Raw genomic sequence first — 57,652 nt, forward strand, 5'->3', positions numbered from 1 at the left:
CGGGATGTAGCACGCCTTGCCGGGCTCGGTTGCGAAGCTCAGGCCAACCAGGTTGGCGCGCATCGCGTCGAGCGAGTCGGTCTCGGTATCGAACGCGAACTCGTCGCAGGCCTGCAGGCGTGCGCACCAGGCGTCGAGCTGTTCGTCGGTGACCACCATGTCGTACTCGCCGGGCGCCGACAGCGCCGCGTCGGGCACGTCCTCCGCCGGCGCGACCGAGCGCGCGTAGCCGGCAGCGGTGTTGCGCACGCCACCACCGTCGGCGGTGGCGGCCGTGCCACCCAGCTCGCGCAGCGCCTGCTTGAAGCCGTAGCGCGCGTACAGGCCGCTCAGCGCATCGACCTGCTGCTGGCGAAGCAGCAGCTGGTCGGGCGCCTGCTCCAGCGCGACGTCGGTGCGGATGGTTGCCAGTTCGCGGTTCAACGGCAGGCGCACCAGGGCGGCGCGCAGGTTCTCGCCGATTTTCCCCTTGATCGCATCGGCGTTGGCAATCACCGCGTCCAGCGTGCCGAATTCGGCCAGCCATTTGGCCGCGGTCTTGGGTCCGCACTTGTCGACCCCGGGGATGTTGTCGACGCTGTCGCCCATCAGCGACAGGTAGTCGATGATCTGGTCGGCGCGTACGCCGAACTTGGCCATCACCGACGCATCGGAGTCCAGTCGACTGCCGCTCATCGTGTTGACCAGCGCGATGCCGGGGCCGCCTTCCTGCTGCCTGACCAACTGGGCGAAGTCCTTGTCGCCGGTCGAGATGGTGACGTCGATTCCGGCCGCCACGGCCTGCACCGCCAGCGTTCCGATCACGTCGTCGGCTTCGACGCCGGGCACGCGCAGGATGTCGATGCCAAGCGCATGCACGATGTCGCACATCGGCTGTACCTGCGAGCGCAGGTCGTCGGGCATCGGCGGTCGATTCGCCTTGTACTGCTCGTCGAGGTCGTCGCGGAACGTCCTGCCGGGCGCGTCGACCACGAAGGCGGCGTAGTCGGGCTGTTCCTTGAGCGTGGCGCGCAGCATGTTGACCACGCCGAACAGGGCGCCGGTCGGTTCGCCGGCGTCGTTGCTCAGTGGCGGCAACGCATGGAATGCGCGGTACAGGTAGCTGGAACCGTCGATCAGCACGAGTCTTTTCATGAGCGCAATTCTACGTGGTGCACCCTGCGCGGTGCGGGCGACTTGCGGCCACGTCCCGCGCCCGTGCGCCATGTGGCATCCGGGCGCAACGGTCAGCCGGCTGCGCAAAAGCTTCACGGCAGCGCGCTATCCTGAAACCCCATGCCCAGGAGCACGGCCATGCGTACCGCCGCATCCATCGCGCCGCTGGTGTTGCTGCTGGCCCTCGCCAACGGCTGCGCCAGCATGCGCGGCAACGACGACCCCACCGCCAACCTGCAGGGCGCGGAGGTCACCACCCGCAACATCGACAACGGCGACGTGATCGAGGAGTACCGGATCGTCGGCCAGCTGCGCGTGGTCAAGGTGATCCAGCGGGTCGGACCCACTTATTATCTGATCGACCACGACGGCGACGGCCGTCTCGACAGCCGCCAGGGCGATGCTCCCATCGCGCCGGTGTACTTCAAGTTGTTTGAATGGTGACGGCAATGATCGACAGCGACACCGCAACCGCAACGCCCGGTATCCGCAACGCACACGACGAAACCGCATTGCGCGCGACCTGGCCGTTGGTGTCGCAGCTGCGGCCCGAGTTCGACGAAGACCGTTTCGTCGCCCAGATGCTTCGCCAGATCGACGACGGGTGCCGCGCCACGGTGCTGTACGACGAAAACGGCGAACCGCGTGCGTTCGCCTGCTGGCGTGTCCTGGAAATGCTCGCCGTCGGCCGGCACGTCTACGTCGACGACCTCGTCACCGACGCGGCAGCCCGCAGTCGCGGCCATGGCAAGGCGATGCTCGACTGGCTCAAGGACGAGGCGCGAAGGCTTGGCTGCACGCGCCTGCAGCTGGACTCGGGCACGCAGCGCCAGCACGCCCATGCCTTCTACCTGCGCGAAGGCCTGCGCATCGAGGCCTTCCATTTCGGCATCGCGCTGGGTTGAGCGCGCGCCCTCGCAGGATGGGCTGAGCACAGCAATACCCATCGAGAACCGCTCCGGCCGCTACGACAGAAGAGCGCAGGTCGACCGAAGCTCAAGGCGCGGCGCTTTTCACAGGACCCGTTTTTCGCTGGCACCGTTGCGGGTGAAAACTCCCCACCCCGGCGCCAGCATCAGGCGCCATCCCGGGCCGGCAATCACGCTGCCGGTCCTTGTTCCGATCTCACCAGTCGGTCGGCCGGTAGTCCTTGAGGAACTGGCCCCACAGGTGGTTGCCGGTGTTGATGCCGTCGATGATCGGGTCGAGGATGCGCGCCGCGCCGTCGACGATGTCGAGCGGCGGATGGAAGCGCTCTTCCAGCGTCTTGCGCGCGGCGAGCTCGGCGGGATCTTCGTCGGTCACCCAGCCGGTGTCGACGCTGTTCATGTGGATGCCGTCGCCGTGGTAATCGGCCGCCGAGGTGCGCGTCATCATGTTGAGCGCGGCCTTGGCCATGTTGGTGTGCGGGTGGCGGGTGGTCTTGAAGTTGCGATAGAACTGCCCCTCCATCGCCGACACGTTGACCACGTGCTTATCGCGGCCGGGCGTGCGCAGCATCAGCGGCTTGAGGCGGGCGTTGAGCAGGAACGGCGCGATGGCGTTGACCAGCTGCACTTCCAGCAACTCCACCGACGGCACCTCGTGCATCAGCAGGCGCCAGGAATTTCGATCGCGCAGATCGACCTGCTGCAGGTCCTGGTCGAGGCGACCCTCCGGGAACAGATGCGGCTGGGACACCAGCTCATCGGGCATCAACGGCAGCTGCGACAGTTCGGCCGCGTGCGTCAGGCCCGGCGCGGCGGAAATGACCTGGCCGAGCACGCTGGCCGCGGTCTCGGCGCTGGCGCCGTCCGAGGGCAGGCCGATGCCGCCCTCGCGCATGCCTTCGTACCGACCGAGCATGTTGCGCACCTCGGCGGGCGCGGCCGACAGGGCGGCGCGCTCGCCGTCCATCATGTGCGCGTAGAAGCTCGGCGGACGACGCACGGTCTGGCAGGCGTTGTTGACGATGAAGTCCAGGCGTTCGTGGGTGGCCAGCAGGCCACGGCAGAACGCTTCGACACTGGGCGTGTGGCGCAGGTCCAGACCGAAGATCTCGAGTCGATGTCCCCACTGGTCGAAGTCGGGCTCCTGTGCGTAGCGCATTGCCGAATCGCGCGGGAAGCGCGTGGTGACGATCAGGTGCGCGCCACAGCGCAGCAGCTTCAGGCCGGTCTGGAAGCCGATCTTGACGCGGCCGCCGGTCAGCAATGCCACCCGGCCATGCAGGTCGGCCAGCTCGGTGCGCTTGGCGAAGTTGAAGTCCGCGCAGGTCGGACACATCTGGTCGTAGAAGTGGTGGATCAACGTGTACTTCTGCTTGCACACATAGCAGTGCTGCAGCTCGATCGACTCGCGCCGGCCGATGTGCGCGGCGTCTTCGGCGGGCGGAATGTCGCGCGCCTCGAAGCCGCTTGGCGGGAAGTAGTTGCTGGCGGTGAACACCGGCTTGCGGCGCAGCTCGCGAATGCCGGTGCTGTCCAGCAGCGCGTCGTCATGACGGATCTGCGCGGCGTTGCGCTCGCGTTCGGCCGCCTTGAGCCGATTGCGGCGCGCGACCGGATCGGGATGGTAGACGCCGGCGACCGCGCGCTGCAGGCGCTGACGCTGCTCGGCGGGCAGGCGCTCGAGCAGCGAGTGGTCGGCGGCGACCAGTTCGAGCGCATCGGTGGCCGCGGCCAGGCGCTGCTGCAACTGCTCGTCGGAGAGGGGTTGCGGGGTAGCGGCTTCGTCCGCGCCGGTGGGTGGCGGGTTGTCGTGCGGGGTGTTCAAGGCGGTGATCCGTGACGAATGCGTGGGGGTGTTGCGTGGGAACGGGTTGTGCACGCGGCGGCACGACGGCCGCCGCGCGCGACACTCAGGCCGGTTGCAGGTTGGCGTACGCGAGCACCAGCCACTTGCTGCCGGCGTCGTCGAAGTTGACCTGCACGCGGGCGTGCGCGCCGCTGCCTTCGTAGTCGGTGACCGTGCCGGTACCGAAGCTGGGATGACGCACCTGCGCACCGAGCTTGACCGGCGCGGCCTCGATCGCGGCGTGCCCGAAATCGCGGCGCGGTTGCGGGCTGAACATCGGCCGCGACACCTGCACCTTCGGCCGCACCTCGTTCAGCAACGACGGCGGGATCTCGCGCAGGAACCGCGACGGCATGCCGTACATGTCCATGCCGTGGATGCGGCGCGACTCGGCGTAGCTCAGCACCAGCTTCTCGCGCGCACGGGTGATGCCGACGTAGGCAAGTCGACGTTCCTCTTCGAGGCGGCCGGATTCCTCGGTGGACTTGTTGCTGGGAAACAGGCCCTCCTCCAGGCCGCCCAGGAACACCAGCGGAAACTCCAGGCCCTTGGCGCTGTGCAGCGTCATCAATTGCACACCGTCCTCGTCGGCGCGCGCCTGGCCCTCGCCGGCTTCCAGCGAGGCGTAGCTGAGAAACGCGACCAACTCCGGCATCGCCGCAGCGTCTTCCTCGTCGCCGCGGGTGAAGCGTGACGCCACCGAAACCAGTTCGTCGAGGTTGTCGGTGCGCGAATCGAGCTGGCCGCGCGACTCGTTGGCGTAATGCTCGCGCAGGCCGGAGCGCTGCAGTACGTGGTCGATCTTTTCCTGCAGCGGCATCGCCGCCAGCTCGCCTTCCAGATCGTCCACCAGCTTCAGGAAACCGGCCAGTGCGTTGCGGGCGCGTGCCGCCAGTACCGGCTCGGCGGCAAGCCAACCGGCGGCCACTGCCAGCGGCGCGCCGTCGGCCCGCGCGCGGCGGCGCACTTCGTCGAGCGTGCGCTCGCCAATGCCGCGCGCCGGCGTGTTGACCGCGCGTTCGAAGGCGGCGTCGTCATTGCGGTTGGCCACCAGGCGCAGATAGGCCAGCGTGTCCTTGATCTCGGCGCGTTCGAAGAATCGCAGGCCGCCGTACACGCGGTACGGCACCTGGGCACCGATCAGCGCCTCTTCAAACGCGCGGGACTGCGCGTTGCTGCGGTACAGGATGGCGACGTCGCCGTGGCTGCCGCCATCGCGCACCCACTGACGCAGGCGCTCGACCACGAAGCGCGCCTCGTCCATCTCGTTGTAGGCCGCATACAGGTCGATCGGTTCGCCCTGCCCGGTGTCGGTCCACAACTTCTTGCCGAGGCGGTCGGGGTTGTGGGCGATCACCGCGTTGGCGGCATCGAGGATGTTGGCGCTGGAGCGGTAGTTCTGCTCCAGGCGGATGGTCTGCGCGCCCGGGAAGTCCTTGAGGAAGCGCTGCACGTTCTCGACCTTGGCGCCGCGCCAGCCGTAGATCGCCTGGTCGTCGTCGCCGACCACGAACACCTTGCCGCTGTCGCCGGCCAGCACGCGCACGAACGCGTACTGGATGGCGTTGGTGTCCTGGAACTCGTCGACCAGGATCTCGCGAAAGCGCTGACGGTAATGCGCGAGCAGTGCGGGGTTGTCGCGCAACAGTTCGTGCGCGCGCAGCAACAGCTCGGCGAAGTCCACCAGGCCGGCGCGCTCGCAGCGCTCCTGGTAGGCCGCGTAGCAACGTCGCATGACGTCGCCCCACTCGTCCTGGCCGCCCTGGATGTTGTCGGGACGGCGGCCCTCGTCCTTCTGGGCGTTGATCCACCAGGCGATCTGGCGCGGCGGGAAACGCGTGTCGTCGAGCTCCAGCGCCTGGACGACGCGCTTGACCAGGCGCAGCTGGTCGTCCGAGTCCAGCACCTGGAAACCTTCGGGCAGCTTCGCGTCCTGCCAGTGCAGGCGCAGCAGGCGGTGGGCCAGCCCGTGGAAGGTGCCGATCCACATGCCGCGCGCGCCGTTGCGCAATTGCAGGTCGACGCGCTGGCGCATCTCGCCGGCGGCCTTGTTGGTGAACGTCACCGCGAGGATGCCGTGGGTGGGCACGCCAAAGACTTCATTGAGCCAGGCAATGCGGTGGGTAAGCACGCGGGTCTTGCCGGAGCCGGCGCCGGCGAGCACTAGGTAGTGGCCGGGCGCCGCGCTGACGGCCTCGCGTTGCGCGGGGTTCAGCGCGTCGAGCAGGTGAGAGACATCCATCCGCCCATTCTACCGGGCGCCGTCGTCGTGGCTGCGAGGTCGGACGCTCCCGCGCGTGTGGCGCTTCACGTTTGCTTTCCCCGACGAACCGCCCGACGCCGCCGGGCGCGACGATGATGAACAGCGCGTCGCACGCGCCCGTCATTACAGCCGCCACCGCCGGGGATGGGCGGCCGCCGCTGGGCCTGGTTGTGGCGGATGCCGGGGTAGAAAGCTGGATCGGCACCGGGCACCGCGCCGGCTGGGCTTACACTCGGCCCCTGCTCCGGCACCATCCATTCCTTGACCCAACCGGCCGACCGCACCATGACCCGACGCTGGACCTCGCCCGCCCTCGCCTCCCTGATCGTGCTCTCGAACCTCGTGCCCACAGCCCTCGCCGCCAATACCCCGGCCACGCCGGTCGACGCCCGCCCCGCCACCGGCAAGCTCACCCTCGCCGCGCTCGCCGGCGATGCCCCGCTCTCCGGCCCCAGCCTGATCAAACCGCGCATCGCGCCCGACGGCAGCCGCGTGGGCTTCCTGCGCGGCAAGCAGAGCGACCGCAACCGCCTGGACCTGTGGGCCTACGACATCGCCAGCGGAGCCACCGTGATGCTGGTTGACGCCGACGTCGTGCTGCCCGGGACCGAAGTCCTCAGCGACGAGGAGAAGGCGCGCCGCGAACGCCAGCGCATCGCCGCGCTGAGCGGCATCGTCGATTACCAGTGGTCGCCCGACGCGACGTCGCTGCTGTTCCCGCTCGGCGGCGAGCTGTACCTGTACGACCTGGGCAAGCCCGGCAAGGACGCGGTCCGCAAGCTCACCCACGGCGAAGGGTTCGCCACCGACCCGAAGATCTCGCCCAAGGGCGGCTACGTCAGCTTCATCCGCGAGCGCAACCTGTGGGTGATCGAGCTGGCCAGCGGCAAGTCCGTGCAGCTCACCACCGATGGCAGCGACACGATCGGCAACGGCGTCGCCGAGTTCGTCGCCGACGAGGAAATGAACCGGCACACCGGTTACTGGTGGGCACCGGACGATTCGGCCATCGCGTTCGCGCGCATCGACGAAAGCGGCGTTCCGGTGCAGAAGCGCTACGAGGTCTACCCCGACCGCACCGACGTGGTCGAGCAGCGCTATCCGGCCGCAGGCGATGCGAACGTGCGCGTCCAGCTGGCGACGATCGCGCCGCGTGCGGGTGCGAAGCCGGCCTGGATCGACCTGGGCGCCAACCCGGACATCTACCTCGCGCGCGTCGACTGGCGCGATCCGCAGCGCCTCACGTTCCAGCGCCAGTCGCGCGACCAGAAACTGCTTGAGTTGATCGAGGCCGAATTGGCCAGCGGTCGCCAGCGCGTGCTGGCCACCGAGACCAGCCGCACCTGGGTACCGCTGCACGACAACCTGCGTTTCCTCAAGGATGGGCGGATGTTGTGGGGCAGCGAGCGCAGCGGCTTCGAACACCTGTACCTGATCGAGGGCGATGGCAGTGCGCGCGCGCTGACGTCGGGCGACTGGCCGGTCGACGCGGTGCTTTCGCTCGATGAGGCCGGCGGCCAGGTGTACTTCAGCGCCGGCAAGGATTCCCCGCTGGACATGCAGGTCTACCGCGTGCCGCTGGCCGGCGGCGCGGTGCAACGCATCAGCCGCGACGATGGCTTCCACGCGGCAAGCTTCGCCAGCAACGCCAGCGTGTTCGTCGACAGTTGGTCGAACCCGGCGACCCCGCCGCAGCTGCAGCTGTTCCGCAACGACGGCTCGCTGCTGGCCACGCTGGTCGACAACCGCCTCGACGACCCCGCGCACCCGTACGCGCCCTACCGTGCGGCGCACCGCCCGATCGAGTTCGGTACGCTCACCGCCGCCGACGGCAGCACGCCGCTGCATTACAGCCTGATCAAGCCCACCGGCTTCGACCCGGCCAAGCGCTACCCGGTGGTGGTCAGTGTCTACGGCGGCCCGGCCGCGCAGACCGTCAAGCGCACCTGGGCGCCGGACTTCAACCAGTACCTGGCCCAGCAGGGCTACGTGGTGTTCTCGCTGGACAACCGCGGCACCCCGCGGCGCGGCGCGGCGTTCGGCGGCGCGCTGTACGGCGAGCAGGGAACGGTGGAGGTGGCCGACCAGCTGGAAGGCGTGAAGTGGCTGTCTTCGCAGTCCTGGGTCGACGCCTCGCGCATTGGCGTGTACGGCTGGTCGAACGGCGGCTACATGACGCTGATGCTGCTGGCGCAGGGCAACAAGGCGTACGCGTGCGGCGCCGCCGGCGCGCCGGTCACCGACTGGGCGCTCTACGACACGCACTACACCGAGCGCTACATGAACCTGCCGACCGCGAACGTCGAGGGCTATCGCATCGGCCGCGTGCTGGAGCACGTCGACGGCCTGGTGGGCGACAACGCGGCCAAGCTGCTGCTGATCCACGGCATGGCCGACGACAACGTGCTGTTCACCAACTCGACCGTGCTGATGAGCGCGTTGCAGCAGCGTGGCCAGCCGTTCGAGCTGATGACCTATCCGGGCGCCAAGCACGGCCTCAAGGGCCGCGACCTCTTGCACCGCCTGCGCCTGACCGAGGATTTCTTCGGCCGTTGCCTCGGCGAAAAGTGAGGCACGGAAGGCGCGTCGCGCGCGAGTGAGCAGATGCTTGCTCCCGCGCCGACCGGGTGGGTTCACACCCGGTCGCATCCAGCACCTTGAACCAGCGGCATCGCGCCGCGCCGGAATGGAACATCGCTTGAAGCCCACCACGCCACGCCTTCGACACGCCGTGATGCTGCTGGCATTGGCCGCCGCATCCGCACACGCCACCGACGCGCCACCGCCTGCCGCCGTGCCCGCCGCCGCCACGGGCAGCCGCACCGATGCCGACGCACGCGAACTCGTGCGATCGCTGCTGGTGAAGTCGCCGTACCGGATGTCCGCGCAAGCGCTGGCCGGCACGATCCGCTACCGGTTCGCGTTGACGCCCGCGCTCACGTGGCGCTGGCCGATGACGGGCGAACAGGTGGTCCGCGACGGCATCGAGATGACCACGCTGACGGTGTGCCGTGACTGCGGTATCGAACCGGCACCGGACGCCGCGACGTTGGCGACGTACCTGGCCCCCAACGCCTGGGTGCAAAGCGATGCCCGCGAAGTGCGCGCGTTTGCGCGTACGCACGTGGCGCGCGGCAACGACGTCGACCACCGCATGCGTGCGCTGGCCGACGCAGTGCAGAAGCACATGACCGGGCCAACCGACTTCAACGGCTACCACGACGCGGTGACGGCGCTGCGCACCCGCGGCGGCGACTGCACCGAGTTTGCCGTGCTGCTGGCGGCCCTGGGGCGCGCGCGCGACATCCCGACGCGACTCGCGTACGGCATCGCCTACTCCAGCCGATTCACCGGCGAAAGCCACGTGTTCAGCCCGCACGTCTGGGTCCAGGCCTGGGACGGCAAGCGCTGGCGCAGCTACGACGCCGGGCTGGGTCGCTTCGATGCCGGGCACATCGCGTTGTTCGTCGGCGATGGCGGTACCGACGGCCTGCCGGCCGTCACGCGTGCGATTGCCCGGCTGCGCATCGTCGACGCCGCCGGCATCGTGGCGCCCGAGGAAGCACCGGCACCGGATCCCTCACCCGCGCCGTAGCCGGGGTACGCCGCAGAAGGGGCACGCGCGCTGGCATGTTGAACGCGCCAGCGCCGAACGCGTCCCGGAAGCCGCCGGCCTGCGCCCGCGACGCCGTGATCAGCGTCCCGCCGGTTCCGTCGGCAACGCCGGCAGGTCGCTGTCATCGACCCACTCCGCGTTTCCGGGATCGCTGATGCCACCGCCGATCACCACGACTTGTTCCAGGTCCTGCGCCTGCGCGATTTCCTCGCGCAATGCCTCGCCAGTGAGCTGCGGCAGCTCCGGGGTGCTGCCGTCGTCGACCCAGCCGGCGTCCTGCGGGTCGCTGACGCCGCCAACAATCACCACCTCCAGCTGTTCCGGGTCCTGGCTCAACAGGCTCGCCTGCGCTACCGGTGTCTGCGCCGTCTGCGGGGTCGGCGGATTGGCCATCGCCGCGCCGGACACCAGCGTTGCGGCGATCGCCAGGCCATAGCCGGCAACCCGGTGCGGCGGCGGACGGCGCGCGGCGGTGCGGTAGCTGACGCAGATCGGGCCGCTGGCGGCCTGCAGCAGCGCACGGCGCTGTGCGTCGTCCATCGCGTCCAGCGAATGCACTTCGGTGCTGCAATGGCCGCAGTAGCCGTCCAGGCGGCGCTGCGCGTCGATGTCCAGCGGGCACGGCTTGTCGATCTTGGGGAAGCAGGCCATCGCGTTGTCCTTGGCAGATTGGGCGTCAGGTTTCTATCTATCACAACGTCCGCGCGTCTTCGCTCCCGACGCGACCCAACTCGCGCCGCGGCGCTGCCACGACACGGCCAACCGGCCCTGTGACCTTCGACGGATGGTGAGCGCGGCTGCCAGCGGCGATGCTTCAAACACTTTCCCGCAGGCCCTTCCCATGACCAAGCCGCTCGTCCTCGCGATCTCGCTGGCGCTGCTCGCGCCCACCGCCGCCTTCGCGCAGGCGACCACAACGCCCACGCCGACCGCCGTGGCATCCAAGCCCGCGCCCGCCTGGGTCACCCGCAGCAACGAGCACGCGCAGGTGCTGCTGCTCGCGCAGGCACCGTTCCAGCCAGAGCTCTTGTCGTCCATCGGCGTGTCGGGCTTCGATGACCAGGTGTCCGACTACGGCCCCGAGTACGCCCGCCGCTACCGCGAGGCCACCGCCGCCGCGCGGACCCAGCTGCAGGCCCGATTGGCCGCCGAGACGGACCCCAACGTGCGCCAGGACCTGGCGATCCTGCTGCGCGCATCCGATGACGCGATCGAGGCCAGCGAAGTCAACGAACGCCTCGTGCGACCCTGGGCCGACGTGGGCCAGGTGGTGTTCCAGGGCATCAAGGGCCTGCTGTCCGAACAGGTGGCGCCGGAGCGGCGCGCCAAGGCGCTGCTGCGCCTGCAACGCTACGTGGGGATGGCCGAAGGCAGCACCGCGACCGCCACCCTGGCCCGTGCCCGCTACGAGGAGCGCAACCAGGCCGGCCTGCTGGCGCCCACGAAGATCGAGGTCGAGCAGGGCATCAACAACGTGCCGACCTACATCAGCGGCATCCGTGCGCTGTTCACCCAGTACAAGATCGAAGGCGCCGAGCCCGCACTGGCCGCGCTGGAAAAGCAGCTGGGCGACTACGCCGCCTGGTCGAAGGCCGAAGTGGTGCCGACCGCGCGCACCGACTACAAGCTGCCCACCGAGCTGTACGCGCTGCAGCTCAAGAACGTCGGCATCGACATCGACCCGCGCCTGCTGATCCAGCGCGCGCAGGTCGGCTTCATGGAAACACGCGCGGCAATGCAGCAGCTCGCACCCCTGGTCGCGCGCGAGAAGGGCCTGACCCAGACCGGCTACTTCGATGTGATGCGCGCGCTCAAGCAGCCGCAACTGCGCAACGACCAGATCGAGCCGCATTACCGCAACGTGGTGATGCCCGAGATCGACCGCCTGATCGCGCAGCACAATGTGGTGGCGCTGCCGCAGCGGCCCATGCAGATGCGCCTGGGCACCCCGGCCGAAAGCGCCGCGCAGTCCGCACCGCACCTGGTGCCGGCGCCGCTGGTGGGCAACACCGGCCAGCAGGGCACGTTCGTGCTCCCGCTGAGCAACCCCAATGCCGGCGAGGACGGCGCCTACGACGACTTCAACTTCCCGTCGGTGGCGTGGACGCTGACCGCGCACGAAGGCCGCCCTGGCCACGAGCTGCAGTTCACCGCGATGGTCGAGCGCGGCGTGTCGCTGGCGCGCACGCTGTACGCGTTCAACTCGGTCAACGTCGAAGGCTGGGCGCTGTACGCCGAAGCCGAGATGGTTCCCTACGAGCCACTCGACGGCCAGCTGTTCGCACTGCAGTTTCGCCTGCTGCGTGCCGCGCGCGCGATGCTCGACCCGATGCTCAACCTCGGCTTGACCGACCGCGAGACGGCGCTGAAGGTGCTCATCGAGGAGGTGGGCCTGTCCAAGGCGATGGCCCGCCAGGAAATCGACCGCTACACCGTCAACGCGCCCGGCCAGGCCGGCAGCTACTTCTACGGCTACAGCCGCATCCTGCAGTTGCGCGCGGAAACCGAACTGGCGCTTGGCGACAAGTTCGACCGTCGCGCGTTCAATGACTTCCTGCTGGACCAGGGCCTGCTACCGCCGGACCTGCTGGCCAAGGCGGTGCGCGAGGAGTTCGTGCCGGCGATGAAGGCCAGGTAGGCCGGGCTGCCTGGGTTCGCCGCACTTTGCCGGCGAACCCAAGGCGCGTGCACCGGTGCCGCGCACCCGCCGCGAAAGTGGCGGGTGGTCACTGATCGGAACGGGCCGGCGCCGGTTTCGCTACTGATCTCGCGGCCTCAAGCGCGCCGCCACGGCCAGGCTGCCAGCAGCGCCCAGAGGCCGCCGAGCCCGGCGATCCACGAAGACGCAGGCACTCCGACGAAGCGCGGACCGCCGGCTTCCAACCCGTACAGCACGGCCGCCACGATCAGCAGGCCGGTGCCAAGGATGGCCGCGACCGCGCGTCGCGTCGCGTCCTTGACCGAACGCGTGAGCTCGGCCATGTCGTCCGAGCGCATCTTGAGCTCGTGCCCGCCACTGACCTGCTGGTCCAGCCAGGCGTGCAGCAGCCGCGGCATTTCCGGCGCGTGGGTGATCAGCTCCGGCAGTCGCTTGCGGAACTCGCTGGCCAGGCGCTGCGGGCTGTAGCGCTCGACCAGGATCTTCTGCAGCACCGGCCGCGCCACGGCCCAGATGTCGAGTTTCGGATCGAGCAGGCGACCGACGCCTTCGATGTTGAGCAGGGTCTTCTGCAGGAGGATCAACTGCGGCTGCAGCGTCAGCTCGTAGCGCTGCGCGGTGCGGAACAGCTTGACCAGCACCTCGGCCAGCGAGATCTCGCTGAGCGGGCGCGTGAAGTAGGGTTCGCAGACCGCGCGCGCCGCGGCCTCGAGCTCGTCGATGCGCGTGTGCGCGGGCATCCAGCCGGCCCGCACGTGCAACTCGGCGATGCGACGGTAATCGCGGTTGAAGATCGCCATGAAATTTTCGGCGAGGTAGTACTGATCCTCGTCCGACAGCTGGCCCATGATGCCGAAATCCAGCGCGATGAAGCGCGGGTTGGTGCGTCGCGCGGGGTCGGTGTCGACCCAGATGTTGCCGGCGTGCGCATCGGCGTGGAAGAAGTTGTCGCGGAACACCTGCGTGTAGAACACGCGCACGCCCTTGGCGGCCAGCGCGCTTCGGTCGATGCCGGCGGCGTCGAGCGCGGCGATGTCGTCGGAGGGAATGCCGCGCACGCGCTCCAGCGTCAGCGCGCGTTCGGCGGTGTGCGACCAGATCACCTCCGGCACGTACAGGTCGTCGCTGTCGAGCCAGAACCGCCGCAGCACGCTGGCGTTGCCACCTTCGCGCTGCAGGTCCAGCTCGGCGGCGAGCGTGTTCTCGATTTCGGCGACCACTTCGCGCGGGCGGATCTTGTCGGCGTTGGGGTGCGCACGTTCGACCACCGTGGCCAACGCGTTGAGCAGGGCGATATCGCCGGCGATCTGCTTCTCGATGTCGGGCCGCAGCACCTTGACCACCACCTCGCGCGGTGGCGCGCCGTCGACCGGCGGCAACGTCGCGGCGTGCACCTGCGCAATCGAGGCCGAGGCCAGCGGCGTGGTGTCGAACGATGCGAAGGCCTCGCTGACCGGACGTTCGAGCGCACGTTCGACGATCGCACGCGCGGCCTCGCCGTCGAACGGCGCGACGCGGTCCTGCAGCAGCGCCAGCTCGACCGCGACATCGGCGGGAATCAGATCGCGACGGGTGGAGAGGATCTGCCCGAACTTGACGAAGATCGGACCGAGCTCCTGCAATGCCAGGCGCAGCCGCGCACCGGGCGACATCGCCTCGATCTCGGCCGAGGCGCGCGGCACGAACGGCCGCGCGAGCTTGAGCCAGCGTTCGACCGGGGTGTCGTCGAGCAGCGCGTCGAGGCGATAGCGCAACAGCACCCGGCCGATGCGCCAGGCGCGCAGCGCCGACCTCATGCCGCGCCTCCGGCGCTGGCGGCGTCGACGCGAGCGCGGATGCGCGCGACACGTGCCGCGATGCGCTCCACGTCGTCGCGCAGGGTGTCGACGTCGTCGAAGAACGCATTGAGCTCGGCCTTGCCGAGCACGTCACGCGATTCCTCGGTCACGAATTCGGCGGCGTTGCCGGCAAACGCGCCCGCGGCATCGCGCGCATGGCGCAGTCCGGCGCCGATTGCATCGGCCAGTTGCACGCCAATCACCTCGCCAAATGCCTGGACGAAGGGCTGTTGCCAGTCCGGATCGAAACGCGTGGCGAGCTTCTGCAGACGTCGCGCAAGATCGGCATCGCCCTCGATACGCAGCTTGCCGACCGGCGGCGCGTCGTCGTTGCGCAGGAACGGCAACTGCGAGAAGAGCGCGCCCAGGGTGCTGCGCACCGACAGGTCGGGTTGTTCGGCGCCATCGACCGGCCCCACCGCGAGACGGTCGCCGGCGACGGTTACCTGCAGCGCCAGTGGAGGCGCCGCCACATGCAGCGCGACACGGCGCCCGTCGAGTGCGCGCAGGCCATCACGGGTGTCGGGATCAAGCGCCAGCGCGCGGTTCAGCGCGGCCTCGAGCACGCGCCCGGCCAGCGATTTCAGCGCAGTGAGGGGATGTGGGGTCGGTGCGGTCATGCCGGCATTCTAACGGCCCGCGCCGCCGGGCTTGACGTGCCGAACCTGTCACGCCGGGTCGGGCACTTCGACCGGATTCGTCCAACGCCACCCGCCTGCCGGCGGCACGGGTTCTGGCAATCCGGGCCGATCGGCAGGCGGGCGACGGTGCGCGCGGCCCCGGGAGGCTCGCGCGTTGCGATCGGAGTCAGACCTTCCTGCCACGGAAGAAGGCGATGGCGGCCAGCACGAGGAACACCACGAACAGGATCTTGGCGATACCCGCTGCGGCACCTGCGATGCCACCGAAGCCGAGGACGGCGGCGATGATCGCGACAACCAGGAATACGACGGCGTAGTGCAGCATGGCGACCTCCAGAGGGGCTCGTTGCCCCGTTTGCAGCATCGAGATTCGCCAGTGCGCGGTCATCAACTCGTGATGGCGACCGGTTCGTGATGGGCGCCCTTCAGCCTCATGAGGCCTTCGTGAAAGGACACCTGCGGCACGTAGCCGAAGTCGCGCCGCGCCGGTCCCATGTTGTACCAGTGCGTGGTCACCAGTTGCTCGGCGAGGAAGCGCGTCATCGGCGGTTCGCCCTTGAGCGGCAGGACATGCCACAGCCCTTCGCACAGCACGCCGGCCGCGTAGGCGACACGGAATGGAACGGTCTTGTCGACCTGCGGCGCGCCGACTGCCGCCAGCAGCCCGTTGAGCGTCTCGCGCATCGTCCTGGGCTCACCGTTGCTGATGAAGTACGCGCGCCCCGCGCAGGCCGCGCCCGGAGCGAGCGCGTCGAACGCATCCAGGTGCGCCCGGGCCGCGTTGTCGATGTAGGTGGTATCGACGAGGTTGCTGCCATCGCCGACCAGGCGCAGTCGCCCGGCGTTGGCGCGTTCGACCAGGCGCGGCAGCAGCTGGTTGTCGCCCACGCCCCAGATCAAGCGCGGGCGCAACGCGACGGTCGCAAGCGACGCGTCGTTGGCGGCCAGCACTGCCAGTTCGGCGATCTTCTTGGTGGTCGCGTACGGCGCCTTGAAGCCCTCGCCGTACGGCACGGTGTCGGCAGTGCCGCCCTCGACCGGGTGCGTGGCGCGATGGGTCACGCTGGGTGTCGAGGTGTAGACCAGCCTGGCGATACGGTGCTCGCGGCAGGCCGCCAGCACATTGTCGGTGCCCACCACGTTGGCTTGGTGGTAGCTGTCGTAGCTGCCCCACGCGCCGGCCTTGGCCGCGTTGTGGAACACCGCCTCGCACCCCTGTGCCGCCGCGACCACGGCGTCGCGCGAGGCGAGATCGCCCTGCACCTGGGTCACGCCGATCGCATCGAGCGCGGGGTAACGCCCGCGATTGAAGCTGACGACCTCGTGGCCGCGCGCGCGCAGACCGCGGCACAACGCCTGCCCGAGGAAACCACCACCACCGGTCACGAGGATCTTCATGGGTACCCGCTGTTCGTTTGCCGTTGTGCCATCGCCCGGCGACGACGATGCTGCCGCCGTCGTCCTGCTAGCCGGTTCCGCCGCCTAGGCCGATTCCGCGGCCCATGCCGCCAGTTTCTCGCGTCCGATCTTGGCATTGTGGCGAATGTCGACCGGGAACTTCGGATGGCGCAGGAAGCGTGCGATGCCGGCCGTGTGCGGATGCGCGGCGCCAATGGCGCGCAGCTCGCTCTCGATGCGCGGCCAGTGCCGGCCGTCCACGCCCTGGGCCAGCTCGACGCACAGTACCGCCTGCTGTTGTCCCATCGGCCCGATCCCGACCAACGCGGTGCGCCGCACCTGGTCGTGGACGTTGAACACCGGCTCGACCTGCTCGGTGTACAACGGACCGGACGCGCACTCGACCCGGTGCGATTTGCGGCCGCAGAACCAGAGCCGACCCTGGGCATCGAAGTAGCCCACGTCGCCCATGCGATGAACGATGCGCTCGCCGGCATCGACGTCGCCACGCGGTTCGCGGATCTTCGCCAGCCGCGTCATTGCGTCGCGATTGAAATAGCTGTCGGTGGTGGTCGGCCCCACGACGGTGATCTCGCCCACTTCGCCCGTGGGAACGCACAGCGCGTCCGACCACCGCTCGACGGCGTCGTCGCTGATGCGGATGATACGGACCTCGTTCGGTGCGACCGCGCGACCAACGCAGGTTCCCGCGCCGCTTTCCGTTGCCGCACGCGTGGCCTGCAGCTCGCGCCCCTCGATCACTGCCACAGGCAGGCACTCGGTGGCGCCGTACGGCGTCCAGAACTGCGCATCGGCAGGCAACAGTTCCCGCATCCGCGCCACCACGTCGGCCGGCACCGGAGCACCGGCCGATGTCACGCGCTTCACGCCCGGCAGCGGCTGCCCGTGACGCGCCAGCACCGCCATCAGCGCCGGCGAGCCGAACAGCTGGTCGACACCGAAGCGCGCGATCGCATCGTGCAACCTGCGCGGGTCGGCGAGCGCTGGCTTGGTCGCGTCCATGTCCGGGATGACCGAGGTCACGCCCAGTGCCGGATCGAACAGCGCGAACGGCGGGAAGGTTGGCAGGTCCACAGCGCCGGCGCCGATGCCGAATGCTTCGCCCAGCATGGCGATCTGCGCGACGAAGTGGCGATGCCGGTAGACCACGCCCTTGGGCACGCCGGTGGAGCCGCTGGTGAACAGGATCGCGGCGACGTCGTCGGGCCGCGTGTCGGCCAACTGTGCCGTCGCGCCGGCGCCGTCGCGCTCCACGCGCGCCAGCGTCGCGTCGGCCAGCAACGCGTGCCGGCCGGTGGTGATGCGCACGCGCGCCGATGACGCCCAACCCAGTACCACGCGAGCGAACTGCGCCAGGGGAATGCCGATGAAGGCCTCGGGCTGCGCTTCGTCGAGGCACTGCCGCAGCGCGCGGCGATCGATGCCGGGATCCACCAGCACCGGCACCGCGCCGGCCTTGAACAACGCGAACATCAGCAGGAAGAATTCCGGCGACGGCCGCACCATCACCACCGTGCGGGTGCCGCGCACGATGCCGCGACGCGCCAGGCCAGCGGCGATCGCGTCGCTGCGCGCGTCCAGTTCGCGGTAACTCAGCTCGACGTCGTAGCGCGCCAGGCCGTCGGCGCCACGCGAGCCGGGGCAGCGCATCGCGATGCGATCGGGTGCCTCACGTGCCAGGCGCGGCAACGACGCGGCGATGTTGCACACGCCCGAGTCCCCAGACGATTCCCGCACGGATTGCCCCGCCCCACGATCGCCGTCGGTCGCCTCGTCGGTCACGGCTGCGGCCCGTGTCCGGCAACCATCCTCCGCGCGACGCGCGGTGGCGACGCGATGGGAAGAACGCCGGTCACCACCGCCGCCACGTTCATTTCGCCAGCGCGTCTGCGTCGAGGAAGCGACGGATCGCCGGCACCAGCACGTCGGCCTTGTCTTCGAGCACGTAGTGGCCCGCGTCCTCGAACTGGTGCACCTGCGCCTGCGGCAATGCGCTGGTGAATCCCGCGAGGAAGTGGTGGTCGAACACGAAGTCCTTGAGACCCCAGCCGATGAACGCCGGGCGATCGGCGTACGACGGCAACTTCGCCGCCATCGCCTGCACCAGCGGCCACGCCGCATCGCCATCGCCCAGCGGGATGTCCTGCACGAAGCGCGAGGTCGAGATGCGGTTGGCCCAGCTGTCGTACGGCGCGAGGAAGGCGCGGCGGACGGCGCGCGGCATCGGTTGCACCACGCCCATGCTGGCAGCGCCGCCGGCGAAGGCGTTGAAGCCGCGGATCAGGCCGGTGCCGATCGCCGAATCGCGCCCGAGCTTGAGGCGCTTGGGCAGCGACTTGGCCGCCGGCAGCGGGAACGCGCCGGTGTTGAGCACCACCAGGCGCTGGATCTGGTCGGAATGCCGCAGCCCCCAACCGAAGCCGATCGCCCCACCCCAGTCGTGCACGGCCAGGGTGACCGGGCCGGTGATGCCCAGGTGCGACAGCAGCGCCTCGACATCGTCGACGCGCGACTGCAGCGTGTAGCGATAGCGGTCTTCGCCGGGCTTATCGGACAGGCCCATGCCCACGTGGTCGGGCACGATGCAGCGATAGCGGTCGCGCAGGCCCAGCACCAGCTTGCGCCACAGATAGCTCCACGACGGATTGCCGTGCAGCATCACCACGGTTCCGTCGTGGTCGACGCCTTCGTCCAGGTAGCTCATCCCGATGCCGGGACGCACCTCGAAACGCTGCGCGGTGAAGGGATAGTCGGGGAAGGTCCGGGCTTGCTGGGGGCTCAGGCTCATCGATAACGGTTCATGCGCCCCGGCCCGGCGCGGTGCGCGGGCCTGGCGGGCTGGGCCGGCATTATCCGTCGTGGGCCGGGCCATGAACACTTCGGCGTGCGCCGGGCCGTCCGGCAAGGCCTAGGCCAGGGCCGGGTACTTCGCCCACAGGGCGTCGAACTGGCCGCCGAAGCAGCGCACCAGGTAGGCGTCCTGGCTGACCACCAGGTTCTCGTCGTTGCTGGTGGTGGCGCTGCGGGTCCAGTTGAAGGAGCCGTTGGCCAGCGCGTTTCGGTCGAACAGGGCGAACTTGTGGTGCATGTGGAACGCGCTGACGTCCAGTCGCACCGCGACGCCCTGGGCGGCCAGCATCGCGATGTCGCTGCCGGTATCGCCGCGCTTGTCGTTGTCGCTGATCACCCGCACCGCGACGCCGCGTCGGTGGGCGGCGAGGATCTCCTCGCTGAGCCGATCGTCGGAGATAGTGTAGACGCAGATGTCCAGGCTGCGCTTGGCGCCGCGGCACATCTCGCGCAACTTGCGCAGGCAGCTTTCGCCGGGCGAGAAGTAGGCGCTGCTGGAGGCAGCGGCCACCGCAGCGGACAGGTCGAGGGTCTTGACCACCTGTTCGAGCCAACGCAATGCATCCAGCATCCGCGCCGGCTCGGCGATCATCAGCTCGCGCGCCATCGCGAACGCGCGGTTGCGCAGGTAACGGATGTGCTCGGCGTCGATCCGTCCGCCGAGTTCGCGCAGCTCGAACTTCTCGTCGTTGTCGAGCTGCAGGTCGGCAACGCTGCTGCGCAGCGCTTCGTCGAGTTGCTGGAAATCCATGCCGTCTCCGGTGGGTAGCGCTCAGCGCCGTGTACGTTCGTGCAGGCGCGCGGCGATCTCGGACAGTGCCAGATGAAGGCGCATCTGCTCCTCGGTGGACACCCCCGGGGCCGCCGGCGCGACGCTGGCGGTGGTACCGGCCGGCTGCTGCTTGAGCTGGGCGAGCGCCTCGACCAGCGATTGCTGCATCCGCTCCTGCTGTGCCTGGCGATCCTGCAGGCCGGCGACCAGCGGTGCGAACGCGGCCTGCAACGCGGCGGCGAGGTCCACCGCGCCCAGTTGCGGCTCCCGGGCGTCGGTTGGCGCCTGCGGCGCCACGACCGGGCGCGCCTGCGCCGTCGCCACGCCTTCGAGCAACTCGACGATGCGCGGCCACGGCGCCGCTTCGGCCTTCGGCGCCGGCTCGCCAACCGTGGCATCGAGCGCGCGCACGCCCTCGACCAGGTCGGCCAGCTGCGCCACCACGCGCCCGCCGACGTCATCTTCGCTGCCGCCCATCGCCTTGTTGCGCAGGAAATCGCGCTTGATCTGGGCCCAGCGTTCGGCCTGGGCAGGGTCGAGTACGCCACGCAGCTCGGCCAGCTTGAGCAGGTTCTCCTCGGCGCCCGTGGTCAGCAGTTGCGCCTCGCCCAGATAGTGATCGCCGATCAGTTGCTGCAACTCGGCCTCGTTCATCACCGGCGAAATTTTCTCGGCCAGCTTGTTCATGTTGCGATAGCTGCCCTGCAACCGGAACGGCGGTTCGACGCGGTACTTGTCGGCCTGCGCCGCGCTGGCGATGTACTGCTGGTTGACCCGGTAGACGACGTCGCGCACCTGCATCAACCGCTGAAGGGTCGCGACGATCTCGTTGATCTCCGCGCCGCTGTACGCATGGCTCAGGTCGTTGGCGGAGAACTCCCGGCCGCGGGCCTTCTCGACCAGGCGATAGAGGTCGCCAAGATCGCGCGTGGCCAACGGTGCCAGCACCGGATTGCTGGTCAGGCAGTTCTCGACATAGCTCAGCGTGAAGGCATCCTCCATGCCGCCCAGCACGTCGCCGAGGTTGTAGATGTCGGCGCGGTTGGCCAGCATGTCCGGGATCTTGAAGACCTCGCCCGACTCGGTGTACGGGTTGCCGGCCATCACCACGCAGAACTTCTTCCCGCGCATGTCGTAGGTGCGCGTTCGCCCCTTCCACACGCCTTCGATGCGGCGCGTGCCGTCGCACAGCGAGATGAACTTCTGCAGGAATTCGGGGTGCGTGTGCTGGATGTCATCGACATACAGCATCACGTTGTTGCCCATCTCCAGGGCGAGGTTGAGCTTTTCCAGTTCCTGTCGCGCGGTGGCGTCGGGCGCCTGCACCGGGTCGAGCGACCGCACCTCGTGGCCCAACGCAGGGCCGTTGATCTTCATGAAGATCAACCCGAGCCGATGCGCCACGTACTCCATCAGCGTGGTCTTTCCGTAGCCCGGTGGCGAGATCATCATCAGCAGGCCCATCAGGTCGCTGCGCTTGGCCTCTCCGACCGTGCCGATCTGCTTGGCGAGGTTGTCGCCGATCACCGGCAAGTAAATGTCGTTGATCAGCTTGTTGCGCACGAACGAGCTCAACGGCCGCGGCTTGAACTCCTCCAGCCGCAGCGAGTCACGATGCCGAGCCAGCACCTCGTGACGCAGCGTCTGGTAACGCTGGAAGCCGGGAACGAACACCTCGCGGTGCTGCTGCAGGCGCGCACTGAACTCGTCCACGCCCAGCGCCAGGCGACCGCCGTCGATGCGGGCATGCTGGCCCAGCAGGCCTTCCACGACGACGCGAAGATCGACCTCGGTGACCCGGCGCGCGATGCCCTCGTCGATCAGCCACAGCGCAACGGCTTCGTCGAGGTAGTCCGAGAGCGCGGCGTGTTCGGGCTCGCTGCACAGCGCCTGCAACCAATGGCGGGCGAGGCTCCAGCGCGCGCCGAGGCGGCCGTCCAGCTGCGCGAGCGTGCGCTGCACGCCATCCCACAGATGCGCCGCGGCCAGCCGTTGCTGCAGCGCGCCGAGCAACCGCTGTGCGTATTTGCTGAAGACGAACTGCGGGTGGTCGGCCGACAGTTCGAGCACCAGGTAGGCCGCCGCGCGCGCCGCCAGCGGCGCCGCGACCGGCAGCGCCTGTGCGTCGACCACGCCCTGGATCGCGCTGGCGACCTCTCCCTGCAGGGCCTGCAACGCATCGCGCCGACCGAACATCCGCTCGATGGCGCTGGCGCTGCGTGCCCGTTCTGGCCACTGCGAGGGCAGGTCCTGTGTGCGCAACGTGGACCATGCCAGCACCGCCAGCGCACGCGCGTCAGCGGCGTGGACCAACGCACCTGCGCTGTCCAGCAACGGCAGCAGCGAGCGCAGGATCAGCGCGGCGTCGTGGTCGTGGATGCCCTTCTCGTAGCCCTCGCGGTACCGCGGCGCGGCGAAGTCGCGCAACGTGCGTTCGAGCTGTTCGGGCTGCAGCAGCTGTTGGCGCAGCAGATCCGGCGTCAGCCCGTCAGTGCGATCGCGCGCAGCGTCCAGCACCCGCCCCGCCAGGTACTCGGCGCGATACAGGGTCGCCGACTCCGAATCGAGCGCGACCTGCCAGTAATCCCGCAGCGCCTGCAGGCCGTCGTCGTGCAGCGGCTCGAGGTAGTCGGTGCCGGTCAGCTGCAGGTTCAGGCCATCGCCGCGCGCGAGCACGGTGATGTCGAGTTCCTGCGTGTTGACGCTGAAGCGATGGCGCGGGCCCAGCTTGATGACGTCGCCGCCCGCCTCGAACAGCTCGCTGCGATCGCGCAGCGCGCGCACCGCCTGGTCGCGCGCGCCCTTGAGGCGCGCCTCGACGTCATCGGCCTTGACGTTGTCGCGCAGCGTGCGCAGTCGGGTGGCCAGCTCGCGCAGCTTGAGGATCAGCGCGTCCCCGGCGAAGAACGCATTGAGCTCGGCCGGGTCGGCCAGGCGCGCGGTGCGCCTGCCCAGGCCGTCGAGGATGCGCGTGGCCGCGTCCATGACCGCCTGCGCCTTGCGCTGGCGGTCGTCGAGCAGGGACTGCTTGTGGGTCTCGAAGGTTTCCAGCAGCTCTTCGCGCTTGGCGAGGATGTCGCCAAGGAACTGCTCGTGTTCGCCGAACTGGCTTTCCAGTTCTTCCAGTTGCACCAGCAACCGCGACATCTGCTCGTCGCAGCGCTCGGGATCGGTGGACAGCGCCAGTGCGCTGGTGATGCCCTGGCCGAACAGCGTGAACTGCGCGCCGAACTGGGCGATCGCCTCGCTCGATCCGAGCTGCTTGCGGCGCTGATCGGCGCGCGCCTTGGCCTGGTTGAGCCGCGCGTACACCTGCGAGATCGACTCGACGATGCGCGTGCGTTGCGTGGCGTCGTCGACCTTCAGCGTGGCCATCAGCGCCGACAGCATGTCCAGGTCGGCCGACATCGATTGCATCTGCGCCAGTGTCCTGGCGAGCTCAGCCGCGCTGACCGCCTGTTGCGCCTGCGTGTCGAGTAGCTGGAGGCGCTCGAGCAGCGGCGCGAGCGCCTTGTCGCTGGCCAGGAACCCGCCCGTGGCGGCGCCGGTGGCCTCGTGCGCGGAAAGCAGCTGCGCTTCCATCGCATCGATGGTGGCAACGTCGATGTAGCGGTACTCGCGGATCGTCAGCAGGTGCCCGCGCAGCGCCGACAAACCGTTGAGGGCGTCGACGAACTCCTGCACCTGCTGCCAGTTGTCCGGCAGCAGTGTGGCCAGCAACGCCGCCTGCCGGGCCTGCGCGTCGCGCAGCGCCTGCGCGGACTGGTCGCGGATGCCCTGCACCTTCTCGAACTCGTCGAGCACGGCCTCGCTGGTGGCGGCGATGTCGTGCAACAGCTTGCCGGTGTCGCCGCAGTTCGGGTCGGCGATCCAGTGGTGCAGGTCGAACAGGCGCCGGGTGTTCTGGCCGAGCTGCGCATAGCGCTGCACCGAGACGTCCGGGCTGTCGATCTCGCGGCACAGGCTCAGCACGTCCGACAGCCCACGAACCAGCTCGGCGTTGCCGATCTTGCCCATGAACCCGGTGCCGCGGGGCTGGTGCGCCGCGTGGTCCTCGCTGCAGAACGGCGTCTGCCAGACCTGCATCGGATGCACGCGCGTTGGCTCCACGCCTTCGGCGCTGAAGATCACCATGCGGCCGTCGTCCAGGCGCGCCCAGCCGTGCCCGAAGATCGGCGTCTGCAGGCGACGCTCGATCATGTTGTAGGTGAACAGCGCCGAGCGTCCCTCGACGGGTTCGTAGAAGACGTACAGCACGTCCTCGCCGTTGGGCGAGCGGATCGCACGCTGGAACGCCATGCCGTGCATGGACTGCTCGAACGCCTTGTTCTCTCCGCTGGGCAGGTAGTAGCCGCCCGGGAAGATGATGCCGTGGTCCTCGGGCAGCTGGATGCACGCCAGCCCGATCGCATCGATGCGCTGCACCGAGCGCGTGAGCGTGTTGAACACCAGGTAGCGCCACGTCGACTCGCGGTACGGCAGCACTTTCAGCAGCACCAGGCTGCCGATGGCCGCGAACTCCACGTGCGCGTCGTCGAGCGACTGCGTCTTGTCGTCCACCGGCTCGCGGTAGACGCCCAGACCGTCCTTGGTGTTGTCCTCGATCTTGATCGTCAGATCGCCGGCAAACGTCTCGACGAACAGCTTGTCGAGGATGTTGAGATGCGGATGCCGACCGTGCACCACCATCTCGCGCGTCGCGCGGGTCCACTCGAAGTCGAACGGCGCCGGCGGCACGATATCGCGTTCACCGCGATTGTCGATGTAGGCGACCTCGCCACTGGTGGCGACCGACCAGCGGAACACGCGGACGTCGTCGATGCGCTCGCCAATCTGGAAGGCGGCCAGCAGCTTGCCGTCGCGCACCGCCAGCTGCACCAGCCGGGTGCTCTTGTAGTACGCGTAGAGCTCGTTGAAGTCGCGCACGAATGCGGCATCGCCGAGGAAGCTGCTCGCCGGATCGACCGCTTCGGCATCGTAGCCGTCGGCGCCCTCGATCAGCCGATGCAGTGAGAACACGTCCTCGACACGGGTGTCCTTGCGCAGCCCGATGAACACGTTGTAGCCGAACAGCAGGCAATCGCCGACCTGGACGATGTCGCGCGCGACGCAGTTGTTCTCGGTGCGGATGCGCAGCCGCCCGACCACTTCCATCGCACTGCTGCCGAACTGCTGCAGGCGTTGCTGGTTGAGCCCTTCGGCCACGCCGCGCAGGCGCTGACCCTGGTCCGCCAGTCGCTTGTGCAGCACCTCGTAGGCGCCGCCCTGGGCCACGGCCTGGTCGATCTGCGCGGTGTCGGGCCCGGTCGATCCGGTCGGCCCGGCCGACGGCGACGAAGACGGGGCGGTCGACGAGGCGCTCTGCGAAGTGTTCTGCGACATCAGGTGTCCATCCTGCACGGTTCGGATCCGCGACCGGGGCCGCGGGTACTGACTGTTGCGTGGCGTACCGGTCGCGCAGCCCCTGCGCAGGACGCAGGGGGCGCGGACGATTCACTCAGCCGCCCAGCGATGTCTCGCTGCTCTTCTCGGCAACGTCGAGCGGCTTGCCGATAGCGGCCTTGCCATCCCCGCTCTTGGCCAGCAGGCGCTGCAGGACGTCCTGCACGATCGGGCTCTTGCCGGCCACGCCCTCGATCGCCTTGCCCACCGAGAGCGCCTTGGCGAACGAATCGAAGAACGCACCTTCGCCGCCGACGATATCGATGTTGGCCTTGCTGAGCGCCGCGGCGAGCACGTCGGACTGCTCCTTCGCGATTTCCTTGTTGGCCTCGATGCCGGCCATCGCCTGCTCGAAGCTCTTTTCCAGCTGCATGCGGAACTCTTCGTGCTGGCGTGCGTCGTCGCTGAGCGCGTCGAGCGCGTTGAACTTCTGCGCCAGGCCCTCGGCTTCCGACTTGAACTTCTGCAGCAGCACGTCGGCCTCGGACATGCCCAGGTCGCGGGTCGCCTTGGCCTTCGCGCTGCCCAGCGACTCTTCGCCGCGCGCCTGCGCGAACAGGTTCTCTTCCAGCACCTTGGCGTCGGACAAGCCCTGCTTCTGCTTGGCGTCGGCATGCGCCTCGATCACGCGCGCCTGCGCCAGGCCCTTCTCCTGCTCGCCGCGCGCCTCGGCAACGAGTTGCTCGGCAGTGACCTTGGCGTTGACCAGGCCTTCCTTCTCGGCCGCGGCCGCGGTGACCTCACGCACGCGTGCATCGGCAAGACCGGGCGCCGCGCGTTCGGCCTCGATGCCTTCGGCGAGCTTCTTCTTGGCCTCGGCCTGCTTGCCGGCCGCTTCGAGCTCGGCCTGCGCCAGCACCGTCACCTCGACCGCCTTGTGCTTGGACGCCACCTCGTCGGCCTCGGCCTGCTTCACCTGGCGGACCAGCTCCTGCTCGGCCTCGGCCTGCGCGTTGAGGATGGTGACCTGCTTGGAGCGGTCGGCCTCGGACACCTCACGCACTTCCTTGATGCGCTCTTCTTCCTGGGCAACGGTCTTCTCGACCGCAACGCGCTCGCGGATCACGTTCGCGATTTCCTTGCGCTGCACTTCCAGCGCCTTTTCCTTGTCGATCTTCTGCAGCTCGACCTCGCGCTCGCGCGACACCACTTCCAGGTCCTTGGCGCGGGTCACCTTCTCGACTTCGATGACCACCGCACGCTGGCGGTTCTGCTGGGCCACCTCGACTTCGCGCTGGTGGTTTTCGGCACGGATGTCGAGCTGCTCCTGCACCTGGATGCGGGCCTGCTCGGCCTTGAGCCGCTCTTCTTCCTGCACCTTGGCGGTTTCGGCCTGCTCGCGCGCCTGGATGGTCAGGATCTCGCGCTTCTGGCGCGCCTCGGCGTCAGCCTGCTGGCGCTCAAGCGCCAGCATCGCTTCGCGCGCTTCGACGTTCTTCTTGGTGATCGCCAGCTTCTCGTTCTGTTCGAGTTCGTTGGTGATGACGTTCTGCGCGGCGGTCAGCTCGGTGATCTTGCGAATGCCTTCGGCGTCGAGGATGTTGCTCGGATCGAGCGAGCTCTTCGGGGTCTGTTCGAGGTAGTCGATCGCGACGTCCTCGAGCACGTAGCCGTTGAGGTCGTTTCCGATCACTTCGATGATCTGGTCGCGGAACTGCTGGCGGTTCTCGAACAGCTTCACGAACTCGATCTGCTTGCCGACGGTCTTCAGCGCCTCGGAGAACTTGGCGTTGAACAACTCGTTGACGGCGTCGCGGTCGGACGCGCGATCGACACCGATCGCCTTGGCCACGCGCAGCACGTCGGCCTGGGTCTCGTTGACGCGCAGGTAGAACGCCACGGTGATGTCGGCGCGCATGTTGTCGCGACAGATCAGCCCGTCCTTGCCGCGGCGATCGACCTCCAGCGTCAGCAGGGAGATCTTCATGAACTCCTTCTTGTAGATCACCGGGTACACCATCGCGCCGGTGAAATGCACTTTCGGGGTCGCCGACAGGTCGTTGACGATCAGCGCGGTGCCCTGCGGAACCTTGACGTAGAAGGTCTTGAACAGCCCGAACATGCCCAGGATCAGGAGGAACAGGACACCGGTTCCGATCAGGAACGGCATGACTTGCGCAGCATTCATGGGTGCATCTCCGTAGGACGGGAACTTTGGAAGAACGGGCTCACAGGCCCTGGAATTCGTCTTCGCCGATCACGCGATAGGCGTTCTCGGTGGCGAGGTATTCGATGAGTACGACGCGGTCGCCGCGTTGGAACGCCTGTTGCCCGTGGCTGCGCACCTGCAGGGTCAGGGCCGCGCCACCGTCGTCGAACGCTGCGTAGCCGCGCACCGGCGACACGTCGGGACTGCGCACCACGCCGACCTGGCCGAGGATCGAACGCGCCGATGCCGGGCGCAGACGCTCGAAGACCTTGCGGAAGGGCCGCAGCACGAACGAGGTCGCAAACAGCCCGGCGAGCGCGGACAGCAGCATCACCACCACGCCCAGCACCCACCGGAGCCACTCGAACGGCAGGTGGCGCAGCAGCAGGTAGTCGGTGAAGTAGCTCGCCAGCCACGCGAAGAACACCAGCACGGTGAGGATCAGCGACAGCGGAATCCCGCCGAGGCGGAACTTCATCAGCAGGCCGGCGACGCCTTCGATGTCCAGGCTGTCGCCATCGGGCACTTGCGCCGCGTCGAGCGCGTCGATCTCGACGATGCCCAGCGCGGCCATCAGCCAGTAGCCCGCCGCGACCGTCAGCACAACGCTGAACAGCACGGTGGGAAACGCCAGAACAATCTGTAGGAATACGTCCATCTCGGCCTCCCCGCCGGTAGTCCCTCATCCGGCGCCAGGTGGCGCAACGGAGTTCTTGCGAGGCCGATGACGCAGGGCGCGCGGCCCGCTGCCGGGCCGCACATCGCTGCGCTTGGCCACCGGCGCGGACGCGCTCGGTGGACGGTCAGCGACGCGCCACGCGGCGGCCGAATCGGCCTCAGCCGGCGGCCTTTTCCTTGAGTCGCGCCAGCACCGATTCCGCGCTGGCCGCGTCGGCGATGATGCCGGCCTCGCGCAGCTTGGTGTCGAGCGCGTCCTGGCCTTCTTCCTTGGCCAGCTCGGCCGCGGCTTCCATGCGCGCACCGCGCTCGGCCTGCTTGTGCTTGATGCGTTCAAGCGAATCGACCGCGGTCTGCAGCCTGGTCTGCGAGCCGCTGTAGCGGTGCGCGACGGTGGCCTGCGCACGTTGCACGCTTTCGGTGGCCTTGACCGTGTCGACCTGCTGCTTGAGCCGGCGGATGTTGCCTTCCGCCTGGGCGATGGCGCGACGCAGGTCGGCCACGCTCGCGGCGAACTGTTCAACCTGCTGCCGGTCGGTGTCGCGGCTGGTCTCGAGCACCGCGATCTTTGCGGCGACTTCACGGGCGAGGTTCTCGTCGTTGGAACCCAGCGCCTTCATCGCGTAGGCCTCGTATTCGGCGATCTTCTCGTGCGACTTGGCCAGACGGCCCTCGGCGAGCTTGTGCTTGGCCATGATCTCGGCCAGCGCTTCCTTGGAGCGGCGCAGCTCGGTATCGGAGTCGCGGATTTCCTGGTCGAGGATGCGCAGCGCCTGGCCGTCGACCAGCGTTTCGCCGACTTCGTTCGCGCCGCCACGCAGTGCGGTCAACAGCTTGCTCCAGATGTTCATGCTCTCGTCTCCTGGCTCGGGCCTGGGTTATGCCGCTTCACGCAGCTGCGACTCGAACGCCTCGGTGGCGCTGATCACGTTGTCGGCAAGCGTGTCGATCTCGAACAGCACGTCCGACAGGCTCGATCCGGCGCTGAGCGCGCCGAACATGATGTAGACCGCTTCGCCATCGATGTTCTCGATGCCAATCGTCGACAGCGGGAACATCTTGTGGGTGCGCAGGACCTGCTCGTTGAACCCGGCGGGGTCGCGCACCTGCGAGACCGGCCACAGCAACGCCTCGACCACGATCTGTTCGCCCACCACGGCCATGAACAGGGGCAGGTCGCCGTAGTCGTGCATCACCAGGTGCAGGCTGGGCTCGGCCCCGTCGAGCAACTCGACGCGCGCCGCACCGCTTTGGAACTGCTCGATCGCCGACATCGCCTCGTACAGGGCGGTCGCCGTCCAAATCTTGGGGTCGCTCATTCCTTTCTCCCTCTGGATGGGCGCCAGGCCACGCGGCTGGCGCATGCGCTTCTCGACAGCCAGGAGCTCATCGGTGAACTCCGGCAGGATCCACAACTCCTTTTTCACCAGCCCCTTGTCGCGCAACCGCTCGCGGTGGCGTCGCTGGTAGTAGGCGGAAGATTTTCGTTCCATGTAAGACACCATATTCATCACATGTGACGTCGTCAACGGTTACACATGTGATGCCGACGAGCGGTAAGACGTCCGGCTGGCAGGCCCCATCGCACCGGCAGCGGCAGTCAGTCCTCAAACGAAAAAGCCCGGCGGATCGCTCCGCCGGGCTTCGGTTCACTGCGTGGTTGCGCGCTCAGTACTCGCTACGCAGCACCGCCTTGGTGATCGCAGTACGTGCGTGCACGCTGACATACACGTAGCCGGCCGCCGGGTTGGTCAGGACCACCTGCTCGATCTTGTTGTTGGTGGCCGAGCGGTGCGTGAACGACGCGGGGCTGGCCCACCCGGTGGTGCTGACGTACAGGTCCGGGTTGCCGCCGCCACTGGCGCCGGTCAGGCCCAAGGACAGCCGCTTCACGCCGGCCGGCACCTGGATGTAGAAGTACAGGGTCTGCCCGGCCGCGGCCGACAACCCACTGCGCATGCAGTTGCGACCCAGCACCCGGACGTCGGAGGCGGGGCAGGCAAGCGTTCTTACGACCGTGATCGCGCGAACCTGGGTGTGGCTTGCGCCGTGGTCGTCGGTGACCGTCAGCTTCGCCTGGTAGGTGCCGGGGCTGCTGTAGGTCTTCAGGACGTCCTTGAGCGTGCTGGAGGTGCCGTCACCGAAATCCCAGACCTGGCTGGCGACGCGGCCATTGGCATCGGTTGCGGTGCTGCGGAACAACACCTGCGTGCCGCTGGTCACCGCGGTGAAGCTGGCAACCGGCGGCGTGTTGCCACAGGTGGTCGATTGCGGGTCGGCGGCGCACGGCAACCAGCCAGCGAAGGCCTGGTCGTAGCGCGTGCCGATGCCGGCCATGAAGGTGCCGTAGCCGGTGTAGTTGCCGGGGCGGAAGTAGCCGAGGATCGAATCGACATCGCCGTGGCGCTTCTCGAACATGTAACGCACCGCCAGGTAGCCCCACTGGTAGACCCGGGTGGAGCCGCTGGCGTAGTCGTTGCCGTGGATCTGGCTGAGCTTGTAGGCGCCGGTCGCCGCCTGCTCGCGGGCGCGGACGTAGTCCTCCTTGCGGTACGAGTACGACAGGTATTCGGCCAGGCCCTCGACCCACCACACGGTCTTCTGCGACATCGCGGCCTGGAAGTCGCCAAACATGTCGAAGCGTCCATCGAGGTAGTGCACGTACTCGTGGGTCAGGTTCCAGATCTCGAACTTGGGCAGCAGCCATTCGGCCTGGTAGGCGATGAAGCGCGCCTGGTTGCCGGGGCGGGACGGGTTGCCTTCGAGGTACATGCCGCCGTTGTTGGTGTCGATGCCGTACAGCGCGCCGGCGTAGGTGCCGTAGTCGTCGCTGCTGCGGAACACCACCATCTCCAGGGCGCTGTTGTTGTCGTTGGCGACCGGGCGCTTGGCCGTGGCCAGCTGCTGGTGGAAGTAGGCCTCCTGCCCGGCGACCGTGGCGCAGCTCTGTGCAAGCTCGGCCGCGGTCAAGGCCTGCGCGCGGATGCGCAGGGTGCTGCTGCACTGGTGGCGCACGGGCAGCACGGCCGCGTCGATGCGCGCGGTGTAATCGCACAGCTGGTAGTAGCTGCAGTTGGCCTTGTCGTGGAAGTCGACCATCTCGCCCACGCCCATCCACAGCTTGGCCGTGTTGCCGGTGATCTGGCTGCGGTCCAGCATCGACTTGGCCAGCGGTCGCACTTTCGTCCGCAGCGCACCGTCGTACTGCAGGAACCGCCCCATCTCGCGACCGGCGTTGGCGACGAGGTAGTCCTGCTCGCCGCCAAGCTGCGCGAAGTGACGCGTGACGAAGCGATTCAGCGTGTCGACGATGGCACTGTTGGCCTGCACGGCCGCGCGGAACGCATCGTTGTCATGGCCGCGGAACAGCACCGTGTAGGCGTTGTTCACCGCCGCCTTCATCCAGTAGTGCGCGTTGTAGCTGGTGTTGTAGCCATCGAGCAGGCGCGACACGGTCGACAGGTAGCGCGCGTTCTCGCCCGAGCTGTCGATCAGGGTCACGACCTCGGCCAGCACTTCACCGTGCACGTTGTCGATGCGCCCGAAGTTGGCGTTGCCGATGTACGCGTCGAGTGCACCCCGCACGGCCGACGTCAGGGCGCTGCCGTAGTTGCCGACGGCGTCGTCGTAGAACTGCACGTAGTAGCCGGCGCGCATGAACAGCACCAGTTGCAACGTCGACCCCGCGTTGGTGCCGTCGTACGACAGCGACGCCGTGCGCAGTCCGTTGGCGACGGTGACCATCTTCGCTTCGTTGAAGGTGCGCTGTGCGGCCGCACCCTTCAGGCCAAACAGCTCGTTGATGCAGCCGGTTTCGGACGTCTTGATGGCCGTCACCAGTGCCGCACCCGACAACGCACCGAAGCGGTTCACGTCGCAGGCGGCAGCGGCCGTGAGCGCGGACCGGCCATTGCTGGTTCGCACCGACGGGCGACTCAGCAGGTTGGCGCGCTGCGCGGACGTGTCGGTGCCGGTGCGCAGCCAGTGGCCTTCCGAGGGCTGCAACGGAATCCGCAGGTTTGGCGGCAGCGGCCGCTGCTGCACGTGATCACCAAACACCTGGCGTTCGGTGCTGGGCGTGATGCCCGCGACCAGGCGCCCGGCGGCGTTCGTCCTTGCGGCAATCAGCTGCGATGCCGCGGCCGTGGTACCAGCCTGCACGGACGGGGCCACACCGCGCGTTTCGGTACGCCCCGACGTCGCGGCATAGCTGAGAAACACCGCAGCCGCGGCGGCCGTACCGGCCAACCAGGCCGGCACGGATCTTCTGGAAATCTGCATACGCACTACGCTCTCCTTGCTGGTCACCCGGCCGGCTGGCGTTTCGCGCGCACAGCCCAGGCGGACGGCGCAGCCATCGGCCGGCCGCCCGACCAATGTCGGGATCGGAATGGATTGGAACTTCGGTGGCGTGACCACGCTCGGCGCCGGACGGCGTCGACGGTCACGGGAAGCAGCGAAAACGACGTGTAGCGATCGGGCCCCTCCTCGACCCCGGAAGACGCAGCCCGCATCGCGACGGACGCGCATCCTGCCCAGGCGTCGGCAGACGGCCGCACAAACCTGTAACGCAAATCGTATACGTTATTTTTCGTTCAGCCGTGACCCAAGGCACGTTCCAGCACGCTGGCACAGCCGTTCGTCAGGCATGGGCGGATGCACCGATGACCCGGCGTCGCGGGATATGCTTCAGACGCTGCCCCCGCATCACTGCACGCGGAACCCGCGCGCGCTTTCGGAGACCCCCCTATCCCATGAGCATCGTAAGCAGGACGCTGTCGGACCAGGCCTTTGATGTCGTCCGCGAACGCATCCTTACCGGCGCGATCCCGCCCCTGGCCCCCATCCGTCAGGAGGCCCTGGCCGAGGAACTCGGAATCAGCAAGATTCCGCTGCGCGAAGCATTGGGACGGCTTGAACAGCACGGCCTGATCGCCTCGCACCCCAACCGCGGCTTCCACGTCTCACCGCTGTCCAGGGCGGAGGCCGAAGAGGTGTTTGCGCTACGCGCCAAGATCGAGCCCGACGCCGCCGCACTGGCCAGTCGCAATGCCGACGAGGACGATCGCCTGACTGCGCGTGCCGCGCTGGCGGCCCTGGAAGAATGCTGCGCGCGCGCAGATCCAGCCGAGACCGCCATCCTCAACCGCGATTTCCACCTGTCGCTGGTCCGCCCGTGCCGACAGCGCCTGACCACGCAACTGGTCGAGCGCCTGCACGTGCTCTCGGAACGCTACGCACGCAAGCACCTCGAGCCCGAAGGCCGCGAGGACCGCGCGCTGCACGAGCACCGCGCCCTGCTCGACGCCTGGCTGCAGCGCGATATCCCGCTGCTCACGCAACTCACCGCCGGCCACATCCTCTCGGCGATCGAGGATCTGCGCGTCCAGTTGCACGGCGAAGAGCAGCGCCAGGCGGCCTCGGACGTCGCCGCGGGCGCGGGCACCTCGCGGCGCGGCGCGCGCAAGTAGACCGCCACGGCGCGAACGGCAGGGCTTGCCTACCGTCGCGCACGGCCACCGCCGCCGTGCAGGGTCATTCGAAGGGGTCGGGGATCGCCCGGCCCCGAAGCCCGGCGGCGACGACCGTGGGGCACGCCGCAACGCGGCAACGTCGTGGATTCGACAAATCCGTCGCGCGGCACCTCGTGCCGTCGCCGCGACACAAGGCCCGCCGTCGTTACGCGCCGATACCGTGCTGTGCACGCACCTGGGCGATCCGCGCGGCGACGGACGGGTCGATCTTGGTCTGCTCGGCCTGGATGAAGATGTTGTTGAGCACGCGCTTCTCGTCCTCGTCGATCGTCTCGTCGCGCGAGGCCAAGGCGATCAGCTTGTCGAACTCGGCGACATCCAGCAGGCCGTCATTGCCAAACACGTGAATGGCGGCCAGGGCGATTTCGAGGTGGCTTTTGGGCTGGCTCATTGCGTACTCCTTGGGTTGTTCGTAAGGGCGGACGCCGGATCATAGCCAAACTGCGAGGGTACCCACGCGGCATTCCGTGCACGACGACGAATGTGGGACGACCGCGATTCGCCGTACACGTCGTCATCGCGATCGTCGGGTATCCGTCGTGCGTCCAACGGGCAACCCAAGACTCGCGATGAGTGTGTTTGCCGACACCAGCCAATGCACTCAGTCGATCAGAACGCCTTGCACGTGGGAACGAAGCGCGGGTCGTCGGTGGGCAGCGGCCACTCGAGCGCGTCGCCTTCGCAACGTGCGGCAGCGGCAGCGCAGATCATTGGGATGGCGTTTTGCTTGTACGAAACGGCGCCCGGCGACGGAAACCCGTCGGTATCCGGATCGCCGAATGTCGTGGCTTGCACCAGCTGGCCGTCGGCCGCGAGGAATCGCGCCTCCAGGAAGCGCACAGCGACTGAGTGCTGGCCACACTCGACGTGCATGCGGACCCGAACGCTGCCGCCGGGCGCGAGGGCCATGCCTTCGGGCATGTCGACCTCCCTTGAGGGCGACTTCGTCCACGCCGCCCAGCCGCCTTCGTGGGGCACGAGTGAGTTGACATCGATCTCGTGCCAATCCCCCATGTCGGGCATGACGCGCCGCCAATCCGGGCCTGTCAGACCGTCTGCTGCATCGGCACAGCCCATTGCGCCCAGCAGCAGGGCCAGCACCGACGCCATCGTTCGGACGGAAGGGTTTCGGGAAATCAGGGGCATGGGTGCTCCGGAAGAGTGCGAGCCCAAGGCTCGCTATGAGCGAATTGGCCGAGACCTGCCAGCGCACTCAATCGGTCAGAACGCCTTGCATGTGGGAACGAACCGCGGGTCGTCGCGTGTGGGCAAAGGCCACTCGAGCGCGTCGCCTTCGCAGCGCGCGGCGGCGGCAGCGCAGATCATCGGAACCGTCGCCTGCCCGTACGAAATCCCGTTGATGGACGTGAGCGCTTCGACTCCGGGTTGCCCCGCCTTGGCAGCGTGGATGACCTCCCCGGACGGCGCGACGATCTTCAACTCAAGGGGGCGCACGTCGGCCGAATCGCTGCCGCAATCGGCATGCATCAGGATGTGAAGCTTGCTTTGCGGCGGCACGTCGATGCCTTTCGGAATGTCGCGCTCCCACACGGGCGACCTTGCCCAGCTCGTCCAGCCGCCTTCGTGGGCAACAAGTGAGTTGATATCGATCTCCTGCCCATCCCCCATGTCGGGCATGACACGTCGCCAATCCGGACCTGTCGGACCGTCCGTTGCATCGGCACAGCCCGTTGCACCCAGCAGCAGGGCCAGCACCGACGCCATCGTTCGGAGGGAAGCGTTTCGGGAAGTCAGGGACATGGGGTCTCCGGAAGTGTGCGAGCCCGGGGCTCACGATGAGTGCGTTGGCCCAGAACAGCCACCTGCTGGACTCGACGATGATGCTTCGACCGGCAACGTATGGACAGGCGACGAGCCGGTGGGTTCAACCGAGCTCCGCCGCCATGGACCAGCCCATCCAGACCATCCCGACGAAGGCGCCGCCATACAACAGTGTGGACAGCACGTGGGCGACGCGCCACCGGGCATTGACCTGGGGTAAGCGGCCTTCCATCGCGTCGCGTTCGAGCCCCGTCGGCGGCGTGATCGTGTAGGGGTTGTCGCCTTCCCATGTCATGGCCTCGGTCAGCTCCGGAGGCAGCGCCGGGCGCGGCGCGGTCCGCTCGATCCAGGCCATGGCGCGGTAGTACCAGTACTCCAGCATCGCCGAAAAGCCGAAGTAGAACGTGTGGAAGAACCCAGGCGGGAGTCGATGTTCCGCATCCACATAGCCTGTGTAGATATCCCGCTCGATACGCGCGTACAAGGAGGCGCGATCGCCCGGTAACGGTCGGTACGGGACCGCCGGCAGCTGCTTTTGGCTTCGGTCCATGTAGCGACGGATGAACTCCCACAACCCGCAACCTACTTCGTGGCTGCGGGCGGCTTCGGAGACGGGTATCTGCGCCAGGATGCGACGGCCGGCGGGTTCCATGTCGACCACGTGCAGGCGAAAACCCACGTAGCCACCCGCCTGGGTGGCCACGACGTTCATGTTGATCAACGCCACCGCGCGGTCGTAGTCGACGCTGACCCAACCGGACTTGCGATCCTTCCAGTAGTAGAAGCGACGCAGTCGCCGGCTCAGGATGACGGGCGCCATGGGCAGGCGCGCTGCGCGGTAGGCGATGAAGGCGCCCACCAGCGGAAGCAGCATCACGAAAGCGGACAGTCCGTACGCGACCAACGGGCCGACCTTCGGTGCCGCGTGCACCATCGACCACACCAATGGCGCGAGCATGAGCAGGCACATCAACCCGCCGCCGCCGCCCAGCACCCAGCCGAATCCGCGCCAGCTGTTGCGCTCGGTCTGCACGAACTCCAGGTACGCGGGATTGATGTCGCGTACCTGCCCCGCACCGTCGGGCTGATCGGTGGCGGGCTCGCCTCGCGAAGGCAACAGCAGGCAACTCGGCCCACTGGTGTCAGGGACGGAGCGAAACGGGAGAACCAGACTCATCGGTTACTTCTTCGGCGGATACTCGAACACGGTTGCCAGGTTGGGAAGGTTGACCACATCGGGCCAGTAGCTGCCGCGCAGTTCCATGGCGTCGGCGTACTGGGCATCGGGATTGGATTCGGTGCCAACGATCCATTCGATCACGTTCTCGGCCCAGGTCTCGTCCTGCATCGTGGAGAAGTAGCCCTCCAGCTCCATCACGCCGGACTTCGCGTCGACCTTGAGCTCTGGGTCCTTGCGCATGCCCGTGAACTTCTTGGTGATGTCCGAACGCGATGGCTTGGGCTTGCCGTCTTCGCAGACGATGCCTCCGGCCGGGATGCGTTGTCCCTTGTAGATGGCAGTGAACTCCAGCTCCAGTCGGCTGCCCTTGGCGTAGCGCGGGAGTGCGATGTGGTAGCTGAAGTGCAGGCTGTAGCCGTGGCTGTCACTCATCTTGCCGAAGCGCCCTTGGCCCACCAGGGTCACCTTCTGCAGGCCATAGATTTCCTCTTCCAGAACCGCAAACAATGAGACGGTCTTGCTTTTTGTCACGTAGTACGGACTGTTGACGGCCGTCTTGCCGGTCCGGTGCGCACCCTTGCCGAAGATGCCGTTGTCGAGCCAGTACTCGACGGGCAACATGTTCTCGTCGTCGGTCCCGAATGCTTGCCAGGCGCAGTACAACGCCAGGCCCAGGAAGCCGATGATCAGCAGCGCCCAACCCACGGGACCCAGGCTTGCACCAATGCCCAGGACCGCACCGGTCGATGCACCATAGGCCGCCGCACTGCCCAGCACGAGCGCTACGCCAGAGCCCATCGTCCACAGCCCGGAATCGACGTCACCACCCTGGGCCTTGCCAAAGCCTTTGGCGATGCCGTAGACACCTTCGATCACACCGGCGGCCAAGCCGAGGCGAGCCGACCAGCGTTGCATGAGTTGCCTGGAAGCCACCTGCGCGCCACGCAGCGACTGCACGGCCAGGCACATGTCCATCCCCGCACCCAGGCCCGCCAGCGCCGAAACGGTAATGCCCACGCGCATGTCCCGCAGGTCGCCGGCGTCCCGCAGGCCCTCGTCCTTCTTGAAGTAGTCGGTCACCGCACCGACCATGGCGTTGACCTGGAAGAACAGCGCGCCCGAGCTCAGTCCCACTTCGGCCTTCTTGCCGATAATGCTCATGTGGTTGCGCTGGAACGGGTTGTCGTTGGCGCCAGCGCGCGAAGCGAGATCCAGGTTCTCCAGCCCCATCCTGCGGACGACTTTTGGATCGAGCTGCCCGCCCGATTCGAGCTTGTTGGCCACCCAGGCAACGGTTTCCGCGGCTTCCGCCCGGCTGTTGGGCAGGTCCAGGACGATCGCGCCGTCGAGGCCTTGCGACAGCCCCCAGCCCTTGCCACCCAGGTTGCCCTGGGTGGCCAGATAGGGCCCTCGGCCGGCATTGGGCACGGTGCGTATCGGCGCGCTCCCGCCGATACGTGGCGCGCCGGTGGCGATCTCCATGATCTTTCCGGCGATTCGGTTCCAGGTGCCCTTGACCACCACCGGGCGCATGACGACGTCATCGCGCGTGAGCAACGACAACGCCACCTTGCGGATCAGCTTCTTGTAAGCCTTGGGATTGTCGCGACGCAGATCGAACAGGATGCCCGCGCTGGATTCGACCAGGGTGGCCATTGCCTCGTTCGCCGCGCGCTGGGCGCGGATCGAGGCACGGAAGACGTTGACCTGCGTGATGGCCTTACCGGTCAGCAAGTCGGACAGCTGGGTGGCTTCCTTGACCGTGTCGTACGCCTCGTCCTGGTCGCCGGGATTGCCGGCCAGGTACTCGAGGAATGGCCTGTGGTCGCCCGTGAGCGCACGTGCCAGCCAGTTGTCCGGATCGGTGGGCTCCATGTCCAGGGCCGGGTACCAGACCAGGTCACGCTCGAGCTTCGTCCGCCCGGAGCCGGCCACGGAACTGGCGATCATGTCGCATCGGTCCAATGCGGAGCGGTGGTCGGTATCGTCGAAGTCGCTGCGCTGCACCCGCTTCCACTGCGCGGATTCCTTCACCGAGCAGTAATCGGCACTGACCTTCTTGACGTACTCGAGCAGGGAGGTGAACTGCTTCGATTCCTGCCGGGTGGCCTGCCAGTCGGCCTGGTTGATGTGCCGCAGGTAGCGGTCGGGACCGTAGTTTTTATCCCACCACGGCCCCGGGTTCGCCTCGGCGTTGGCGCGGATGCCTTCGATGATGTCGGCGATGACGCGCTTGCGCGTGCGCACCGGGTCGCCCATGCCCGACACCGCGGCGGCATCGGCGGAAATCCGGTTGCGGTAGCCGTTGAGCTGGCGGGTGACGCCGACGATGTCGTCGAGCAGCACGATCGCCCCGACCTTGGCCTCGGTGTTCTTGGAGGCGGTGGCCATCGCCGTGGCCAGCACCGTGCCGTTGGCCAGGGTCATCAGCGGCATGGTTGCGCTGGCGCCGCGATCGTGGAGCGGCTCGACCTGCGACTTGTTGATCTTGGTGCGCGTGGCCGGCGACGAGTAGTCGGCGACGTAGTTGCCGATCGACGCCGTCATCTTCATGCCGTGCGGAACCGGGCTTCCCTCATAGCCGCCCAGCTTGCCTGCGGCCGCAGACACCACGTCCAGGCGCGTCATGCGGCTGTCGCGAAGGCCGTCGACGTTGTCGGCGTAGGCCTTCATCACCTTGGGCGTCCAGCGGTAGCGGCTGAAGGCCATCCAGACTTCCTTCGTGCGCTTGGGATCGAGCACGAAGAACTGCAGCGCGACGTTGTTGTGCTCCGAGCGGCTGCACGCGCCGGGCTTGTCCATCGGCCCGATGCCATCGGGCGACTCGGGCATGCCCGACGACGGCATGGCCTGCAGCAGGCCGGAGCTGTCGACGAGGTAGGCGTCCCAGGTCTTGTCGGGCTTGAGCACGTACAGGTAGCCCGCGCGCAGCGCGCGCATGAAGTACCAGTGCTCGGTGAGGTCCTTGGTGGTCAGACCATTGCTGAGCGCCTTCAGTTCAGTGGAGACGGTGAGGTCTTCCAGCGGAAACACGGCGGGCAACGATTCCGTCTTCGAGAACGCGCCGGAAATGACCGGCAAGATGGCCAGTCCTTCCTTCACGCAATTCGGGCACGGCGCGCCGGACTTCTTCGCTGTGGTGTTGGCTGCTGCGCCGCGCTTTGCCGCGGCAATGCCCGTGTCGGCCATGACTATCTCTCCTTAGACGGTTCTTGTTGGCGCATCCGACCGGGGGCCTTCCCCAAGCCTGGTCCAGTACTGCTCGTCGAAACGATCCAATGCATCGATGGGCGACATGCCCTCGGCCCACGCTTCGGCCATAGCCGCGCGGACGTCTTCCACCCGGTCGAACCCCTCGCCGACCAGGACGCCGTACAGCGCGTACGTCACCTGGTCGCGATCGGTTTCCAGCCCCCACTCCTTGGCGCCGCGACCGATCAGGTGGGCGACACGCGTCACCAGGTCCGCGTCGACCACGGCATGGCCCATGTCCTGCAACACATCGAGCGTGCGATTGACGTGCTCGGCCTGGAAAAGGCTGCGGACCTGCAGCGAGTCGAACTGCCAGCCGTTGCTTTCGGACACGTGGCTCGCGGCCGACTCGCTGCGCGCGATGCTGCGCAGGCTGCCGTCGCGCGCCAGCCATGACCACGAGCGCGCGGGGCCAAGCAAGGCATCCACCTGCGCGGGCTTCAACGACGCCTGCAGCAGATCGAGCACGCGCGGATCCCAGAAGCGCAGCAGCTTCATCTCCTGTCCGACGCGAAGTCGCGCGCGTTCGGCCAGGTGCGCGGCCAGCACGCCGGGCGCAGCGTCGGTGACCACCCAGCCGCAGATCGAGCGGCCTTGCGGCTTTTCCTCATCGCCGCGCATCGCCTGTCGCAGGCTGGCGGCAAGCGAACGGTCGATCACGTCGTCCCGACCAAAGTCGCCCAGCGGCAACAGGTACGGGAACTGCGCGGCCTTCATTTCGGGGTGGCGAACGGCAATCGCCACGGCCGCGCTTCGCGCGGTCTCGGCCTGAAACGGGTCGCCCAGCACCGGATCGATCACCGCATGCAACGATTGCCCGTGGCCGACGAGCGCCAGCAGGCGCTCGTACGACGCCGCGAGCGCCGCCGCCGCCGCCGCCGTTGCTGACTCAGACAAGTCCAGCTCCACCCTGGGCGGCATTCTGCATCTTGAAATCGCAGCCCTTGTAGCTGGCAGAGGGCAGCTCGACCTTCGCCGCGCTCGCGCTCTTCGGCCCGGTCCACTCCTTCTTGCTGGCCTTGAACTCGATGGTGCCCGGCGCGCCCAGTTCGATGTTGCCGCCCTCGAGTTTCAGGTAGGCGCCGGCCGCGGTGACCAGCACGTGTTTGCTGGGGGCGGCGATGCTGACGTCGGCCTCGGTGCTGGACAGGGTGACGTTGAGCTGCGCGGCAACGCGGGCGATTTCCTTGTGCGCGCGGGCGCTGACCGCGCCTTGTGCGGCGTGCAGGGCGATGCCGCGCTCCTGGTTGGGCTTGCCCGCGGGCGCCTCGCCGCCCTGGGTGAACAGCACGATGCCGCCGGCCGCTGCGTGCACCGTCTCGCCCTGGCTCAGCCACTGCAGGTCGCCGTCGGCGGCCAGCAGGGTCTGTGTGCCCGATACCCACACCTGGTCGGCCGGGGTCACGCTGACCAGACCGGCCGGGCTGCTGGCGACGATGGCCGAGCTGGACCAGCCGGGCACCTCGCCGTCGCCACCGCCGATGCCGTCGCCGGGGGCGCTGCCGCTCTGCGTGGCCTTGAGGGTTTCGGCCGTGGTCGCCAGGGTGGTCTGCACCGGCAGGTCGCCGCTGTCGTCGGGGAGCCCCGCGGTCTGCGCGCTGGCCGCCCCGGCCAGTGACTGCACCAGCTGCGTCGACTTGCCCAGCTGCGATTGTGCGCCGCTGGCGGCCATCTGCTCGCGGCCGGGCTCGGTGCTGATCAACAGCCCGGCGCCGGCGCGCAGCGCGCCGCTCGCCCGCGTCGCCAGTTCGGCACCGAAGCCGCGCTCGGCCCCGCGCAGGTTGTCTTCGCCGCCCTTGAGGTGGCCCAGGTTGAGTTCGCTGTCGTGCTGGGTGGTGGTGGCCTGGGCGCGGCCCTGGCCGGGCGTGTCGTCCAGGCGCAACTGCTGGTAGCCGCCGCTGCCGCCCTGGCTGTCGGCCAGCGCCTGGCTCTTGAAACCGGTGAACACCGGCGCGTGCGCGTTGCCGTCGAACCACGCGGCCGCGTTGCCGGTGGCACCGGCGGCCCCGCCGGCCACCCGGTTGTGCGCGGCGTCGGTTTGGCCGCGACCGTTGTAGACCGCGCCGATCACCACCGGCCGGTCGATGTCGCCTTCCAGGAACGCGACCAGCACTTCCTGGCCCTTGCGCGGCAGCAGCACGCCGCCCCAGTTGTCGCCGGCCCACGGCGTGGCCACGCGTACCCAGGTCCAGGCCGCGTCGTTGCCCGGCGCGTTGTCGTCGCCGGCCGGGTGCGATTGGCGGTTGCTGGCGTCGCCGCCGCGCTGCCAGGCGAACTGCACCTTGAGGCGGTGGTCGCGATCGGTCTGCAGTGGCGTGCCGTCGCTGACCACGATCGCGGTCTGGGTGCCGTGCACGGTCGGCTTGGGGTGCCGTCGCAGGCCGTGGCCGTCGACGGTCTGCGGCCGGTACGGCACCGCCGCGGGCAGCGCGTCGAAGGCGTTGCGGTAGAAATCGGTGGCGGTGGCGGTGTCGAGATGGATCGCGGTGTCCGACAGGCCCTCGTCGGCCGGCGCCGCGCCGCCGAACACCTCGCCCAGCGGCAGCGTCGGCAAGGCGACCAGGCCCAGTTGCGCCTCGACCTGTTCGAACACCTCCGCGCCGAGGTTGTTGCGTGCGCGGTGTTGCACGCGCAGGCAGTGGAACGCCGCGCCCTCGTGGTTGGGATGCTGGCGCAGCACGAAGCGCGCGCCGGGCGCGAGCACGCGCCAGCTGCCGCCGCCGTGCACGCTGTCGGCGGCGACCTGCAGCGCTTCGAGCTGCTGGCGCGCGTAACGCGCGCCGGTGGCCGCGTCGGGCCAGGCGTACGGGCCGGCGGTGTCGACGTCGGCAATGGCCACGCCGCCGTGTTGGGTGCCCTCGGCTTCGCTCGGACGCAGGCCGCGGCTGCGGTAGTCCCAGCTGGCGCGTTGCAGGCGCGTGGTCTGCCAGCGCCGCGTGGACGACCAGTGCTGGATGCTGTCGCTGCGCTCGGTGGCATCGCTGCGGTGGAAACGCACTGCACCGGCATCGACGAACGCGTCGTTGTGGTCGGCCAGTACCAGGGTGTGTGTGCCCAGGCTCTCGCCGCCGGTGTCGCCGCGGTGCTCGAACCAGTAGCCGATGCCCTCCTCGGCCAGCACGCGCTCGACGAACGCCAGGTCGCTCTCCTGGTACTGCGTGGTCAGGCTGCGCTTGCGGTACACCGACTGGTCGGCCAGCTCCCAGCGCCAGGCCGGCGCCAGCTTGCCGGCATCGGCGTAGTCGGCAAACACCGACTCGACGATCTCGACCACCGTCATGTCCTGGAACACGTAGCTGTCGATGCGCTGGCGGGCGAACGCGAGCCACGGCTCCAGCACCAGCCGGTAGCGCGCCAGGCCGCCGTTGCTGCCCAGTCGCTCGAAGCGGGTGACGTGCGCGTGGAACGGCCGCAGCTGCGTGCGCGACGCGTCGGTCAGCAGCTCCAGCAGCACCGGCTGGCCCAGCAGCTGCGTCAGGTCGATGTGGGCATCGACCGACAGCGCCGTCAGCTCAAGGCGAAAGCCGGCCTCGGCGTGCGCTCCGGGCGACAGCGACTCGACGCCATCCAGCGTCTCGGCGACCAGCACCTCGGGACCCAGCGGCGTATGCAGCCGCAGCAGGCGTTCGTTCTGTACCGGACCACCGACCATCGCGGTCAGCACCGTGGCGAGGACATCCATGGCATTCGCCTCCTGAAAAACCGTTCCGTCATGGCGAAGGCCCATCGGGGTCTTCGCGAATCGTTCGTACCTGCGCCCTGTCACGCTGACAGGCGGATGGCCGGAACCCTACGGCTCCGGCGCTCCGCCCACCGCGAATCACGCCGTGATGGCGATCACGTGCAGCCCCGGCTGTTCACGGCAACGCAGGTGGTAGCCCCTGCCGCCGACCGACAACGTGATGTGCGCGTTCGGGTCGGCGCCGCGTTCCGCGTCGCCCTTGCCACCGCTGTGCACGGTCGCGCCGATCCGCCACGGCGTGCTGGCCAGCTGGCGCAGCAGGGCATTGGCATCGGTGCGGGCCGGCGCCGCGGCATCTTCCAGCAGCTTGATCACGTGCTCCGGGCCAAGCTTCTGCCACACGCGCACGCCCAGGCCATCGGGCTGGTACTGGCGCGACCACTTGTCGCTGCAGTTTCGGATCACCTTCTCGCGTAACTGTCCGTTCATGGTGGAGCTCCTTGTTGTCGATGCGGGCCGCGCTCGCGCGGCAGGGGGTGATGCGGTGGTGGCGCCGTGACTCAGTTGATCTTGTACTTGAACGCGCCGTTCTTGCCGGCCGTCACCTTAATCTTCTCGATTCGGCCGCCCTCGGCCATGCGCGCGAGCACAGATTCGGCAATTTCCGGCAGAAGCGTGCCGTTGAGGATGTGGTCGACGTTGCGCGCGCCCGAGTCGACCTCGGTGCAGCGGGCCAGCACGGCCTCGACCAGGCCTTCATCCCACTCGAACGCGGCCTTGTGGTTGGCGCGGATGCGATCGCGGATCCGGCCGAGCTTGAGCTCGATGATGCGCACCAGCGTTTCGTCGGCGATCGGGTAGTACGGAACCACCTTGAGGCGACCGAGGAACGCCGGCTTGAACGACTTCAGCATCACCGGGCGCAGCGCGTCGGCCAGCTCGGCCGCCGCCGGGATTTCCTCGGCCGGCTTGTTGAGCGCGGCCTGCATGATCTGCGGCGATCCAATGTTGCTGGTCAGGATGATGAGCGTGTTACGGAAGTCGATCTCGCGGCCTTCGGCATCATCCATCATGCCCTTGTCGAACACCTGGAAGAACATCTCCAGCACGTCCGGGTGGGCCTTCTCGACCTCGTCCAGCAGCACCACCGAATACGGGTTGCGACGCACGGCTTCGGTCAGCACGCCGCCTTCGCCATAGCCGACGTAGCCCGGCGGCGAGCCCTTGAGGCCGGACACGCTGTGCGCCTCCTGGTACTCGCTCATGTTGATCGTGATCAGCTTGCGCTCGCCGCCGTAGAGGATGTCGGCCAGCGCGAGCGCGGTCTCGGTCTTGCCGGTACCCGAAGGGCCCACGAACATGAAGACGCCGCGCGGCTTGTTCGGGTCCTCGAGCTTGGCGCTGGCGGTGCGCACGCGTTGTGCGACGGCGTCGAGCGCGTGGTCCTGGCCGATCACGCGCTCGCCCAGCAGCGGGCTGAGGCTGCGCACGACACGGATCTCGTCCTTGACCATCCGGCCCAGCGGGACGCCGGTCCAGGCGCTGACGATCTCGGCGACCACGGTGCCGTCCACCTGCAGCGGGACCATCGGCGTTTCGCCCTGCAGCGCGCGCAGCTCGGCAAGCAGCAGGTCCAGTTCGGCGAGCTTGGGGCTCAGCGCGCTGCTGCCGGCCTTGGCCTTGGCTGCCTTGCCTTTGGTGGTCTTGGGCGGCGCGGCAACGGCGACGTCGCCCTCTGCATCGGCGCCGCCCGCATCGGACGCGTCGCTGGTGGCGTCGGCGTTGCCCTTGTCGGCATTCTGGGCAGCCGCCGCATCGGCTTCGAGCCCGGCGCGCAGCGCCTGGATCTTCTGCGCGATTTCGGTTTCCTGCTTGAGCCGCTTCTCGTTGTCGGCCAGTACCTGGCGCGCCTGGACCTGCTGTTCGGCCAGCTCGGCCAGGCGTTCACCGTGCTTGGCGCCGCCGGCGGTTTCGCGGTTCAGCGCGGCCAGCTCGACCTCCAGGCGCTCCAGGTGCCGGGTGGTTTCCTCGATGATCGCCGGGGTGGCGCTTTGCCCGAGAGCCACCTTGGCGCACGCGGTATCGAGCACGCTGACCGCCTTGTCCGGCAGCTGACGCCCGCTGATGTAGCGGTGCGAGAGGCGCACGGCCTCGGTGATGGCCTCGTCCATCACGCGGATGCCGAAGTGCTTTTCCATCAGCGGCACCATGCCGCGCAGCATCGCCGCGCACAGCACCTCGGTGGGTTCCTCGACCTTGACCACCTGGAAGCGGCGGGCCAACGCGGCGTCCTTCTCGAAGTACTTCTTGTACTCGCCCCACGTGGTGGCGGCGATGGTGCGCAGCTCGCCGCGCGCAAGCGCGGGTTTGAGCAGGTTGGCCGCGTCGTTCTGGCCGGCCTGACCGCCGGCGCCGATCATGGTGTGCGCCTCGTCGATGAACAGCACGATCGGGTGCGGGCTCTTCTTGACCTCGTCGATGACGTTCTTCAGGCGGTTCTCGAACTCGCCCTTGACGCTCGCGCCGGCCTGCAGCAGACCCATGTCGAGCGTGTGCAGCTCAACGCCCTGCAGCACCTGCGGCACGTCCTTCTCGGCGATGCGCAGCGCCAGGCCCTCGACCACGGCGGTCTTGCCGACGCCGGCTTCGCCGGTGAGGATCGGGTTGTTCTGGCGGCGACGCATCAGGATGTCGACGATCTGGCGGATCTCGGCATCGCGACCGATCACCGGGTCGACGTGGCCGTCGCGCGCGCGCTGGGTGAGGTTGGTGGTGAACTGGTCCAGCGCCGGCGTCTTGGACAGGCCGTTCTTGGCCGCGTCGGCATTGTCGGCGGCGTCGCCCTCGGCCGATGAATCGGTATTGCCGGCATCGGCGAAGCGCACGTCACCGGCCTCCTGCGAGCCCTCGGTGAGCTTGGCGAAGTTGTGCTTGAGTTCGTCGCGCTTGATCCGCGCGAACTGCGCCGAACCGCGATACGCCAGCTGCGACAGGTCCGGCTCGGTCAGCATCGCCAGCAACAGGTGGCCGCTGCGGATGCGCGTGGTCTGCGAGTCGAGCGAGGCGATCAGCCACGCGTGCTCGAACAGGGTCGGCAGGTGGGGCGAGAACACCGGCGTGCGCGTGTTGCCGTTCTTGAAGTTGCCGATCTCGCGTTCGAGGTCCTGGCGCAGGCTTTCGGGCTTGACGCCGCAGCGCTGCGCGATCAGCGCCAGGTCACTCTTGGGCTGCTCGAGCAACGCCAGGAACAGGTGTTCGAGGTCCACCTCGTAGTGGCCACGCGCCATGCACAGGTTGGCGGCGCGCTCGGCGGAGCTGCGGCAGGTGTCGTTGAGCTTTCCGATCAGGGTCTTGAGGTTGATGCTCATGCGGCGCGGCTCTGCGGTGGGTGTCTGGTGGATGGGAGGGCGGCGGTGCGTGGGTGGCGTGGGCGGTGATGTCTTGCCCGTGTCATTGCAGGGTGTGGATGCCGTAGCGGGTGTCCGACCGCGGCGTCTCCGATGGACGCGAACACACGTAGCTGTCCCAGCCCAGTCGTGCGCCGCCACCGGCGCCCATGCGGATGCCGGTCACGTGCTCGGCCTTGAGCGTCAGGCGCACTTCGTACTCGAGGCAGGCGCCGGTCAGCAGGGTCAGCCACTTGGCCAACGCCTTTGCCGCGGAGCCGCCGGGCAGGAAGTCGTGGAAGTGGCCGCGGTCCAGCGGTCCGATCCACAGTCGCATGCGCAGGTCGCGCTGCCAGACGCGCTCGCCGGCCAGTGCGGTGGAACCCAGCTGCGCGTTGCCCACGCCAAGACGGGTTCGCTGCGCGCCGGGTACCGCGTACCAGGCACCGACGAACTGCTCGATGCGCACGCTGACATTGAAGTAATCCGACAGGATGCGCTGCAGCAGCACCGCCGATACCGGGTGCTGGCGTATCGCACCGGCGTAGTGCGCGATGGCCTGGTCGAACACGTCGCCTTCGCCATCGACCATGCGCCGACGCAGCGACTGCATGCCAACGCCCGACAGCGACAGCACCAGCGGCAGGAAGCGCTCGTTGTTGTCCAGCTCGTACTGCAGCGCCAGCCGGTGCTTCTTCCACGCGGCGTAGTGCAGTGCCACCGCACGGTTGGTGAACACGTCCAGGAACGCGCGCGCGGCGCGGTCTCGGTGGTAGGTCTCGCGCTCGGACAGACGCTCGGTGTAGTGCAGCGGCAACACGCCGCCCGCACCCAGCAAGCCCATGAACGCCGGTGTGATGTGAACCTCGCCGAGGTCCTCCATGGTCACCGCGTGCTCGATCGCGGCACTGCGGTCCAGGGCCATGCCGTCGCTGGCGAATGCCTGCGCCGATTCGATCTCGCTGGGCGCGAAGCCAAGCGACATCGAGTTCATGAAGCGCACCTTGCGCGGCACCACGTCTTCGACGCGATGGCCCTGGCGCACGAACAACCGCTCGAGGATCCGAAGCGCCTGGAAGAACTGGAAGCGCTGGGGTTCGGCGAGCAGCTGCTGCGCTACACCAGGATCGACTCGCCGCTTCGCGGTGCGCATCGGACGATTTCCTCGCCGCTGTCGGACGACAGCAAGACCAGTTGGGTGAAGCTGTTGGCGTGCACGTACAGGCCGAAGAAATGGTCGAGTACGCGGGTGAAGGCGGCGATGCCGGCGCCGACGAAACTGTTTTCCTCGATGGTCAGGCGGATCTCGACGCCGCGCACGACGCTGGCGAAGTGCTTGCCGGGCAACCATGCCGTTGTCGGCACGTGCTCGAGACCGACGATGCCGTCGATCTGCCGGCTGGTCACCGCCGAGCGGGCCATGTCGTACAGACGCAGCATTTCCTTGAGCGCGGGCAGGCCGCTCTGGGTCAACGACAGGTGGTTCAACGACAGGTGCGAGATCAGGCGCCAGTGGGCGCCGCGGCCGCGATCGAATCGCAGCGGCTTGCTGGGCTTGCGCAGCAGCGAAATCGTGCGCGCGACGCCGCCACCCTCCAGCGTGAGGTCGCCGCCCTGCACGCCGTAGGCCAGCATGTTGGGCAGGTCGCGGTTGCTGCAGGTGAGTTCGATGCTGGCCACGTCGGTCTGCGGCAGCACCGGGTTGAAGTCGAGATCGACGAACGACAGCTCGGTCTCGAAGCCCGGGCTGTGGCGCGCGACGTCTTCGTCCCGATGTGCGACCCAGTAGTGGCCGGTCTGGTCGGGCGTCTCGCCGTGGTGCAACGAGTAGAACGGACGGAACTCGGTGATCTGTTCGCCCTGCGGGGTTTGCCGCACGCGACGCACCGAGTCGATCGAGTACACCTCGTAGGCGAACGCCCGACGCGCGTCGGCCACCACCGGGTAGGTCGCGGCGCGGTGCGTCACGCGGATCGGCTCGCCGTGCTGGGCGAAAAGATTGACCACCGGCGTGCAGCCCAGCAGCACGTTGTCGCGGGTCAGGCCCTCCAGCACGCGGGTGGTCGGCGAGTCCGGCGGCTGCGATGCCAGCACCAGGTGCACGGTGAAGGACGCACCCGCGTGCGCGCGCAGCGCGTGCAGGTCGAGATCGAAGAATCCGAACTTCTCGGGGAACGCGAACAACTCGGTCAGCAACCGGTAGGCCGGGTGCGAGCGCTCGGGGAAATCGATCAGCGACTCGTCTTCGCGGAAACCGGTCTGCTGCAGTGGGTTTTTGTCGAGACGATGCCAGCGGTGCGTGCCGGTGACCTCGACAAAGGCCGCGCGCACGCCGAGGGCGAGCGTGTCGCGCAACGCCGAGCAGAACGAGGGTTCGCCATCGGTGAACAGACGCAAGGTCTCCAGACCCAGCGCAGCGGGCGAGATGTGGTCGCCGAGCAGTTCGAACGACAGCGAGATCTGGCCACCGACGCCCTGCGGCAAGCTGACGGCCATGGGCGCTTCGGCGATCGACTTGAAGGTCGCCGCGTTCAGGCGGATCGGCGCCAGCACCACGTCGTAGCAGCTGCGGAACCGGCAGCTGACGCCGCGCACGCTGCGCGAGTGCAGCAGCGTGTCGCGCTCGAGGGTGACCGGCGCGCTGAGCTTGGCCAGGCCGTTGCCCATGTCGAATCGCGCAATCGAGCACGACGGGAACGGGCGCAGGTAATGCGGGTAAAGCACCTCGAGCAGTGCTTCGGTGAACTCGGGGTAGTCGTCCTCGACCTTCTTGTTGACGCGCGCGCTGAGCAGCGCGAACGACTCGATCAGACGTTCGACATGTGGGTCCTGGCTGCCATCGCCCGACAGCAGCAGGCGCCCGGCGATCTTGGGGTAACGCTCAGCAAATTCGCGGCCGTAACGGCGCAGGTACGCAAGCTCGCGCTCGTAGTACGGGAGCAGATCTTCCATCGCTCAGGCGCCTCCGTGGAGCCGGCTGGCATTGGTGCACGCGTCGCGCATGTTCAGGCCACCGCCGCGGTACGGCGCAGGCGACTCACCGAGTACTGCAAGGTGCTCGGCTGCAGCAGCGCATCGAAACTGATTGGCTCGCGTGCAGGCTGCACGTCGAGCAGGGCGTGGATCGAGAAGTGCAGGCCGCCGATGCTGCGCGCATTGGGCTCCAGCGACACACGCACGTTGTGCAGGCGCGCTTCGTGGCGCGCGATCGACTGCTCCAGCGAGCGACAGATCGCTGCGCGGTCGTAGCCGTTGGAAAGGCTCATGGTCGAGAAGTCGCGCAGTCCGTAAGTCATCAACGACTTCTGGCAGTGCGGGAAGGCCTTGAGCGATTCCTCGGAGAATGCGGCGCGGCTGTTGAGCAGACCTTCGAGGTCGCGCGCCACCGATTCCTTGTACTGGTCGAGCGAGATCGACTTGAACAAACCCGTAGCCGCACGGGCACGCGGTTCGTCGTCGAACAGTTTCTCGAGCAGGCTGGGTTCGAATCCTTTCATGCTTCCATTCCGCCGTGGGGTCGGCGACCAGGGGTGCGGGCAGGTGAACGTCCTGCGCACCGATGAGCGCCCGAAGGCAGGACCCGCGGGGCGGAATCCGGGATTGCGACGCAGCGCCGTGACGGCATGCCGCGACCAGCCCTGCGATCCGCACAACGACAGCCGGGAGCAGCATCGGCTGTTGGCAACGGCACCGGCACCCGCCGACGTCCTTGCCACCGCCCGGCCACTCGCCACGCAAGGGCCGCGAACGCGGTGGCGGCCTCGGCCGCCACCGCATCGACTACAACATCAAACCGCGAGCTGCGGGGTGTTCTTGGTGTTGCTCCACTGGGCAATGGTCTTGCCGCCGATTCCACCTTCCGGCTTCTGCTGCGTGTACGACCACTTGATCGCACCGAAGCTCAGCTGGACGGACTCGGACGGCATGCCGTCGTGGCCCATGGTGGTGTTGACGCGGTGCACGAGCACGTTCAGCAGTTCGATCGTGTAGTAATTGATCGCCTTGCCGTCCTTGTCGGCGCGCATGAACTGGATCTGCGCCTTCGGGAAGGTCGTGCCGCCGGCACAGGCCTGGAACAACGCGGTCGAAGCGAGATCGATACGCTTGTTGATCTCGATCGGGCTCATTTCAACGCGGGCAGCGGTCGTGCCGCCGGCGCTCGACGCGGTGGCCGAACGCGGCTGCAGGACGTCCTGATTGAAGGACTCGATTTCGATCCAGTCCTTGTGCTCGGAGTCCTTGGACTCGCCCTTGATGGTGTCGATGCTCAGAAAGGCATGCTGCATGATCTGGTTTCCTTTGTTCCGTTCTTCCGTGAGATTGAGTGCCGGGTCGTGCCCGGCGTCGGTTTACAGCCAGCCTGCCGCGATGGAGGTGCGGACAGGCCGGGGTCTGCGCCCCTTCGGTGTTGCGTTACTTCTTGGAACCTGCCGGGAGTTCGGCAACCAGACGCAACGAGACCGAAAGCTCGTCGAGCTGGAAGTGCGGACGGAGGAAGGCCACTGCCCGATACACACCGGGCTTGCCTGGCACTTCCGAAACCTGCACTGAGGCCTCTCGCAGCGGGTATTGCGCTTTCGCTTCCTGCGTAGCGTTGTCGTCCAACAGCACGTACTGGGCAATCCACCGGTTGAGGAAATCCTCGACGTTCCCTGCCGAGGCGAAGCTGCCGATCTTCTCCCGCATCATCGCCTTGAGGTAATGGGCGACGCGCGACACGGCAAAAATGTACTGAAGCTGGGCCGACAGCACGGCGTTGGCGTTGGCTGCGTCAGTGTTGTACTTCTTGGCCTTCTGCGCCGACTGTGCGCCGAAGAACGCGGCATAGTCGGTGTTCTTGCAGTGGACCAGCGGAATGAAGCCGAGGTCGCTGAGCTCCTTCTCGCGGCGATCGGTGATCGCCACTTCGGTCGGGCACTTCAGTGCGACTTCGCCATCGTCGGTACGGAAGGTGTGGGTCGGCAGTTCCTCGACCAGGCCACCGCCTTCAACGCCGCGGATGGCGGCGCACCAGCCAAAGTCCTCGAACGCGCGCGTCAGGCGTGCGCCGAAGGCATAGGCGGTGTTGCACCACAGGTACTTGGAGTGGTCGGCGCCGTCGACGTCCTCGACGAAGTTGAAGCCTTCGACCGTGGTGCCGTCCTTCGGGTTGTACGGCAGGCGGCCGAGGAAGCGCGGCAGCGTCAGGCCGACGTAGCGGCTGTCCTCGGAGTCGCGGAACGACTTCCACTTGGCGTACTCGACGGTGTCGAACACCTTGGCCAGATCGCGCGGCTTGCCCAGCTCGGTGAAGCTTTCCAGGCCGAACATCTCGTTGCTGGCCGCGGCGATGAACGGCGCGTGCGCCGCAGCGGCGACGTGCGACATCTGCTCGACGAAGTAAAGGTCCTCGGGCTGGCGGCCGATGTTGTAGTCGCCGATCAGCGCGCCGAACGGCGAACCACCGAACGTGCCGAACTCTTCCTCGTAGACCTTCTTGAACAGCGCGCTCTGATCGAAGTCGATCGCCGACTTGAAGTCCTTGACGAGGTCCTTCTGGTTCGCGTTCAGCACCTTGATCTTGATCTGCGTGCCGGTCGACGTCTGGCCGCACAAGTAGTGCAGGCCGCGCCAGGTGCCTTCGAGCTTCTGGAACTCGGCGTGGTGCATGACCGCGGTGAGCTGCTCGGAAATCATCCGGTCCAGCTCGGCGACGCGCGCGTCGAGGGTCAGGTTGAGATTGTCCGAGACCACCACGGTGCCTTCCAGCACCTCGCGCGCGAGCTCGGAGATGATGTCCTTGGCACGCTTGTGCTCGGCGTCGGACTTGGCGACCTTGCTCTGCTCGACGATCTGGTCGAGCAGGCCGACCTCGGCCAACCCACCGGCGGCCATTGGTGCCCTTGCTGCCTCTCCGTTCATCGTCGCTTACTCCTGGTCAGCCTGGCCGAGCTTCTTGAGCTGCTCGGTGTTGTTGAGCACGTCGGTCAGCAGGTCTTCGAGCTTCTCGTTGCCGGCCAGCTTGTTGCGCAGATCGGCGAGCTTGGAGCGCGCTTCGAGCAGCTTGCGCAGTGGCTCGACCTGCTGCACCACGGACTCGGGACGGAAGTCCTCGATCGAGTTGAACTTGAGCTCGACGGCGAATTCGCCACCCTGGTCACTGAGCTTGTTGGGCACGCGGTAGACGGTGCGCGGCGCCATGCCTTCCATGACTTCGTCGAAATTGTCGAGATCGACATTGACGAACTTGCGGTCCTTGATGCGCGGCAGCTGCTGCTCGGGATTGCCGCTGAAGTCGCCGAGAACGCCGACCACGAACGGGATTTCCTTCTGCTCGATCGCGTCACCCTTTTCCACGTCGTAGGTGAGCTGAACGCGCGGCGGGCGCACTTTCTGCAGGCGCTTCTGGATGCTTTCCTTCTTGGACATCACATCGTCTCCCTGACGATAGGCGGGACGGGCGGCGGCAACGCGGCCACCGCCTGGAACTCAACGGAACGGGTTTTCGTCGCTCGGCTTGGCCTGCGGCTGCGGCTGCGGCTGCGGGCGGGCGGCCGGGCGGCCGCAACGCGAACCGCGGCACGGAGCCGGCGTGGAGGAGGCGCGGGACGGGGATTCGCCCATCGTCGAACGCAGTGCGGAAGCCAGCTGTTCGGCTTCCTTGCGGGCGGTGTCGGAGGTGGCGAGCGCGCCGTTGGCCTGCAGGCGCTGCAGCGACTGCACGGCGACGCGAAGGCCGCTGACGGTCAGAACGCTGTCGGCGACGAGGTCGGCCGGATCACGGCGCAGGACTTCCTCGGCGGCGGTGATCGCGCGGCCGTAGTTGCCGGCATCGAAGGCCAGCTGGGCGCTGCGCACCCACGGCTCTTTGTTGGTCGGATCGGCCTTGGCGGCCTCATTGAATGCAGCCAGCGCCGGCTCGACGCGCCCTGCGCTGACCTCGGATTCGGCCTGGCCGATCAACTGGGAGTAGTTGCCGCCGCCCTTCTTGGGGTTGGACACGCAGGCGGTCAGGCTCACCAGCAAGGTGGCCGCCACCAGGCAACGGACGACGACGAAAGACGGGTACTGCTTCATGCGAATTCACTCTCCCTGTGTGAGCCGCATGGGGCGATGCGGACCCAATCCCTGTGGAATGTCAGATCATGACACTTGTTAGCACCCAGAGCCGATATAGTAGCCTTTAATACCGTCGTCAAGGTGACATCACGGCGACGGCATTCTTACCGGATCGGCCGAACCTGCTTGACCCGCAAGTCCGGACAACCCGAAACAGGGGGCGCAAGCCCGATGGAGCGACGCACTATGGACAGCCCCGGCAAAGTGACCAATTGTGGCACCCAAGGCCTCCGGACCCGCCGTCGCGCGGCGGCGACGGCATTGCTGGCGGTTCTGGCAGCCGTGGCGCTTGGCGGTTGCGCCAGTGGCGGCGGGGTCGGCAAGGCGGTCGGCAAGACCCTCGAGGCGATGGGCCTGAAGGCGCCGGTGGCTCCCACGCCGCAACCGGTTTCGGTGCCGCTGCGGCTGTACGCCGGCGAGAACCTCAACGCCGGCACCGGTGCCCGCCCGCTGGCCCTGGTGGTGCGGGTGTACCAGCTGCGCAACATGCAGCAGTTCGAGCAGACCCCGTTCGATGCGTTCCTCGACGAGGAGCGCGAACGCGCCGCGCTGGGCAGCGACCTGGTGCGCGTCACCGAGGTGCTGCTGCGCCCCGGCCAGCGCCACGAGATGATCGAGGACGTGGCCGCGGACGCGCGCAGCGTGGGCGTGGTGGCACTGTTCCGCACGCCGGCATCGAGCCGTTGGCGCTTCAGTTTCGACGCCCGCCAGGCCGCGAAGCAGGACGGCATCACCGTCGGCCTGCACGCCTGCGCCCTGACCACGTCGAGCGTCGCGCTGCAGACCCCGATTTCCGGCGATTCGCACGGCCTGGCGGCGGTCAATTGCGCCAGCACCCGACGCTGAGCGATGCCCGTCATCGCCAGCCGGTCGAGCCGGCGCCCGCAGCCCGGCAACCCTTTCCGCTTCGTCACGATGATGGATCGCGTGCGCGCCGTCCGTCGGATGTCGCCTTGCGCGAACATCGGCGAAGCACCACCGCAACAGCTGGAATGAACGCAGCGAGGCAAGCGTGAGTCGGATGTCCAAGGTTTTCTGGGGCGAGGGACTGTTCCTGCGCCCGCAACACTTCCAGCGCCAGGACGCGTACCACGAGGCGCGCCTGCAGGATCTCGCCGCCACCGTGCACCCTTACGCCTGGGGCGTGCGGTTGGCGCGCTTCGATCTGGCCGGGTTGGCCAACGGCACCTTGCGTGCGCAGCAGCTGTCGGCGGTGTTTCCCGATGGCGAGGCGTACTCGGCGCCGGGCGACGACGAGTTGCCCGAAGCACTGTCGCTGGCCAACCTTCCGGCCGGCGTGCAGTCGACCACGATCCACCTGGCACTGCCGTTGCTGAAGGATTACGGCGGCAACTGCGGTGGCGAAGGCAGCGGCGCGACGCGTTACATGCAGCACAACCGCAACACGCCCGATCTCTACACCGACGCGGGCGAAGCGGAGATGTCGTTCCTGCGCAAGACCGTGCGCCTGCTCACCGACGACGAACCGCGCGATCCGTACGTGACCGTACCGGTCGCACGCGTCCGGCGCACCGCCACGGGCGGCTTCGAGTTCGACGAAGCCTTCCTGGCCCCCAGCATCACCATCGCCTCGTCGCCGCTGCTGCAGCTCGAGTTGCGGCGCCTGCTGGACTCGCTGCAGGCCAAGACCGACGCGCTGTATGGCCTGCATCGCGAACCGTCGCAGTCGGTGATCGAGTTCCGCTCGGGCGATATCGCCTCGTTCTGGCTGCTGCACACCACCAACTCGGCATTCGCCGCGCTGTCCCACCTGTTCCGGCATCCGGGCCTGCATCCCGAACGCCTGCACCAGGAACTGCTGCGCCTGGCCGGCTCGCTGCTCACCTTCTCCAAGATCTACTCGCTGGCCGACCTGCCCACCTACCAGCACGGCAGCCCGGAGTCGGGCTTTGTGAGGCTGTTCGAGATCATCCGCGAGCTCATCGACACCGTGATCTCGGCGCGTTACTTCGCCATCGCGCTCAGCGAGGTCAAGCCGTCGTTCCACCTGGGTCGCCTCGACTCGCAACGCATCGATGAAGGCTCGGCGTTCTACCTGGGCGTCGCCGCCGACCTGCCCGGCCCCGAGCTGGTGCAGACGGTGCCGGTGCGCTTCAAGGTCGGCGCGCCGGACGATGTCGAGAAGTGCGTGCTGTCGGCGCTGCCGGGCGTGAAGCTGACCCATGCCGCGCAGGTGCCCGCGGCGATCCCGGTGCGTCCGGGCAGCTACTACTTCGCGATCGAACCGCGTGGGCCGCTGTACGAACGCATGCTCAAGTCGCAGTCGCTGATGATCTACGTGCCCAGCGGCGTGCGTGACCTCAAGCTCGAACTGATCGCGCTCACCCCATGAAGAAGCCACGGCCATGAACTATCCCAATCCCCCCGTGCCACAGGGCATGCCGTCGCTGACACCGGACCAGCAGTCCGGCAACCCGGCCGCCGGCACCGCGCCGGCGCGAAGCCTGCTCGACCTGATGGCCGACGGCTTCTACCTGCTGATGCTGCTCAAGCGCGGCCAGTTGCCGAGCAGCGAAAGCACGTTCGTCGAATCGATCCAGCGCCTGCTGGAAACCGTCGAGCGCGGCGCGGTCAAGCTCGGCGTGTCTTCCGAAGACGTGTACGCGGCGAAGTACGCGTTCTGCGCAGCGGTCGACGAAGCGATGCTGTCCCAGCCCTCGCCGTTGCGCGAGGACTGGGAGCGCAACCCGTTGCAGCTGCGCCTGTTTGGCGAGCACCTCGCCGGCGAACATTTCTTCGATCGCCTCGAACAACTCCGCTCGCAGGGCGCACCGCGACTGGCATCGCTCGAGGTCTACCACTACTGCCTGCTGCTGGGCTTCGAAGGCAAGTACCGTCTCGAAGGTCCGGAGAAGCTGGGCTACCTCACGGCGCGCCTCGGCGACGAGATCGCCTACCTCAAGGGCCGCCGCGCGCCGTTCGCGCCGCACTGGGCGCCGCCGGATCGCATCGCCCATGCACTGCGCCGGGTGGTGCCGTTGTGGGCACCGCTGGCGCTGTTCGCCGGTGTCGCCACGCTGTGCTACTTCGGCATGAGCGCGATGCTCCAACGCAACACCGATCGTCAACTGGCCGGTTATAGCGACGTGGTGCAGATGCCGGCGCGCACCGCGCACCTGACCATCACACTGCCCTGATCAGAAAGACCCCGCGGATATGGATATCCACGATTTTGCAGCCGCCACTGGCGGCTGGCTTGGCTTGTTGTCGCAACACGAACGCCTGATCGAGATCGACAGCGCGCTCGACGGTGCGCTGGTGGTCGAACGCTTCCGCGGCCACGAAGCAATCTGCGCCGACTACCGCTTCGACATCGACTGCCTGTCGCCGTCGGCCACACTCGACCTGGACGCCCTGGTCGCGCAGCCCGTCGCGTTGCGCCTGCGCGATGCCGACGGCGGCCACCGCCACTGGCACGGCTGGTGCACGCACGCCGCCGCGCTGGGCAGCGACGGCGGCT

Annotated in this window: 43 protein-coding genes (1 of these 43 running past the window's edge); 10 read left to right on the forward strand and 33 right to left on the reverse strand. The window is 67.9% G+C overall.

From position 1 onward, the window contains the following. A protein-coding gene (polA, locus tag EER27_RS14525) for a DNA polymerase I (RefSeq protein WP_123088859.1) crosses the window boundary here: on the reverse strand, positions 1–1,134 show its start. It extends 1,635 nt beyond the left edge of the window; only the first 1,134 of its 2,769 coding nucleotides appear in the window; its start codon is at positions 1,132–1,134; its stop codon lies beyond the left edge, outside the window. Between the two features lie 159 nt (positions 1,135–1,293). Between polA and EER27_RS14530 the strand changes: the two genes are divergently transcribed. After that, on the forward strand, positions 1,294–1,599 hold the full coding sequence (locus tag EER27_RS14530; RefSeq protein ID WP_123088860.1) for a DUF2782 domain-containing protein: 306 nt from the start codon (positions 1,294–1,296) through the stop codon (positions 1,597–1,599). A gap of 5 nt (positions 1,600–1,604) precedes the next feature. Further along, positions 1,605–2,060, forward strand: coding sequence for a GNAT family N-acetyltransferase (locus EER27_RS14535; RefSeq protein WP_123088902.1), 456 nt, complete (start codon positions 1,605–1,607; stop codon positions 2,058–2,060). A 220-nt stretch (positions 2,061–2,280) separates the two neighbouring features. On the opposite strand, the gene EER27_RS14540 is transcribed toward EER27_RS14535, so the two are convergent. Continuing rightward, a complete protein-coding gene (locus EER27_RS14540; RefSeq protein WP_425480851.1) occupies positions 2,281–3,918 on the reverse strand; it encodes an SDR family NAD(P)-dependent oxidoreductase in 1,638 nt (545 codons plus the stop codon). Positions 3,919–3,994: 76 nt separating this feature from the next. Next, positions 3,995–6,172: a DNA helicase II gene (gene uvrD, locus EER27_RS14545; RefSeq protein ID WP_123088861.1), complete on the reverse strand. Its 2,178-nt coding sequence runs from the start codon at positions 6,170–6,172 to the stop codon at positions 3,995–3,997. Positions 6,173–6,478: 306 nt separating this feature from the next. Between uvrD and EER27_RS14550 the strand changes: the two genes are divergently transcribed. Next, the gene (locus tag EER27_RS14550) at positions 6,479–8,764 is read left to right on the forward strand and encodes a S9 family peptidase (protein ID WP_123088862.1); all 2,286 of its coding nucleotides are present in this window, start codon (positions 6,479–6,481) and stop codon (positions 8,762–8,764) included. A 127-nt stretch (positions 8,765–8,891) separates the two neighbouring features. Further along, positions 8,892–9,788, forward strand: coding sequence for a transglutaminase-like domain-containing protein (locus EER27_RS14555; RefSeq protein ID WP_190285821.1), 897 nt, complete (start codon positions 8,892–8,894; stop codon positions 9,786–9,788). A gap of 99 nt (positions 9,789–9,887) precedes the next feature. Here EER27_RS14555 and EER27_RS14560 read toward each other — a convergent pair whose 3' ends face one another. Beyond that, positions 9,888–10,460 carry a hypothetical protein gene (locus EER27_RS14560; protein ID WP_123088864.1) on the reverse strand — a complete coding sequence of 191 codons (573 nt, stop codon included), beginning with the start codon at positions 10,458–10,460 and terminating at the stop codon, positions 9,888–9,890. A gap of 190 nt (positions 10,461–10,650) precedes the next feature. Here EER27_RS14560 and EER27_RS14565 point away from each other — a divergent pair, with 190 nt between their 5' ends. Next, positions 10,651–12,447, forward strand: coding sequence for a DUF885 domain-containing protein (locus EER27_RS14565; RefSeq protein WP_223807360.1), 1,797 nt, complete (start codon positions 10,651–10,653; stop codon positions 12,445–12,447). A 137-nt stretch (positions 12,448–12,584) separates the two neighbouring features. Here the strand turns inward: EER27_RS14565 and ubiB are convergent, their stop codons facing one another. The 13 genes from ubiB to EER27_RS14630 form a co-directional block, all read right to left on the reverse strand. Further along, complete coding sequence (gene ubiB / locus EER27_RS14570; RefSeq protein WP_123088866.1) at positions 12,585–14,264, reverse strand: ubiquinone biosynthesis regulatory protein kinase UbiB; 1,680 nt, start codon at positions 14,262–14,264, stop codon at positions 12,585–12,587. After that, positions 14,261–14,926, reverse strand: coding sequence for a ubiquinone biosynthesis accessory factor UbiJ (locus EER27_RS14575; protein ID WP_123088867.1), 666 nt, complete (start codon positions 14,924–14,926; stop codon positions 14,261–14,263). The genes ubiB and EER27_RS14575 overlap by 4 nt, the downstream gene beginning before the upstream one ends. A 187-nt stretch (positions 14,927–15,113) precedes the next feature. Further along, on the reverse strand, positions 15,114–15,272 hold the full coding sequence (locus EER27_RS14580) for a DUF1328 domain-containing protein (protein WP_123088868.1): 159 nt from the start codon (positions 15,270–15,272) through the stop codon (positions 15,114–15,116). A 62-nt stretch (positions 15,273–15,334) separates the two neighbouring features. Next, a complete protein-coding gene (gene oleD / locus EER27_RS14585; protein WP_123088869.1) occupies positions 15,335–16,345 on the reverse strand; it encodes a 2-alkyl-3-oxoalkanoate reductase in 1,011 nt (336 codons plus the stop codon). Between the two features lie 84 nt (positions 16,346–16,429). Beyond that, positions 16,430–18,076: an olefin beta-lactone synthetase gene (gene oleC / locus EER27_RS14590; protein ID WP_123088870.1), complete on the reverse strand. Its 1,647-nt coding sequence runs from the start codon at positions 18,074–18,076 to the stop codon at positions 16,430–16,432. A 160-nt stretch (positions 18,077–18,236) separates the two neighbouring features. Continuing rightward, a complete protein-coding gene (locus tag EER27_RS14595; RefSeq protein ID WP_123088871.1) occupies positions 18,237–19,154 on the reverse strand; it encodes an alpha/beta fold hydrolase in 918 nt (305 codons plus the stop codon). Positions 19,155–19,274: 120 nt separating this feature from the next. Then, positions 19,275–19,967, reverse strand: coding sequence for a phospholipase D-like domain-containing protein (locus EER27_RS14600; protein ID WP_123088872.1), 693 nt, complete (start codon positions 19,965–19,967; stop codon positions 19,275–19,277). 21 nt (positions 19,968–19,988) lie between these two features. After that, positions 19,989–25,370 (reverse strand): DNA repair ATPase, encoded by a 5,382-nt coding sequence (locus tag EER27_RS14605; protein ID WP_123088873.1) that lies wholly within the window; start codon positions 25,368–25,370, stop codon positions 19,989–19,991. 115 nt (positions 25,371–25,485) lie between these two features. Further along, a complete protein-coding gene (locus EER27_RS14610; RefSeq protein WP_123088874.1) occupies positions 25,486–27,558 on the reverse strand; it encodes a flotillin family protein in 2,073 nt (690 codons plus the stop codon). Between the two features lie 40 nt (positions 27,559–27,598). After that, the gene (locus EER27_RS14615) at positions 27,599–28,237 is read right to left on the reverse strand and encodes a hypothetical protein (protein ID WP_123088875.1); all 639 of its coding nucleotides are present in this window, start codon (positions 28,235–28,237) and stop codon (positions 27,599–27,601) included. A gap of 178 nt (positions 28,238–28,415) precedes the next feature. Beyond that, positions 28,416–29,108 carry a PspA/IM30 family protein gene (locus tag EER27_RS14620; RefSeq protein WP_123088876.1) on the reverse strand — a complete coding sequence of 231 codons (693 nt, stop codon included), beginning with the start codon at positions 29,106–29,108 and terminating at the stop codon, positions 28,416–28,418. A 27-nt stretch (positions 29,109–29,135) separates the two neighbouring features. Beyond that, positions 29,136–29,750 carry a biofilm formation regulator BacA gene (gene bacA, locus EER27_RS14625; RefSeq protein ID WP_123088877.1) on the reverse strand — a complete coding sequence of 205 codons (615 nt, stop codon included), beginning with the start codon at positions 29,748–29,750 and terminating at the stop codon, positions 29,136–29,138. Between the two features lie 175 nt (positions 29,751–29,925). Next, positions 29,926–32,538, reverse strand: coding sequence for a collagenase (locus tag EER27_RS14630; RefSeq protein ID WP_123088878.1), 2,613 nt, complete (start codon positions 32,536–32,538; stop codon positions 29,926–29,928). Positions 32,539–33,011: 473 nt separating this feature from the next. Here EER27_RS14630 and EER27_RS14635 point away from each other — a divergent pair, with 473 nt between their 5' ends. Next, a complete protein-coding gene (locus EER27_RS14635; RefSeq protein WP_123088879.1) occupies positions 33,012–33,728 on the forward strand; it encodes a GntR family transcriptional regulator in 717 nt (238 codons plus the stop codon). A gap of 208 nt (positions 33,729–33,936) precedes the next feature. Here EER27_RS14635 and EER27_RS14640 read toward each other — a convergent pair whose 3' ends face one another. The 16 genes from EER27_RS14640 to EER27_RS14715 all read right to left on the reverse strand — a co-directional run bounded on the left by EER27_RS14640 (position 33,937) and on the right by EER27_RS14715 (position 54,129). Next, positions 33,937–34,182 carry a hypothetical protein gene (locus tag EER27_RS14640; protein WP_123088880.1) on the reverse strand — a complete coding sequence of 82 codons (246 nt, stop codon included), beginning with the start codon at positions 34,180–34,182 and terminating at the stop codon, positions 33,937–33,939. 218 nt (positions 34,183–34,400) lie between these two features. Beyond that, positions 34,401–34,937 carry a hypothetical protein gene (locus tag EER27_RS14645; protein ID WP_148041042.1) on the reverse strand — a complete coding sequence of 179 codons (537 nt, stop codon included), beginning with the start codon at positions 34,935–34,937 and terminating at the stop codon, positions 34,401–34,403. 75 nt (positions 34,938–35,012) lie between these two features. Then, positions 35,013–35,552 (reverse strand): hypothetical protein, encoded by a 540-nt coding sequence (locus EER27_RS14650; protein ID WP_148041043.1) that lies wholly within the window; start codon positions 35,550–35,552, stop codon positions 35,013–35,015. Between the two features lie 124 nt (positions 35,553–35,676). Continuing rightward, a complete protein-coding gene (locus EER27_RS14655) occupies positions 35,677–36,750 on the reverse strand; it encodes a hypothetical protein (RefSeq protein ID WP_148041044.1) in 1,074 nt (357 codons plus the stop codon). A 3-nt stretch (positions 36,751–36,753) separates the two neighbouring features. Beyond that, positions 36,754–39,942 (reverse strand): toxin VasX, encoded by a 3,189-nt coding sequence (locus tag EER27_RS14660; RefSeq protein WP_123088884.1) that lies wholly within the window; start codon positions 39,940–39,942, stop codon positions 36,754–36,756. 12 nt (positions 39,943–39,954) lie between these two features. Next, positions 39,955–40,902, reverse strand: coding sequence for a DUF4123 domain-containing protein (locus EER27_RS14665; RefSeq protein ID WP_190285822.1), 948 nt, complete (start codon positions 40,900–40,902; stop codon positions 39,955–39,957). Continuing rightward, positions 40,895–43,687: a type VI secretion system Vgr family protein gene (locus EER27_RS14670; protein WP_123088886.1), complete on the reverse strand. Its 2,793-nt coding sequence runs from the start codon at positions 43,685–43,687 to the stop codon at positions 40,895–40,897. The genes EER27_RS14665 and EER27_RS14670 overlap by 8 nt, the downstream gene beginning before the upstream one ends. A gap of 138 nt (positions 43,688–43,825) precedes the next feature. Next, positions 43,826–44,176: a hypothetical protein gene (locus EER27_RS14675; protein WP_123088887.1), complete on the reverse strand. Its 351-nt coding sequence runs from the start codon at positions 44,174–44,176 to the stop codon at positions 43,826–43,828. Positions 44,177–44,247: 71 nt separating this feature from the next. Next, complete coding sequence (gene tssH / locus EER27_RS14680; RefSeq protein ID WP_123088888.1) at positions 44,248–47,055, reverse strand: type VI secretion system ATPase TssH; 2,808 nt, start codon at positions 47,053–47,055, stop codon at positions 44,248–44,250. An 82-nt stretch (positions 47,056–47,137) separates the two neighbouring features. After that, on the reverse strand, positions 47,138–48,226 hold the full coding sequence (tssG, locus tag EER27_RS14685) for a type VI secretion system baseplate subunit TssG (protein WP_123088889.1): 1,089 nt from the start codon (positions 48,224–48,226) through the stop codon (positions 47,138–47,140). Further along, the gene (tssF, locus tag EER27_RS14690; protein ID WP_123088890.1) at positions 48,190–50,025 is read right to left on the reverse strand and encodes a type VI secretion system baseplate subunit TssF; all 1,836 of its coding nucleotides are present in this window, start codon (positions 50,023–50,025) and stop codon (positions 48,190–48,192) included. The genes tssG and tssF overlap by 37 nt, the downstream gene beginning before the upstream one ends. Before the next feature lie 53 nt (positions 50,026–50,078). Beyond that, positions 50,079–50,570 carry a type VI secretion system baseplate subunit TssE gene (gene tssE, locus EER27_RS14695; protein ID WP_123088891.1) on the reverse strand — a complete coding sequence of 164 codons (492 nt, stop codon included), beginning with the start codon at positions 50,568–50,570 and terminating at the stop codon, positions 50,079–50,081. Between the two features lie 291 nt (positions 50,571–50,861). Continuing rightward, positions 50,862–51,359, reverse strand: a complete 498-nt coding sequence (locus tag EER27_RS14700) for an Hcp family type VI secretion system effector (RefSeq protein WP_123088892.1) — start codon at positions 51,357–51,359, stop codon at positions 50,862–50,864. Positions 51,360–51,486: 127 nt separating this feature from the next. Continuing rightward, positions 51,487–52,974, reverse strand: coding sequence for a type VI secretion system contractile sheath large subunit (gene tssC, locus EER27_RS14705; RefSeq protein ID WP_123088893.1), 1,488 nt, complete (start codon positions 52,972–52,974; stop codon positions 51,487–51,489). A 6-nt stretch (positions 52,975–52,980) separates the two neighbouring features. Next, positions 52,981–53,481: a type VI secretion system contractile sheath small subunit gene (gene tssB, locus EER27_RS14710; protein WP_123088894.1), complete on the reverse strand. Its 501-nt coding sequence runs from the start codon at positions 53,479–53,481 to the stop codon at positions 52,981–52,983. A 60-nt stretch (positions 53,482–53,541) separates the two neighbouring features. Beyond that, a complete protein-coding gene (locus tag EER27_RS14715; protein ID WP_190285823.1) occupies positions 53,542–54,129 on the reverse strand; it encodes a tetratricopeptide repeat protein in 588 nt (195 codons plus the stop codon). A gap of 213 nt (positions 54,130–54,342) precedes the next feature. Between EER27_RS14715 and tssJ the strand changes: the two genes are divergently transcribed. The 4 genes from tssJ to EER27_RS14735 form a co-directional block, all read left to right on the forward strand. Next, a complete protein-coding gene (gene tssJ / locus EER27_RS14720; protein WP_223807361.1) occupies positions 54,343–55,017 on the forward strand; it encodes a type VI secretion system lipoprotein TssJ in 675 nt (224 codons plus the stop codon). A 175-nt stretch (positions 55,018–55,192) separates the two neighbouring features. Continuing rightward, on the forward strand, positions 55,193–56,524 hold the full coding sequence (gene tssK / locus EER27_RS14725) for a type VI secretion system baseplate subunit TssK (protein ID WP_123088897.1): 1,332 nt from the start codon (positions 55,193–55,195) through the stop codon (positions 56,522–56,524). Positions 56,525–56,537: 13 nt separating this feature from the next. Beyond that, entirely contained in the window at positions 56,538–57,329 is a 792-nt protein-coding gene (gene icmH, locus EER27_RS14730; protein ID WP_123088898.1) for a type IVB secretion system protein IcmH/DotU, read from the forward strand. 19 nt (positions 57,330–57,348) lie between these two features. After that, positions 57,349–57,652: contractile injection system protein, VgrG/Pvc8 family (locus EER27_RS14735; protein WP_263316941.1), on the forward strand; the 304-nt coding region annotated here is incomplete at its 3' end.

Origin of the sequence: Montanilutibacter psychrotolerans (genome assembly GCF_003719825.1) — a bacterium.
GTDB classification, from domain to species: Bacteria; Pseudomonadota; Gammaproteobacteria; order Xanthomonadales; family Xanthomonadaceae; genus Montanilutibacter; species Montanilutibacter psychrotolerans.

Excerpts from the sequence above, each read along its gene's own strand:
- EER27_RS14530 (WP_123088860.1), top strand. The coding sequence starts at position 1,294 with ATGCGTACCGCCGCATCCATCGCGCCGCTGGTGTTGCTGCTGGCCCTC.
- EER27_RS14535 (WP_123088902.1), top strand. The coding sequence starts at position 1,605 with ATGATCGACAGCGACACCGCAACCGCAACGCCCGGTATCCGCAACGCA.
- uvrD (WP_123088861.1), bottom strand. The coding sequence starts at position 6,172 with ATGGATGTCTCTCACCTGCTCGACGCGCTGAACCCCGCGCAACGCGAG.
- EER27_RS14550 (WP_123088862.1), top strand. The coding sequence starts at position 6,479 with ATGACCCGACGCTGGACCTCGCCCGCCCTCGCCTCCCTGATCGTGCTC.
- EER27_RS14560 (WP_123088864.1), bottom strand. The coding sequence starts at position 10,460 with ATGGCCTGCTTCCCCAAGATCGACAAGCCGTGCCCGCTGGACATCGAC.
- EER27_RS14565 (WP_223807360.1), top strand. The coding sequence starts at position 10,651 with ATGACCAAGCCGCTCGTCCTCGCGATCTCGCTGGCGCTGCTCGCGCCC.
- ubiB (WP_123088866.1), bottom strand. The coding sequence starts at position 14,264 with ATGAGGTCGGCGCTGCGCGCCTGGCGCATCGGCCGGGTGCTGTTGCGC.
- EER27_RS14575 (WP_123088867.1), bottom strand. The coding sequence starts at position 14,926 with ATGACCGCACCGACCCCACATCCCCTCACTGCGCTGAAATCGCTGGCC.
- EER27_RS14580 (WP_123088868.1), bottom strand. The coding sequence starts at position 15,272 with ATGCTGCACTACGCCGTCGTATTCCTGGTTGTCGCGATCATCGCCGCC.
- oleD (WP_123088869.1), bottom strand. The coding sequence starts at position 16,345 with ATGAAGATCCTCGTGACCGGTGGTGGTGGTTTCCTCGGGCAGGCGTTG.
- EER27_RS14595 (WP_123088871.1), bottom strand. The coding sequence starts at position 19,154 with ATGAGCCTGAGCCCCCAGCAAGCCCGGACCTTCCCCGACTATCCCTTC.
- EER27_RS14600 (WP_123088872.1), bottom strand. The coding sequence starts at position 19,967 with ATGGATTTCCAGCAACTCGACGAAGCGCTGCGCAGCAGCGTTGCCGAC.
- EER27_RS14605 (WP_123088873.1), bottom strand. The coding sequence starts at position 25,370 with ATGTCGCAGAACACTTCGCAGAGCGCCTCGTCGACCGCCCCGTCTTCG.
- EER27_RS14610 (WP_123088874.1), bottom strand. The coding sequence starts at position 27,558 with ATGAATGCTGCGCAAGTCATGCCGTTCCTGATCGGAACCGGTGTCCTG.
- EER27_RS14615 (WP_123088875.1), bottom strand. The coding sequence starts at position 28,237 with ATGGACGTATTCCTACAGATTGTTCTGGCGTTTCCCACCGTGCTGTTC.
- EER27_RS14620 (WP_123088876.1), bottom strand. The coding sequence starts at position 29,108 with ATGAACATCTGGAGCAAGCTGTTGACCGCACTGCGTGGCGGCGCGAAC.
- bacA (WP_123088877.1), bottom strand. The coding sequence starts at position 29,750 with ATGGAACGAAAATCTTCCGCCTACTACCAGCGACGCCACCGCGAGCGG.
- EER27_RS14630 (WP_123088878.1), bottom strand. The coding sequence starts at position 32,538 with ATGCAGATTTCCAGAAGATCCGTGCCGGCCTGGTTGGCCGGTACGGCC.
- EER27_RS14635 (WP_123088879.1), top strand. The coding sequence starts at position 33,012 with ATGAGCATCGTAAGCAGGACGCTGTCGGACCAGGCCTTTGATGTCGTC.
- EER27_RS14640 (WP_123088880.1), bottom strand. The coding sequence starts at position 34,182 with ATGAGCCAGCCCAAAAGCCACCTCGAAATCGCCCTGGCCGCCATTCAC.
- EER27_RS14645 (WP_148041042.1), bottom strand. The coding sequence starts at position 34,937 with ATGCCCCTGATTTCCCGAAACCCTTCCGTCCGAACGATGGCGTCGGTG.
- EER27_RS14650 (WP_148041043.1), bottom strand. The coding sequence starts at position 35,552 with ATGTCCCTGACTTCCCGAAACGCTTCCCTCCGAACGATGGCGTCGGTG.
- EER27_RS14655 (WP_148041044.1), bottom strand. The coding sequence starts at position 36,750 with ATGAGTCTGGTTCTCCCGTTTCGCTCCGTCCCTGACACCAGTGGGCCG.
- EER27_RS14660 (WP_123088884.1), bottom strand. The coding sequence starts at position 39,942 with ATGGCCGACACGGGCATTGCCGCGGCAAAGCGCGGCGCAGCAGCCAAC.
- EER27_RS14670 (WP_123088886.1), bottom strand. The coding sequence starts at position 43,687 with ATGGATGTCCTCGCCACGGTGCTGACCGCGATGGTCGGTGGTCCGGTA.
- EER27_RS14675 (WP_123088887.1), bottom strand. The coding sequence starts at position 44,176 with ATGAACGGACAGTTACGCGAGAAGGTGATCCGAAACTGCAGCGACAAG.
- tssH (WP_123088888.1), bottom strand. The coding sequence starts at position 47,055 with ATGAGCATCAACCTCAAGACCCTGATCGGAAAGCTCAACGACACCTGC.
- tssG (WP_123088889.1), bottom strand. The coding sequence starts at position 48,226 with ATGCGCACCGCGAAGCGGCGAGTCGATCCTGGTGTAGCGCAGCAGCTG.
- tssF (WP_123088890.1), bottom strand. The coding sequence starts at position 50,025 with ATGGAAGATCTGCTCCCGTACTACGAGCGCGAGCTTGCGTACCTGCGC.
- tssE (WP_123088891.1), bottom strand. The coding sequence starts at position 50,570 with ATGAAAGGATTCGAACCCAGCCTGCTCGAGAAACTGTTCGACGACGAA.
- EER27_RS14700 (WP_123088892.1), bottom strand. The coding sequence starts at position 51,359 with ATGCAGCATGCCTTTCTGAGCATCGACACCATCAAGGGCGAGTCCAAG.
- tssC (WP_123088893.1), bottom strand. The coding sequence starts at position 52,974 with ATGAACGGAGAGGCAGCAAGGGCACCAATGGCCGCCGGTGGGTTGGCC.
- tssB (WP_123088894.1), bottom strand. The coding sequence starts at position 53,481 with ATGTCCAAGAAGGAAAGCATCCAGAAGCGCCTGCAGAAAGTGCGCCCG.
- EER27_RS14715 (WP_190285823.1), bottom strand. The coding sequence starts at position 54,129 with ATGAAGCAGTACCCGTCTTTCGTCGTCGTCCGTTGCCTGGTGGCGGCC.
- tssJ (WP_223807361.1), top strand. The coding sequence starts at position 54,343 with ATGGAGCGACGCACTATGGACAGCCCCGGCAAAGTGACCAATTGTGGC.
- tssK (WP_123088897.1), top strand. The coding sequence starts at position 55,193 with ATGTCCAAGGTTTTCTGGGGCGAGGGACTGTTCCTGCGCCCGCAACAC.
- icmH (WP_123088898.1), top strand. The coding sequence starts at position 56,538 with ATGAACTATCCCAATCCCCCCGTGCCACAGGGCATGCCGTCGCTGACA.